42 protein-coding genes, 1 tRNA gene and 1 pseudogene are annotated in these 49,415 nt (G+C 73.5%); 26 read left to right on the top strand and 18 right to left on the bottom strand.

Annotated features, from left to right (window positions below):
- From ACWEO5_RS17565 to ACWEO5_RS17555, 3 genes are all read right to left on the bottom strand, one after another.
- On the bottom strand, nucleotides 1-381 hold a 381-nt coding region (locus ACWEO5_RS17565), incomplete at its 3' end, for a 2-oxoglutarate dehydrogenase E1 subunit family protein (protein WP_452163214.1).
- Between the two features lie 301 nt (nucleotides 382-682).
- Complete coding sequence (locus ACWEO5_RS17560; RefSeq protein WP_452163213.1) at nucleotides 683-1,840, bottom strand: HAMP domain-containing sensor histidine kinase; 1,158 nt, start codon at nucleotides 1,838-1,840, stop codon at nucleotides 683-685.
- Nucleotides 1,841-1,947: 107 nt separating this feature from the next.
- Nucleotides 1,948-2,673, bottom strand: coding sequence for a response regulator transcription factor (locus ACWEO5_RS17555; protein ID WP_033212075.1), 726 nt, complete (start codon nucleotides 2,671-2,673; stop codon nucleotides 1,948-1,950).
- A gap of 309 nt (nucleotides 2,674-2,982) precedes the next feature.
- Between ACWEO5_RS17555 and ACWEO5_RS17550 the strand changes: the two genes are divergently transcribed.
- From ACWEO5_RS17550 to ACWEO5_RS17540, 3 genes are all read left to right on the top strand, one after another.
- Nucleotides 2,983-3,699: a rhomboid-like protein gene (locus ACWEO5_RS17550; protein ID WP_452163212.1), complete on the top strand. Its 717-nt coding sequence runs from the start codon at nucleotides 2,983-2,985 to the stop codon at nucleotides 3,697-3,699.
- 250 nt (nucleotides 3,700-3,949) lie between these two features.
- The gene (gene lon, locus ACWEO5_RS17545) at nucleotides 3,950-6,343 is read left to right on the top strand and encodes an endopeptidase La (protein WP_452163211.1); all 2,394 of its coding nucleotides are present in this window, start codon (nucleotides 3,950-3,952) and stop codon (nucleotides 6,341-6,343) included.
- An 80-nt stretch (nucleotides 6,344-6,423) separates the two neighbouring features.
- Nucleotides 6,424-6,951 (top strand): GtrA family protein, encoded by a 528-nt coding sequence (locus ACWEO5_RS17540; protein WP_452163210.1) that lies wholly within the window; start codon nucleotides 6,424-6,426, stop codon nucleotides 6,949-6,951.
- 22 nt (nucleotides 6,952-6,973) lie between these two features.
- Here ACWEO5_RS17540 and ACWEO5_RS17535 read toward each other — a convergent pair whose 3' ends face one another.
- Complete coding sequence (locus tag ACWEO5_RS17535) at nucleotides 6,974-8,017, bottom strand: DUF3533 domain-containing protein (RefSeq protein ID WP_452163209.1); 1,044 nt, start codon at nucleotides 8,015-8,017, stop codon at nucleotides 6,974-6,976.
- 114 nt (nucleotides 8,018-8,131) lie between these two features.
- On the opposite strand from ACWEO5_RS17535, the gene ACWEO5_RS17530 reads away from it, so the two are divergent.
- Nucleotides 8,132-8,596: a MarR family winged helix-turn-helix transcriptional regulator gene (locus ACWEO5_RS17530; RefSeq protein ID WP_452163208.1), complete on the top strand. Its 465-nt coding sequence runs from the start codon at nucleotides 8,132-8,134 to the stop codon at nucleotides 8,594-8,596.
- Between the two features lie 108 nt (nucleotides 8,597-8,704).
- Nucleotides 8,705-10,291 (top strand): MDR family MFS transporter, encoded by a 1,587-nt coding sequence (locus ACWEO5_RS17525; RefSeq protein WP_452163207.1) that lies wholly within the window; start codon nucleotides 8,705-8,707, stop codon nucleotides 10,289-10,291.
- 117 nt (nucleotides 10,292-10,408) lie between these two features.
- Here the strand turns inward: ACWEO5_RS17525 and ACWEO5_RS17520 are convergent, their stop codons facing one another.
- Both ACWEO5_RS17520 and ACWEO5_RS17515 read right to left on the bottom strand, forming a co-directional pair.
- Nucleotides 10,409-10,636, bottom strand: coding sequence for a hypothetical protein (locus tag ACWEO5_RS17520; RefSeq protein ID WP_452163206.1), 228 nt, complete (start codon nucleotides 10,634-10,636; stop codon nucleotides 10,409-10,411).
- A 14-nt stretch (nucleotides 10,637-10,650) separates the two neighbouring features.
- Entirely contained in the window at nucleotides 10,651-11,808 is a 1,158-nt protein-coding gene (locus ACWEO5_RS17515; protein WP_452163205.1) for an anion permease, read from the bottom strand.
- A 300-nt stretch (nucleotides 11,809-12,108) separates the two neighbouring features.
- On the opposite strand from ACWEO5_RS17515, the gene ACWEO5_RS17510 reads away from it, so the two are divergent.
- Nucleotides 12,109-13,698 carry an NlpC/P60 family protein gene (locus ACWEO5_RS17510; RefSeq protein WP_452163204.1) on the top strand — a complete coding sequence of 530 codons (1,590 nt, stop codon included), beginning with the start codon at nucleotides 12,109-12,111 and terminating at the stop codon, nucleotides 13,696-13,698.
- Between the two features lie 153 nt (nucleotides 13,699-13,851).
- Here the strand turns inward: ACWEO5_RS17510 and ACWEO5_RS17505 are convergent, their stop codons facing one another.
- The 3 genes from ACWEO5_RS17505 to ACWEO5_RS17495 form a co-directional block, all read right to left on the bottom strand.
- A complete protein-coding gene (locus ACWEO5_RS17505) occupies nucleotides 13,852-16,125 on the bottom strand; it encodes an FdhF/YdeP family oxidoreductase (protein ID WP_452163203.1) in 2,274 nt (757 codons plus the stop codon).
- Nucleotides 16,126-16,192: 67 nt separating this feature from the next.
- The gene (locus ACWEO5_RS17500) at nucleotides 16,193-18,079 is read right to left on the bottom strand and encodes an FAD/NAD(P)-binding protein (protein WP_452163202.1); all 1,887 of its coding nucleotides are present in this window, start codon (nucleotides 18,077-18,079) and stop codon (nucleotides 16,193-16,195) included.
- Between the two features lie 5 nt (nucleotides 18,080-18,084).
- A complete protein-coding gene (locus ACWEO5_RS17495) occupies nucleotides 18,085-19,089 on the bottom strand; it encodes an amino acid ABC transporter permease (protein WP_452163201.1) in 1,005 nt (334 codons plus the stop codon).
- 584 nt (nucleotides 19,090-19,673) lie between these two features.
- On the opposite strand from ACWEO5_RS17495, the gene ACWEO5_RS17490 reads away from it, so the two are divergent.
- The 6 genes from ACWEO5_RS17490 to ACWEO5_RS17465 are packed head-to-tail and all read left to right on the top strand — an operon-like array spanning nucleotide 19,674 to nucleotide 25,025.
- Complete coding sequence (locus tag ACWEO5_RS17490; RefSeq protein WP_452163200.1) at nucleotides 19,674-20,801, top strand: LLM class flavin-dependent oxidoreductase; 1,128 nt, start codon at nucleotides 19,674-19,676, stop codon at nucleotides 20,799-20,801.
- Nucleotides 20,798-21,346, top strand: a complete 549-nt coding sequence (locus tag ACWEO5_RS17485) for a GNAT family N-acetyltransferase (protein WP_452163199.1) — start codon at nucleotides 20,798-20,800, stop codon at nucleotides 21,344-21,346. Before ACWEO5_RS17490 ends, ACWEO5_RS17485 begins: the two co-directional genes overlap by 4 nt.
- Nucleotides 21,343-22,269: an ABC transporter substrate-binding protein gene (locus ACWEO5_RS17480; RefSeq protein WP_452163198.1), complete on the top strand. Its 927-nt coding sequence runs from the start codon at nucleotides 21,343-21,345 to the stop codon at nucleotides 22,267-22,269. Before ACWEO5_RS17485 ends, ACWEO5_RS17480 begins: the two co-directional genes overlap by 4 nt.
- Before the next feature lie 15 nt (nucleotides 22,270-22,284).
- Nucleotides 22,285-23,232 carry an amino acid ABC transporter permease gene (locus ACWEO5_RS17475; protein ID WP_452163197.1) on the top strand — a complete coding sequence of 316 codons (948 nt, stop codon included), beginning with the start codon at nucleotides 22,285-22,287 and terminating at the stop codon, nucleotides 23,230-23,232.
- A 20-nt stretch (nucleotides 23,233-23,252) separates the two neighbouring features.
- Nucleotides 23,253-24,005 (top strand): amino acid ABC transporter ATP-binding protein, encoded by a 753-nt coding sequence (locus ACWEO5_RS17470; RefSeq protein ID WP_344557241.1) that lies wholly within the window; start codon nucleotides 23,253-23,255, stop codon nucleotides 24,003-24,005.
- Nucleotides 24,006-24,035: 30 nt separating this feature from the next.
- Entirely contained in the window at nucleotides 24,036-25,025 is a 990-nt protein-coding gene (locus ACWEO5_RS17465) for an ABC transporter substrate-binding protein (protein ID WP_452163196.1), read from the top strand.
- Nucleotides 25,026-25,056: 31 nt separating this feature from the next.
- Here ACWEO5_RS17465 and ACWEO5_RS17460 read toward each other — a convergent pair whose 3' ends face one another.
- The 5 genes and pseudogenes from ACWEO5_RS17460 to ACWEO5_RS17440 all read right to left on the bottom strand — a co-directional run bounded on the left by ACWEO5_RS17460 (nucleotide 25,057) and on the right by ACWEO5_RS17440 (nucleotide 30,353).
- A complete protein-coding gene (locus ACWEO5_RS17460; RefSeq protein WP_452163195.1) occupies nucleotides 25,057-25,908 on the bottom strand; it encodes an STM4011 family radical SAM protein in 852 nt (283 codons plus the stop codon).
- A complete protein-coding gene (locus ACWEO5_RS17455) occupies nucleotides 25,905-27,236 on the bottom strand; it encodes an STM4012 family radical SAM protein (protein ID WP_452163194.1) in 1,332 nt (443 codons plus the stop codon). The genes ACWEO5_RS17460 and ACWEO5_RS17455 overlap by 4 nt, the downstream gene beginning before the upstream one ends.
- Nucleotides 27,236-28,057, bottom strand: coding sequence for an STM4013/SEN3800 family hydrolase (locus tag ACWEO5_RS17450; protein ID WP_452163216.1), 822 nt, complete (start codon nucleotides 28,055-28,057; stop codon nucleotides 27,236-27,238). The genes ACWEO5_RS17455 and ACWEO5_RS17450 overlap by 1 nt, the downstream gene beginning before the upstream one ends.
- 252 nt (nucleotides 28,058-28,309) lie before the next feature.
- A pseudogene (locus tag ACWEO5_RS17445) lies at nucleotides 28,310-29,383 on the bottom strand (STM4014 family protein); the annotation flags it as partial.
- A gap of 16 nt (nucleotides 29,384-29,399) precedes the next feature.
- Nucleotides 29,400-30,353 carry an STM4015 family protein gene (locus tag ACWEO5_RS17440; protein WP_452163193.1) on the bottom strand — a complete coding sequence of 318 codons (954 nt, stop codon included), beginning with the start codon at nucleotides 30,351-30,353 and terminating at the stop codon, nucleotides 29,400-29,402.
- Between the two features lie 251 nt (nucleotides 30,354-30,604).
- Between ACWEO5_RS17440 and ACWEO5_RS17435 the strand changes: the two genes are divergently transcribed.
- The 3 genes from ACWEO5_RS17435 (at nucleotide 30,605) to ACWEO5_RS17425 (ending at nucleotide 33,127) form a co-directional block, all read left to right on the top strand.
- Entirely contained in the window at nucleotides 30,605-30,931 is a 327-nt protein-coding gene (locus tag ACWEO5_RS17435) for a hypothetical protein (protein WP_452163192.1), read from the top strand.
- Between the two features lie 46 nt (nucleotides 30,932-30,977).
- Entirely contained in the window at nucleotides 30,978-32,087 is a 1,110-nt protein-coding gene (locus ACWEO5_RS17430; RefSeq protein ID WP_452163191.1) for a DUF6745 domain-containing protein, read from the top strand.
- 200 nt (nucleotides 32,088-32,287) lie between these two features.
- Nucleotides 32,288-33,127, top strand: a complete 840-nt coding sequence (locus ACWEO5_RS17425) for a fumarylacetoacetate hydrolase family protein (protein ID WP_452163190.1) — start codon at nucleotides 32,288-32,290, stop codon at nucleotides 33,125-33,127.
- 175 nt (nucleotides 33,128-33,302) lie between these two features.
- Here the strand turns inward: ACWEO5_RS17425 and ACWEO5_RS17420 are convergent, their stop codons facing one another.
- On the bottom strand, nucleotides 33,303-34,061 hold the full coding sequence (locus tag ACWEO5_RS17420) for a TetR/AcrR family transcriptional regulator (RefSeq protein ID WP_452163189.1): 759 nt from the start codon (nucleotides 34,059-34,061) through the stop codon (nucleotides 33,303-33,305).
- Nucleotides 34,062-34,199: 138 nt separating this feature from the next.
- Here ACWEO5_RS17420 and ACWEO5_RS17415 point away from each other — a divergent pair, with 138 nt between their 5' ends.
- The 4 genes from ACWEO5_RS17415 (at nucleotide 34,200) to ACWEO5_RS17400 (ending at nucleotide 39,456) form a co-directional block, all read left to right on the top strand.
- Nucleotides 34,200-34,850: a rhomboid-like protein gene (locus ACWEO5_RS17415; RefSeq protein ID WP_452163188.1), complete on the top strand. Its 651-nt coding sequence runs from the start codon at nucleotides 34,200-34,202 to the stop codon at nucleotides 34,848-34,850.
- A 56-nt stretch (nucleotides 34,851-34,906) separates the two neighbouring features.
- On the top strand, nucleotides 34,907-36,619 hold the full coding sequence (locus ACWEO5_RS17410) for a DUF885 domain-containing protein (protein WP_452163187.1): 1,713 nt from the start codon (nucleotides 34,907-34,909) through the stop codon (nucleotides 36,617-36,619).
- 254 nt (nucleotides 36,620-36,873) lie between these two features.
- Nucleotides 36,874-38,286, top strand: coding sequence for an MFS transporter (locus tag ACWEO5_RS17405; protein ID WP_452163215.1), 1,413 nt, complete (start codon nucleotides 36,874-36,876; stop codon nucleotides 38,284-38,286).
- 213 nt (nucleotides 38,287-38,499) lie between these two features.
- Nucleotides 38,500-39,456: a trypsin-like serine peptidase gene (locus ACWEO5_RS17400; RefSeq protein WP_452163186.1), complete on the top strand. Its 957-nt coding sequence runs from the start codon at nucleotides 38,500-38,502 to the stop codon at nucleotides 39,454-39,456.
- 214 nt (nucleotides 39,457-39,670) lie between these two features.
- Here ACWEO5_RS17400 and ACWEO5_RS17395 read toward each other — a convergent pair whose 3' ends face one another.
- The 3 genes from ACWEO5_RS17395 to ACWEO5_RS17385 all read right to left on the bottom strand — a co-directional run bounded on the left by ACWEO5_RS17395 (nucleotide 39,671) and on the right by ACWEO5_RS17385 (nucleotide 40,668).
- Nucleotides 39,671-40,048 carry a hypothetical protein gene (locus ACWEO5_RS17395; RefSeq protein WP_452163185.1) on the bottom strand — a complete coding sequence of 126 codons (378 nt, stop codon included), beginning with the start codon at nucleotides 40,046-40,048 and terminating at the stop codon, nucleotides 39,671-39,673.
- A 61-nt stretch (nucleotides 40,049-40,109) separates the two neighbouring features.
- The gene (locus ACWEO5_RS17390) at nucleotides 40,110-40,511 is read right to left on the bottom strand and encodes a hypothetical protein (RefSeq protein WP_452163184.1); all 402 of its coding nucleotides are present in this window, start codon (nucleotides 40,509-40,511) and stop codon (nucleotides 40,110-40,112) included.
- 85 nt (nucleotides 40,512-40,596) lie between these two features.
- A tRNA-Arg gene (locus ACWEO5_RS17385) sits at nucleotides 40,597-40,668 on the bottom strand.
- 179 nt (nucleotides 40,669-40,847) lie between these two features.
- On the opposite strand from ACWEO5_RS17385, the gene ACWEO5_RS17380 reads away from it, so the two are divergent.
- The 7 genes from ACWEO5_RS17380 to ACWEO5_RS17350 form a co-directional block, all read left to right on the top strand.
- Nucleotides 40,848-41,348 carry a response regulator gene (locus ACWEO5_RS17380; RefSeq protein ID WP_452163183.1) on the top strand — a complete coding sequence of 167 codons (501 nt, stop codon included), beginning with the start codon at nucleotides 40,848-40,850 and terminating at the stop codon, nucleotides 41,346-41,348.
- 117 nt (nucleotides 41,349-41,465) lie between these two features.
- On the top strand, nucleotides 41,466-43,121 hold the full coding sequence (gene argS, locus ACWEO5_RS17375; RefSeq protein WP_452163182.1) for an arginine--tRNA ligase: 1,656 nt from the start codon (nucleotides 41,466-41,468) through the stop codon (nucleotides 43,119-43,121).
- A gap of 102 nt (nucleotides 43,122-43,223) precedes the next feature.
- Complete coding sequence (lysA, locus tag ACWEO5_RS17370; RefSeq protein WP_452163181.1) at nucleotides 43,224-44,615, top strand: diaminopimelate decarboxylase; 1,392 nt, start codon at nucleotides 43,224-43,226, stop codon at nucleotides 44,613-44,615.
- 132 nt (nucleotides 44,616-44,747) lie between these two features.
- The gene (locus ACWEO5_RS17365; protein WP_452163180.1) at nucleotides 44,748-46,040 is read left to right on the top strand and encodes a homoserine dehydrogenase; all 1,293 of its coding nucleotides are present in this window, start codon (nucleotides 44,748-44,750) and stop codon (nucleotides 46,038-46,040) included.
- A gap of 11 nt (nucleotides 46,041-46,051) precedes the next feature.
- The gene (gene thrC, locus ACWEO5_RS17360) at nucleotides 46,052-47,197 is read left to right on the top strand and encodes a threonine synthase (protein WP_452163179.1); all 1,146 of its coding nucleotides are present in this window, start codon (nucleotides 46,052-46,054) and stop codon (nucleotides 47,195-47,197) included.
- A gap of 301 nt (nucleotides 47,198-47,498) precedes the next feature.
- Complete coding sequence (thrB, locus tag ACWEO5_RS17355) at nucleotides 47,499-48,416, top strand: homoserine kinase (protein WP_344557238.1); 918 nt, start codon at nucleotides 47,499-47,501, stop codon at nucleotides 48,414-48,416.
- Between the two features lie 512 nt (nucleotides 48,417-48,928).
- Nucleotides 48,929-49,415 (top strand): Rho termination factor N-terminal domain-containing protein (locus ACWEO5_RS17350; RefSeq protein ID WP_452163178.1); only part of this gene is annotated, 487 nt, incomplete at its 3' end.

Genomic DNA, 49,415 nt, shown 5'->3' with positions numbered 1-49,415 from the left:
GGCGGCCTTCGCGGGCGCGGCGGCGGCCGGGGCCGCGGCCTTCGGCGCGGGCGGCGCGGCGGGGGCGGCCGGGAGCGGCGCGGGGGCGGCGGCCACCGGCTGCGCGGTCGCCGGCGCGACGGGCGCGGGGGCGGCGGGCGCGGCCGGAGCTGCGGCAACGGGAGCGGCAACGGGGGTCGGCTGGGCGCCGACCGGAGTTGCGGCCTGGGTCACTGGAGTCACCTCGGTACCGGGCTTGTAGTCGGCGAAAAAGTCCCACCAGGCACGGTCGACCGAGGCCGGGTCCTGGAGGTACTGCTGGTAGATCTCGTCGACGAGCCACTCATTGGGGCCGAAGCCAGTGGAACTTGCCGAGCTGGGGGTTTCTTGGTGTGGCGACACGGGGCAACCGCCCTCTTCCGCTTCCTTTTGGGATGGTGGACAGCGGGGATTAAGGCTACGCCTCCGACCAGTGATCGCGCAGTCCCCGGTGGTCAGGCGTCGCCCAGATCACATTGCCGGGCCGGTTTTTGGCCGGATCCGTGCGTTAGGAATGCCGGAAATCGGGGAACTCGCCCCCAGATCGGTCGTGGTCATACCGGCATGAAATCGGACGAACCAGTGGTCTGGACCACTTGGCGACCCCGGGCGGACACCGGGCCCGAGCGGCCCGGACCCGGTTCGTACCGATTTCGCCACAGTCTCAGGCCGGGACCGGCGTCTCACCCGGAAGGGTGACCTCGATCCGGCAGCCCGTCGCCGCCTCCGCCACCCGGATCCGGCCGCCGTGCAGGTCCACCGCCCAGCGCGCGATCGCCAGCCCCAACCCGGTGCCGCCGTCGCTGCCCGGCCCCAGCGCGGTCGGCGAACCGCTGCGGCCGAACCGCTCGAAGACCCGCTCGCGGTCCTCCGCCGGGATCCCCGGCCCCTGGTCCTCCACCTCCAGCAGCAGCCCGCCGCCCTCCGCCGCCCGGGCCCGCACCGTCACGGTGCCGCCGGCCGGCGAGTGCTTGCAGGCGTTGTCCACCAGGTTGGCCACCACCTGGTGCAGCCGCTCCGCGTCCGCCACCGCCGCCAGCTCCGGCGGCCGCACGTCCAGCGCCAGCCGCACGTCCCCGCGCCGGTCGTACGCGCCGCCGGCCGTCGCGCCGTCCACCGTCACCCCGCGCAGCACCCCGTCCAGGAACGGGCCCACCCGGAACGGGCGGGAGTCCAGCGGGACGACGCCGTCGTCCAGCTTCGACAGGTCCAGCAGGTGGGTGACCAGCCGGCCCAGGCGCTCGGTCTGCTCCAGCGCGGTGCCCAGGTTCTTCGGGTCCGGCTTCACCACGCCGTCCACCACGTTCTCCAGCAGGCCGCGCAGCGCCGCGATCGGGGTGCGCAGCTCGTGCGAGACGTTGGCGATCAGCTCGCGGCGGTGCCGGTCGGCGGCCTCCAGGTCGCCCGCCATCCGGTTGAAGGTGTCGGCCAGCTCGCCGATCTCGTCCCGCGAGGAGACCTCGACCCGGCCGCTGTAGTCGCCCTCCGCCATCGACCGGGCCGCCGCCGTCATGTCGCGCAGCGGCGCGGTCAGGCCGTTCGCCAGGAACTGCATGAACAGCAGCGAGGCGATCAGCGAGAAGATCATGATGATCCGGATCTGGGTCTCCGACCGGATCGCCACCACCACCATCCCGGTGGCCAGCACCACCGAGACGACCACCAGCAGGGCCAGCTTGCCCTTGATCGAGCGGACCGGGTCGAACGGGCGGACGTCCGCCCACACCCGGCGCGCGGCGCGCACCACCAGCGGGGGCCGGGCGAGCGGGGGCCGGGGCGGGGCCGGCTCGGCTTCCCCGTTGCGTTGCTGCGGAAAGGTCATGGTGTCCCTGCGACTCGTCCTCGGCGACTCGGTCCCGGTGGGGTTCCGGTAGAGGGGGGTCGGGCCGCCGCGCGGGGCCCGGGCGGGCCCGGACCGGCGGCCACCGGTCAGGACAGCGGGGCCTCCAGCGCGTAGCCGACGCCGTGCACCGTGCGGATCCAGCTCGCGCCGATCTTCCGGCGCAGCGCCTTCACGTGGCTGTCCACCGTGCGGGTGCCGGACGCGTCGGTCCAGTCCCACACCTCGGCCAGCAGCTGCTCGCGGGTCAGCACCGCGCGCGGCTGCGCCGCCAGGCAGGCCAGCAGGTCGAACTCGGTCGGCGTCAGGTGCACGTCGCCGCTGCCCAGCCGGACCCGGCGCTGCACGTGGTCGATCTCCAGCTCGCCGAACCGCAGGCTGCCCAGGGCCGGCGTGCGGGCCGCCTGCTGGGCGCGCTCCACCCGGCGCAGCAGCACGTTCACCCGGGCCGCCAGCTCGCGCATCGAGAACGGCTTGGTCATGTAGTCGTCCGCGCCGACGCCCAGGCCCACCAGCAGGTCCGTCTCGTCGTCCCGCGCGGTCAGCATCAGCACCGGCACCGGGCGCTGCGCCTGGATCCGGCGGCACACCTCCAGGCCGTCGAAGCCCGGCAGCATGATGTCCAGCACCACCAGGTCCGGCTGCCAGGTGTGGAACCCGTCCACCGCGCCCGGCCCGTCGTGGGCCACCGCCACCTTGAAGCCCTCGGCCCCCAGCCGCGCCGCGATCGACTCCGCGATGGTGGGCTCGTCCTCCACGACGAGCACCCGTCGCTGGGTGCCCACCGGTCCACTGCTGATCGTCTCTTGCTGCATCTCTGTCACGGTCACGCCACCGCCCCCAGGGCTCGCGGGCCGACCGTCCGGGGACGGCGGGCTCCGCTCGTAGTCGTCTTGTTTCCGTCGTGCTGTTCCGTCGTGGGTGTGCCCCGCCGGCGGACGCATCAGGTTTGGCAGGTCCCCGTTCGGACGGGCACGGGCCAGTACCTTACCCGCAGCACTTGCGAGCTGTAACGGTACGTGTGCGACCGGAGCGCGCCCGGGTGGAGCCCTTCACAGAAGTTCCTCAGACACCTCTCACCCGCCCCCCGTATGGTGGGCCCGACGAGGCGTTCGGGAGGCACCATGACCAGCGCGGAACTGCGACGACGACTGCTCAGGCCCGGACTGCGGGCCGTGCCCACCCCGCGGGCCAACCCGTTCGCGCTCGGTTACCTCGGACTGCTGCTCGGCACCACCCTCTACGCCCGCTTCGGCGACCCGGAGACCGTGCACCGGCTCCAGGCCCTCTCCTCCACCGACGCGCACAACCTGCTCGCCCACCCCGCGCTCTCCCTCGTCGGCAGCGGCCTGTGGGTCGCCGGGCCGGTCTGGATGCCGTACTTCTGGGCCTTCGCCCTCACCGTCGCACCCCTGGAACGACGCATCGGCGGACTTCGTGCCCTCGGCGTCTTCGGCGCCGGACACGTCGCCGCGACGCTGCTCTCGCAGACCGTCGTGGTCGCCGCGGTCGCCACCGACCACGCCGAGGCCGGACTGCTGGACGCGATGGACATCGGCGTCTCGTACGGGGTGCTCGCCTCGCTCGGCGCGCTCGCCGGACTGCTCGGCCCCACCGGGCGGAAGGTCGCGCTGGGGGCCGGGCTCGCGCTGATCGCGCACCAGGTGGCGACCGACCCCGACCTGGTCACCTCGGTCGGGCACCCGGCGGCACTGGCGGTGGGCGTCGCGCTCTGGCCGCTCATTCGCGGCGGCGGCCCCCGGCGGCCCTGGCGGGCGGTCGGGGCCCGGGCGCGCGGCCGGGTGCGCGGCCGGTCGAAGGTCGCGCCGGCGGAGGGGTAGCCGGGCCGGCGCGGGGGCTTTCGCGGGGTTCGCCGGGTGGGGCGGGGTGCTGTTCGTGCCGCGATCTTTCCGGCGCGCTCCTTCCGCTTCGCGCAGTTCCCCGAGCCCCGCCAGGGGCGCGGGGCTCTTGGGATCGCGCCTGTTTCGGGGTGCGGGGGGTGTTCTCCGGGAGCGAACAGGGGGCGGGGAACAATCGGGGGGTGCCAGACCTTAGTCAGGTCAGCTCAACTTCACTGACTGGGGAGAGATCATGGCATCGACGTCCGTTCCGCTCACTCTGCCTGTGCTGCCGCTCGATGACGAGGTGGTGCTCCCCGGCATGGTGGTTCCGCTGGAACTTTCGAATCCCGAGGTGCGGGCGGCCGTGGAGGCGGCCCGGGCCGGGAGCGCAGGGGGGAAGCCGCAGGTGCTGCTGGTGCCGCGGCTGGACGGGTCGTACGCGGCGGTGGGGGCGCTGGCGACGGTCGAGCAGGTGGGACGGCTGGCGGACGGGGACCCGGCGGCGCTGGTGCGGGCCGTCCGGCGGGTGCGGATCGGTGCGGGGACGACCGGGCCGGGGGCCGCGCTGTGGGTGGAGACCACGCCGTTCAAGGAGTCGGACCAGGGGCTGCCGGTGGCCGGGCGGGCGGCCGAGCTGGTCAAGGAGTACAAGGCGCTGTCCACGCAGTGGCTGCGCCGCCGCGGGGCCTGGCAGATCGTCGACCGGGTGGCCGCGATCGAGGACGTCGGCGAGCTGGCCGACAACATCGGGTACGCGCCGTTCGCGACCGCCGAGCAGAAGCTGAAAGTGCTGCTGGAGGCGGACCGCCCGGCCCGGCTGGAGTACGCGCTGGGCCTGCTGCGCGACCACCTCGCGGAGGAGGAGGTCAACGACACCATCCGCAAGGACGTCGAGGAGGGCGTGGCCAAGCAGCAGAAGGAGTTCCTGCTGCGCCGCCAGCTGGAGGCGGTGCGCAAGGAGCTGGCCGAGCTGAACGGCGAGGCCGATACGGAGGAGGAGGACTACCGGGCCCGGGTCGAGGCGGCCGCGCTGCCGGAGAAGGTGCGCGAGGCGGCGCTCAAGGAGGTCGACAAGCTGGAGCGGGCCAGCGACCAGTCGCCCGAGGGCTCGTGGATCCGCACCTGGCTGGACACCGTCCTGGAGCTGCCCTGGAACGAGCGCTCGGAGGACGCGTACGACATCGCCGGGGCCCGCGCCGTGCTGGACGCGGACCACACCGGGCTGGCGGACGTGAAGGACCGGATCGTCGAGTACCTGGCGGTGCGCAAGCGCCGGGCCGACCAGGGCCTGGGCCAGATCGGCGGGCGTCGCGGGGGAGCGGTGCTGGCGCTGGTCGGGCCGCCCGGGGTGGGCAAGACCTCGCTCGGCGAGTCGGTCGCGAAGGCGATGGGCCGGTCGTTCGTCCGGGTCGCGCTCGGCGGCGTGCGGGACGAGGCGGAGATCCGCGGCCACCGCAGGACGTACGTGGGCTCGATCCCCGGCCGGATCGTCCGGGCGGTCAAGGAGGCCGGGACGATGAACCCGGTGGTGCTGCTGGACGAGATCGACAAGGTCGGCTCGGACTACCGGGGCGACCCGGCGGCGGCCCTGCTGGAGGTGCTCGACCCGGCGCAGAACCACACCTTCCGGGACCACTACCTGGAGGTCGAGCTCGACCTCTCGGACGTGGTGTTCCTGGCCACCGCCAACGTGCTGGAGGCCATCCCGGAGCCGCTGCTGGACCGGATGGACCTGGTCCGCCTGGACGGCTACACCGAGGACGAGAAGGTCGCCATCGCCCGCGACCACCTGCTGCCGCGCCAGCTCGCCAAGGCGGGCCTGGGCGGGGACGAGCTGACGGTGGACGAGGCGGCGCTGCGCAGGCTGGCCGCCGAGTACACCCGGGAGGCGGGCGTCCGGAACCTGGAGCGGTCGATCGCGCGGATCCTGCGCAAGGTCGCCGCGCAGACCGAGCTGGGCGAGCGCGAGCTGCCCGCCGCGATCGGCGCGGACGACCTGCGGGCCCTGCTGGGCCGGCCGCACCACGTGCCGGAGGCGGCGCAGGAGCCGGCCGAGCGGCGCACCGCGGTGCCCGGCGTGGCCACCGGCCTGGCGGTCACCGGCGCCGGCGGCGACGTCCTCTACATCGAGGCGTCGCTGGCGGACGCCGAGACCGGCTCGACCGGGCTGACCCTGACCGGTCAGCTGGGCGACGTGATGAAGGAGTCGGCGCACATCGCGCTCTCCTACCTGCGCTCGCGCGGCGCCGAGCTGGAGCTGCCGGTGACCGGGCTGCGCGAGCGGGGCATCCACCTGCACGTGCCGGCCGGCGCGGTGCCGAAGGACGGCCCGAGCGCGGGCATCACCATGACCACGGCGCTGGCCTCGCTGCTGTCCGGCCGCAAGGTGCGCACCGACGTGGCGATGACCGGTGAGGTGTCGCTGACCGGCCGGGTGCTGCCGATCGGCGGGGTGAAGCAGAAGCTGCTGGCCGCCGACCGGGCCGGGGTCACCACGGTGATCATCCCCAAGCGCAACGAGGCGGACCTGGACGACGTCCCCGCCGAGGTGCTGGAGCGCCTGTCGGTGCACCCGGTCTCGGACGTCCGGGAGGTGCTGGCGCTGGCGCTGGAACCGGCGGAACTGCTGGTCGCGGCGGCCTGATCCGGCCGGGGGCCCCGGGAGTGCGCGTACTTCCGAGGCCCCTGGTGGTTGCCGAAACGAGCCCGTGGGACACTTCCCGCATGCCGTCCCCTACGCAGCGCGCGCTGACCGCCATCCCGGAGCGCTACCGCCCGTTCCTGGTCAAGCACCGCAAGCTGGTGAAGTTCCTCGTGGTGGGAGGAACGTGCTTCGTCCTCACCATGATCATCAACTTCGCCCTGAAGATGTCCGTCCTGGAGAGCAAGCCGGTCATGGCGCTCACCATCGCGACCGTGATCACCACGCTGGTCTCGTACGTGATGAACCGCCAGTGGTCGTTCCGTGCGGCCGGGCGCAAGCGCGAGGCCGCCGGGTTCTTCGTGGTGAGCGCCCTGGCGGTGGGCGTGAACGACCTGCCGCTGGTGGCCTCGCGGTACGTGTTCGACCTGCGCGAGCCGGACGTGAGCCACATGACCCAGGAGGTCGCCGACTTCGCCAGCGGCATCATCGTGGGCACCCTGGTGGCGATGGTGTTCCGCTACTGGGCGATGAACCGCTTCGTGTTCACCCAGTTCTCGGACCGGATCACCCAGGGCCAGGAGCCGGGCCGGGAGCCCGAGCGGGTCTGACCCCGCGAGCCCCTTCGGCCGCTCACGTCTCCGCGGGGACGGGGCGGCCGAAGCGCGGGGCCCGGGCCACCGCGAGGAAGGTCACCGCGACGCCGACCACCGCCCAGGCCGCCAGCACCAGGAACGGCACGGTGAGGTTGGTGGAGTCCAGGTAGGCGATCGAGCGGGCCGCCGAGGTGCCGGCCCCGTTCGGGATCCACTCGCCGATCGCCCGCCAGAACGCGGGCAGCAGCGGTGGCGGGAAGACGCCGCCCGCGCTGGGGTTGCCCAGCACCACGAAGAGCAGCACCGCCAGGCCGATGCCGACCACGTCGAACAGGCACTCCAGGGCCATGGTGACGGCGCCGACCGAGAACACCACCAGGGTGCCCAGGCCGGTGAGCGCGGCGATCGAGCCGGGCAGCGCGTGCAGGATCGGTCCGATGATCAGCGCGCCGCCCAGGCCCGCCGCGACCGAGTACAGCGCCAGGGTGCCGAGCCGCAGCACCGCCCGGGCGGTGTTCGCCGGGCGGGAACCGGCGCTGATGCCGAGGATCGAGGCGACCAGGTAGCCGCCCACGCACCAGCCGACCACCAGGTAGAAGGCGGACAGCCCCTCGGCGTCGCCCTTGGCCAGCGGGATGGTGTCGTCCACCACGACCGTCCGGCCCTGGTTCGCGGCCAGCTTGCCGACGATGCCCTCCGCGGCGGTGGCGGCGGCCGGGCCGCGGGCGCCGGCCACCAGCAGCGCGTCCTCGGTGCCGGTCGGGTCGACCACCCAGGCCGCGTAGATCTTCTGGTCCTTGATCCGGGCCCGGGCGGTGTCCTCGTCCGGCAGGACGGAGGCGCGCACCGCGTCGTCCGGGACGGACTCCAGCGCGTCGACCAGCTTGGGCGCGGCCTCCGCCGGGGCGACCACGGCGATGGACAGCTCGTGCGGCGCCGGGTGGTGCAGGGCACCCACGTACGAGGTGATGAAGCCGAGCTGGAGCAGCAGGACGGCGACGACCAGGAAGAAGGCGCGCGGGGTGACCGCGTCCCGGAGGTCGCCGAGGAAGCCCTTTCCGGATTCTGCCTGGTGGGCCATGGTGGGGCGTCTCCTTCAACGGGGGCAAAGGCGGGAAAAACGTCCAAATCGTTACTTCGTACCATGAAGCGGTCGAGTGCCGGGGGAGGCGCGGGCTGCGCGATACTGTCCGCCATGAGTGACCCCCTGGACGGGCCGAACCCCGCCGAACTGGCGTTTCTCGCGGTCGAGCGGGAGGTGGCGACGCTGTTCAGGCGCAGCCGGGCGCGGGCGGCCGAGATCTCCCGGCTGGTGCACCCCGAGCTGGAGGCCGGGGCGTACGTGCTGCTCGGGTTCATCCGGGAGTCCGGGCGGGCCCGGGTGACCGACGTCGGGCTGCACTTCGGGGTGGGCAAGGCCACCGTGAGCCGGCAGATCCGGGCGATCGAGGAACTGGGGCTGCTGCGCCGGGAGACCGATCCGCTGGACCGGCGGGCCTCGCTGGTGTCGCTGACCGAGGAGGGCGAGCGGCGGTTCGCGGCGGCCCGGGAGGAGCGGATGGCGCGGTTCCGGGAGTCGCTGGCCGGCTGGGAACTGGCCGAGCTGGAGCAGTTCGCCCGGCTGCTGGAGCGGTTCAACGAGCTGACCGAGGGGGTCTGAGGGCGCCGCGTCGGGAGGGTTTCTTTACCTGGGCTTGAAGAAAGTTGCCTTAGTCAACTATCCACGTATAGTTGCTTGAGGCAACGAAATTTCAGTCGAAGGAACCGCATGTCGTCGACCCTCCCCGCACCCCCGCAGGACCGGATGTCCCACCGTCAAGTACTCGAAGCCCTCTCGGGCCTGCTGCTCGGCCTGTTCGTGGCCGTGCTCTCCTCCACGGTGGTCTCCAACGCCCTGCCGCGGATCCTCACCGACCTGCACGGAGGCGAGTCCGCCTACACCTGGGTGGTCACCGCCGCCCTGCTGTCGATCACCGCCGCCACCCCGCTCTGGGGCAAGCTCTCCGACCTGGTCAGCAAGAAGCTGCTGGTCCAGATCGCCATGGTGATCTACGTGCTGGCCTCGGCGCTGGCCGGCCTGTCGCAGAGCATCGGCATGCTGATCTTCTGCCGGGTGCTGCAGGGCATCGGCGCGGGCGGCGTGATCGCGCTCGGCCAGATCTGCCTGGCCGCGATGGTCCCGCCGCGCGAGCGCGGCCGCTACAGCGGCTACTTCGGCGCGGTCTTCGCGCTCGCCACCATCGGCGGCCCGCTGATCGGCGGCGTCATCGTGGACACCTCCTGGCTCGGCTGGCGCTGGTGCTTCTACGTCGGCGTCCCGTTCGCGCTGATCGCGATCCTGGTGCTGCAGCGCACCCTCAAGCTCCCCGAGGCCCCCGCCCGCAAGCCCAGGATCGACTACCTGGGCGCGACGCTGATCACCGCCTCGGTCTGCCTGCTGATGATCTGGATCTCGCTGGCCGGCAAGAACTACGACTGGGCCTCCTGGCAGACCGCCGTCATGGTGATCGGCGGCCTGGCGCTGGCCGGCCTGTTCGTGCTGGTCGAGAAGCGCGCCACCGAGCCGCTGATCCCGCTCGACCTGTTCCGCCACCGCACCGTCACCCTCGCCGCGGTCGCCAGCGCCTTCGTCGGCGTCGGCATGTACGGCACCACCACCTTCCTCGGCCAGTACTTCCAGCTCGCCAAGGAGAAGACCCCCACCCAGGCCGGCCTGCTCACCCTCCCGATGATCTTCGGCCTGGCGGTCTCCTCCACGGTGGCCGGCAAGCTGATCACCAAGTACGGCAAGTGGAAGGGCTTCCTGGTCGCCGGCACCGTGCTGCTCGCCGCCGGCCTCGGCCTGATGGGCACCGCCCGGGCCGACACCGCGTACGGGCTGCTCGCCCTCTACATGCTGCTGGCCGGCATCGGCCTCGGCCTGACCAGCCAGAACCTGGTGCTCGCGGTGCAGAACACGGTGCCGCGCAACGAGCTCGGCGCCGCCAGCTCTACCGTCACCTTCTTCCGCACCATGGGCGGCGCGATGGGCGTCTCCGCGCTCGGCGCGCTGCTCGGGCACAAGGTCGCCAGCTACACGGCGGAGAACTTCGCCAAGGCCGGCATCCCCGCCTCCGGCGCGGGCGGCGACGGCATCCCGGACCTCAAGAAGCTGCCCGCCCAGGTCGTCCCGCTGGTCACCGACGCGTTCGGCCACGGCGTGGGCACGGTCTTCCTGATCGCCGCGCCGTTCGCGGTGGTGGGCTTCCTGCTGGTGCTGTTCATCCGCGAGGTGCCGCTGCGCACCTCCAACGAGGAGCGCCCGGCCGCCCCCGCCGAGGCCGGGGCCAAGGCCGCGGAGCTGGTCGCCGACTGACCGGCGGCCGTCCGCCGACGACATGCGAGAAGGGCCCCCGCCACGGTGGCGGGGGCCCTTCGTCGTGCGTCCTTCGTCGTGCGTGCCGCGTGCTGCGCGGGGGCGTGCTGCGCGGGGTTACTTCGCGGCGATCAGCGAGATGCCGTACAGCACCACGGCCGCGCAGGCCGCGAAGCAGACGCCCGCGGCGACCAGGGCGGGGACGCCCTTGCCGGTGCCCGCCGTGACGGCGGCCTCCCGGCGGGACAGGGCGAGGTTGCCGAGTGCGAAGACGACGACCACGGCGAGGGTGACGAGCAGGCTGACGCCCGTGGTCTCGGCCAGTGCGGCCCACTTGATGTTCATGGCGGGGGTTCCTCTCAGGCCGCGAGGGTGGTCGGGGCGGGGACGGCGGGCAGTTCGACGGCGGGCTGCGCCTCGCCGTTGACGTTGTCCGCGTGCACCGGCTGGCGGCGCGAGACCAGCCACATCGAACCGGCGCCCGCCACCAGCGCCAGGCCCACCAGGGCCACGCCCCAGTTGCCGCGGTCGGCGACCAGCGCGGCCGCGCCGGAGACCACGGCGGCGGCCGGCAGGGTCAGGCCCCAGGTGTAGGCCATCCGGCGGACCATGCCCCAGCGCAGCTTGCCGGACGGGCCGCCCAGGCCCGCGCCCATGATGCCGCCGGAGCAGACCTGGGTGGTGGACAGGCCGTAGCCCATGTGCGAGGAGGTCAGGATCACCGTGGCGGCCGCGGTCTCCGAGGCGAAGCCCTGCGGCGGCCGGATGTCGGCCAGGCCGGAGCCCATCGAGCGGATGATCCGCCAGCCGCCCATGTAGGTGCCGAGCGCGATGGCCAGACCGGCGCTGACGATCACCCAGACCGGCGGGCCGTCGCCCTTGTCCAGCGCGCCGGCCGAGATCAGGGTCAGCGTGATGATGCCCATGGTCTTCTGCGCGTCGTTGGTGCCGTGCGCGAGCGAGATCAGCGAGGACGAGAAGACCTGGCCCCGGCGGAAGCCCTTCTCGGTGCCCGCCTTCGGCGCGCCCCGGGTGATCAGGTAGGCCAGCTTGGTGGCGCCCCAGGAGGCCACGCCCGCGATGATCGGCGAGGCGACCGCCGGGATCAGGATCTTGGAGACCACGGTGGTGAAGTTCACGCCGTGCAGGCCGACGCCGACCACGGTGGCGCCGATCAGGCCGCCGTACAGGGCGTGCGAGGAGGACGAGGGCAGGCCCTTGAGCCAGGTCAGCAGGTTCCACAGGATCGCGCCGACCAGGGCGGCGAAGATGATCGAGGGCTGCAGTCCGGCCTTCTCGTTGACGAGGCCGCCCGAGATGGTGGTGGCCACCTTCACGGAGAGGAAGGCACCGGCGAAGTTCAGCACCGCCGCGATCGCGACGGCGACCTTGGGCTTGAGTGCGCCGGTCGCGATGGAGGTGGCCATCGCGTTGGCGGTGTCGTGGAAGCCGTTGGTGAAGTCGAAGGCGAGCGCCGTGATGATCACAACGGCCACCAGGAACGTGATGTGTTCCATACCCAAACAATCGTCGTAGTGGTCGGACTGACGTTGCTGTCCTTGGCGAAGGTAGGGAGGGATGGTGAACGGGAGGTTAACTGGGAGCGGAGTAGTGGTTCCGTTCGTGGCGGGGGAGTTACCGGCGGGGCCGGTTTCCGTGGAGGGCGGCCGGGCGCCCGCGTCCCGCCGTGAGACCGTTCTCACACGTCGGGTCGGATGAGAATTCACCCGGCGGTCCCGAAAGCACCTGCCGCCAGCAGGGGTTCCCGTGGCAGGATCGGTCCGATCGCCGACGGACAACCAGGGGAGGGCCGGCCGATGGGGGCTGGACAGCGGACCGAATCGACCGGCCTGCGACCGTGGGTGCGTGCCGCGCTGCGCTGCGGGGCGGTGCTCGCCGCCGCCGCGCTCACCCTGCCCTTCCTCGGCTCGGCCGCGTACGCGGTGCCCGAGCCGGGCGTCCCGACGGTCGCCGCCCCGACGGTCGCCCCCGGAACCGACCCGCTGGCCGACGCCAAGCGCACCCTCGGGCCGCTGCTCGACCAGCTGCACGAGCTCTACCAGCAGGCCGAGACCGCCACCGAGACGTACAACGGCACCGTCGCCGCGCTCGCCGAGCAGCAGACCACCGTCGAGGACCTCGACTCGCGGGCCGAACGGCAGCAGGCCGCCGTCGACGCCGGGACCGACCTGGCCTCGCAGCTCGCCGCCGCGCAGTACCGCAACAACCAGATCTCCGGGTACGCCGAGCTGCTGATGGCCGACAACCCGTACGAGGCCGTGGTGATCGCCGAACTCCTGCGCTCCGCCGGGCACTCGCAGAAGGAGTTCCTGGACCGGCTCAAGGCCGACCGGGACACCCTCGACGCGCTGCGCACCGCCGCCCAGCAGGCGGTCGCCGAGTCGAAGGTGCTGGCCGCCGACCAGGAGAAGGCCAAGAACGACGTGGCCGCCAAGCTGGCCGCCGTCGAGCAGCTGGTCGGCTCGCTCACCGGCGCCCAGCGCGACGAACTGGCCGGACTGGAGAAGCAGCAGGCCAACGAGGCCCAACTCGCCTTCCTCGCCTCCGGGGCGCTCGGCAAGGGCGAACGGACGCCGTCGGCGGCGGGCCGCAAGGCGGTCGCCTGGGCGCTCCAGCAGCTCGGCAAGGACTACGTGTGGGGCGGCGCCGGACCGGACGTGTTCGACTGCTCCGGCCTCACCTCGCAGGCCTGGCTGCACGCCGGGGTGCCGATCCCGCGCACCAGCCAGGAGCAGTGGGCGCAGCTCAAGCACGTGCCGCTGAACCAGATCCGGCCGGGCGACCTGATCGTCTACTTCGGCGGCGCGACGCACATCGGCATGTACATCGGCGGCGGCCTGATCGTCCAGGCCCCGCACACCGGGGACGTGGTGAAGGTCTCGCAGATCGGCGCCATGCCGATCCTGGGCGCGGTGCGCCCGGACGGGGACGACGCGGCGGACGACGCGGGCGGCGAGTGGAAGGTGCCGGACGTCGAGCTGGGCGCGGTGAAGATCCAGCCGGCCAAGCCGTCCACGCTCCCGACACCGCCTGCGGCGTCGCCGACGCCCACCGCGCCGAGCACGCCGAGCGCTTCCGCGACGCCTTCGGGGACGGGGACGCCGAGCGGGTCCGGTTCTCCGAGCGGGTCGGGGTCGCCGAGCGGGTCGGGGTCGCCGAGTGGCTCGGGGTCGCCGAGTGGCTCGGGGTCGCCGAGTGGCTCGGGCTCGCCGTCGGGTTCCGGGTCGCCGTCGGGGTCGGGTTCGGCCTCCGCCGCGCCGAGCGACTCGGGTTCGGCTCCGGCTTCGGCTTCGGGCCTGGCGAGTTCGAGCGGGACGCCCAGCGGGTCGGGGTCGCCGAGCGGGGACGACTCGGCGACGCCGTCGGGGAGCCGGTCGGCGGGCTGAGGCGCGGGCGGCCGGGAGCGGCGGCACGCACCGTGCCCCGCCGGGCGGCACGCACCGTGCCCCGCCGGGCGGCAGCAGCCGCGGCCCGGCCGTTCCCCGGGCCCCTGGCGGGGCCCTCGCACGGCGGGGCCCCGCGGCGGCTCCCCGGTCGGGCTATTCGGCTTCGAAGCGGATCAGGACGGACTTCGAGGTCGGGGTGTTGCTGATGTCGGCCGTGGAGTCCAGCGGGACCAGGACGTTGGTCTCCGGGTAGTAGGCGGCCGCGCCGCCGCGGGCGACGGGGTAGTGGACCACCCGGAAGTGCGGGGCGCGGCGTTCGGTGCCGTCGGTCCACTCGCTCACCAGGTCGACGAACTGCCCTTCGGCGAGGCCGAGTTCGGCGGCGTCGGCGGGGTTGACCAGGACCACGCGGCGGCCGCCGGTGATCCCCCGGTAGCGGTCGTCCAGGCCGTAGACGGTGGTGTTGTACTGGTCGTGCGAGCGGAGCGTCTGGAGCAGCAGGCGGCCCGCGGGGACCTCGGGGGCGGTCAGCGGGTTGACGGTGAAGTTGGCCTTCCCGGTGGCGGTGGGGAAGGTGCGGCTGTCGCGCGGGGCGTGCGGGAGGGCGAAGCCGCCGGGGCGGCGGACCCGGGTGTTGTAGTCGTCGAAGCCGGGGACGACCCGGGCGATCCGGTCGCGGATCCGGTCGTAGTCGAGGGCGAACTCCTCCCAGGGGGTGGGGTCCTGCGGGCCGAGGGCGGCGCGGGCGAGGCGGGCGACGACGGCGACCTCGGAGAGCAGGTCGGGCGCGGGCGGGCGCAGGCCGCCGCGGGAGGAGTGCACCATGCCCATGGAGTCCTCGACGCTGACGAACTGCGGTCCGGCGGCGGTCAGGTCGCGGTCGGTGCGGCCGAGGGTGGGCAGGATCAGCGCGCGGGCGCCGGTGACCACGTGCGAGCGGTTGAGCTTGGTGGAGACGTGCACGGTGAGCCGGCAGCGGCGCATCGCGGCCTCGGTGGCCCCGGTGTCGGGGCTGGCGGAGACGAAGTTGCCGCCCATCGCGAAGAACACCTTGACCCGGCCGTCGCGCATCGCCCGGATGGTGTCCACGGTGTCGTGGCCGGGCGCGCGCGGCGGCTCGAAGGCGAACTCCTTGCCGAGGGCGTCCAGGAAGGCCGCGGAGGGGCGTTCGAAGATGCCCATGGTGCGGTCGCCCTGCACGTTGCTGTGCCCGCGGACGGGGCAGACCCCGGCGCCGGGGCGGCCCACGTTGCCGCGCAGCAGCAGGAAGTTGACCACCTCGCGGATGGTGGGGACGGAGTGCTTGTGCTGGGTGAGGCCCATCGCCCAGCAGACGATGACCTTCCGCGAGCCGAGCACCAGGCGGTGCAGCTCCTCGATCTGCTCCCAGGGCAGGCCGGTGGCGCGCAGCACGGCGTCCCGGTCGAGTTCGGCGGCCTGGGCGGCGAACTCCGGGTAGCCGGCGCAGTGTTCGGCGACGAAGGCTTCGTCGACGGCGCCCGGGGTGCTGAGCAGCAGGTGGTTCAGGGCGCGGAACAGGGCGAGGTCGCCGCCGAGCCGTATCTGCAGGAACAGGTCGGTGAGCCTGGTCCCGCCGCCGACCAGGCCGCGCGGGGTCTGCGGGTTCTTGAAGCGTTCGAGCCCGGCCTCGGGCAGCGGGTTGACGCTGACGATCTTCGCGCCGGCCCGCTTGGCGCGCTCCAGGGCGGAGAGCATCCGGGGGTGGTTGGTGCCCGGGTTCTGGCCGGCGACGACGATCAGGTCGGCCTGGTACAGGTCCTTGAGCGAGACGCTGCCCTTGCCGACGCCGAGCGTCTCGGTGAGCGCCGAACCCGAGGACTCGTGGCACATGTTGGAGCAGTCCGGCAGGTTGTTGGTGCCCAGCCGGCGGGCGAACAGCTGGTACGCGAAGGCGGCCTCGTTGGAGGTGCGGCCGGAGGTGTAGAAGGCGGCCTCGTTCGGGGAGTCGAGCGCGGTCAGCTCCTCGGCGATCAGCGCGAAGGCGTCGTCCCAGCCGATCGGCGCGTAGTGGGTGGCGCCCTCGTCCAGCAGCATCGGGGTGGTGAGCCGGCCCTGCTGGCCGAGCCAGTAGCCGGAGCGCTCGGCGAGGGCGGCCACCGGGTGCTCGGCGAAGAAGGCCGGGGTGATCCGGCGTTCGGTGGCCTCCTCGGCGACGGCCTTGGCGCCGTTCTCGCAGAACTCGGCCAGGTGCGGCTTGTCCGGCTCGGGCCAGGCGCAGCCGGGGCAGTCGAAGCCGCCGGGCTGGTTGACCCTGCGCAGGGTGGCCAGCACCCGGCCCGGCGACATCTGCTCGGACGCCATCCGCAGGGTGTGCCCGATCGCGGGCAGGCCGGCGGCGGCGTGGGCCGGGGGTGCGACGTGCGGCGCGTCCTGGGCGGGGTCGCGGGGCGGGGGCTGCTTGGCCATGGCGGGCTCTCCGGAAGGCTCGGGTCATTCGAGCGTATCCGGTACGGGTGTTCGACGGCCCGGGCGGTCAGTCCTCCTTCTGGAGTTCGACGAGCAGGCGGCGGGCGACGGCGTCGTTCTGCCGGAAGGACGGGGCGTCGGTGCGCGGGCGGGCGAAGGCGGCCGGCGCTCGGGTGGTGGTGGGGGCGCCGAGGGCGGTGCGGCGCGGGTGCGGGCGGCCGCCGAGGGCGGGGTCGAGCAGCCGGGCGTCGGGGTCGGTGCGGAGCAGCCCGGAGCGGTAGGTGTGGCCGTCGGGGTCGGTCAGCCGTTCCTCGTCGATCCGGCCGTCGCGCAGGAGTTGGCGCAGCAGCGGGTCGTTGGTGCGGTCCAGGGCGTGCCGGGGGAGGAAGGCGTCGACCAGGGCGGTGCCGTGGACGTGGTGGCCGGGCAGGGCGGGGGAGGAGGCGCGGAAGGTGCCGTGCTCCTCGTCGAGGTCGACCCGCAGGTCGGGGCCGAGGAAGTGCAGCAGTCCGGCGTCGGAGAGGGCGAGCAGCTGCTCCAGCCGGAAGCCGGGCGGGCCGGAGGCGTAGAAGGAGAAGAAGCCCTGCCACCAGCCGTCGAGTTCGGCGGCGGTGGAGCGGGCGGTGAGCGGGTGCAGCGGCAGCAGGCGGATGAGGGTGCCGTAGACCGAGAGCAGGGCGTAGAAGGCGCCGAGGTCGGCGCTGTGCCGCAGGTCGGAGCGGCGGGCCAGGTCGGCGCGCAGGTGGGAGCGCAGGTGCTCCTGGAGTTCGGCGGGGCTGCCGACCCGCAGGCCGGCGAGCGGGCGGTCCAGGCGGTCCAGGTCGAGCCGGTCCTCGGGGTCGGGGACGGCGGCGGCGACCAGGGCGGCGCGCTCGGGGCCGTCCCAGGGGAGCGGGTCGTAGCCGGCCAGGAACTCCGCCCAGGGCAGGGTGGTGCGTTCGGGGTGGCCGTGGAACAGCTCGTGGTAGTAGGCGAAGCCGAGTTCCTTGGCGATGGCGGGCCACAGGTCGCGCTTGAACTCGATCGGCTCGTCCGGGAGTTCGAGGTCGGGGCCGAAGTAGCGGGGCAGCGGCGGGGGTGGCCCCTGGAGCCGGTAGCCGGTCTTGGCGTGGTACGGGACGCCGCGCCGGGAGCCCGCGTGCAGCACGGGTTCGCGGCCGGAGGGGTGGTAGCGCAGGCCGCCGCCGGGCTTCGGGGTGAAGCGGCCGCCGCGGCCCTCGGTGAGCAGCGCGACCAGGTCGACGAAGGCCAGGCCGAGGCCGCGGACGACCACGTGCTCGCCGGGGGCCAGACCGGACAGGTCGGAGTCGGCGGTGAACGCGGGCGGCAGGTAGCTGCGGCCGTGCCGTTCGGCGAACTCGCGCGGTTCGGCGGTGTCGGGGCCGGGTGCGGAGTCCAGGTGGCCGAGGGCGAGCACCACCCGGTCGGCGAGCAGCACGGTGTCGGAGAGGTGGACGCGCTGCGGCCCCTCCGGGTCGCCGGTGATCCGACGGGCGGTGTCCTGGTGGACGAACAGCCGTACGTTGTCCGGGAGTTCGCCGGAGGCCCGGCGCAGCACCCAGTCCAGGTAGCCGCTCTGGGCGCGCCGGGTGGGGAAGTCGGTGGGGGCCAGGGCGTGCAGTTCCGCGGCCACCTCCGGGTCCTCGACCGGCCGGTACGGGGGGTGGGCGGCCGGGTCGGCGGCCCACTCGGCGAGCGAGGGGCCGGGGCGGACCGGGCCGTCCATGGTGGTGCGCTCGTCGGTGAACATGGTGACGTCCTCGGCCATCGAGTTCATCCGCAGCAGCGGGGACTGCGCGTGCCGCCAGATCCGGCCCCCGCCGGGCGGGTGCGGGTCGACCAGGTGGACGTCCAACTCGACTCCGGGGCCCAGCAGTTCGGGCGCGTTGGCGGCGATCCGCTCCAGCAGGCCGGTGCCGCGCGGCCCGGCCCCGATCACGACCAGTACGGGCACCGCGCTCACCGCCCGGCCGGGCGGCGCGACGGGAGCCGGCCCAGCAGGGTCCGGAACCGCTGCCAGGGCGTCGGCGGCAGCCCGGCGCGGGTGGCGCCGCGGGCGAAGTGCCGCTCCAGGTAGTACTGGCCGACGGACAGCACGCTGGTCACCGCGATGTACCAGAGGGTGACCACCATCAGCAGCGGGATCACCCGGTAGGTCTGGTTGTAGATCAACTGGGCGGAGAACAGCAGGTCGTGGACGGCCAGCACGCTGATGATCGAGGTGCCCTTGAGGGTGCCGATCAGCATGTTCCCGGCGGGCGGCAGGATCGCCCGCATCGCCTGCGGCAGCACGATCCGGCGCAGCACCCGGCCGCGGTTCAGGCCGAGCGAGGCGGCCGCCTCCAGTTGGCCCTGGTCGACCGACAGGAGGCCGGAGCGCACCACCTCTGCGGCGAACGCGGCCTCGTGCAGGGTCAGTCCGATCAGGGCGGTGAGCACCGGGCCGAGCAGGTTGACCGTCTTCACCGCGAACAGCTCGCCGCCGAACGGCAGGGGCAGCGACAGCGTCGGGTACAGCGCCCCGATGTTGAACCAGATCAGCAGCTGGACCAGCAGCGGGGTGGCCCGGAAGATCCACACGAAGCCCCAACTCAGGCTCTGCAGCACCGGGTTGTCCGAGAGCCTGGCCGCCGCCAGCGCGGTGCCCAGGGCGAAGCCGAGGGCGGTCACCGCGCCGGTCAGCCAGAGCGTCAGCAGCAGGCCGCGCAGGATCGACGGGGCGGTCAGGTAGGTGCCGACCACCGACCACTCGAAGGCCTTGTTCCCGATCAGCGAGCGCACCACGAGGGCGGTGGCGAGCAGCGCCAGGCCGCCGCTGACGTACCGACCGGGGCGGTGGCGGGGCACGATCGGCAGCGTGGCCAGGGCGGCGGGGCCGGCGGCGGCGGACGCCTCGGCCGGGGCCCCGGGGGCGGGTGGCGGGGCGGAGCGGGGGCTGGTGGACGGGACGGCGGGCGAGGCCATGGAGGGCTCCAACGGGCGGCGGGGCAGGCGGTCTCCGCATGCCGTCACTCACGCGACCGCGTCCCTCAACGCGGCTGGGCCTGGCGGCAGTTCGGCCGGGCCCGGGCAGTTCTCGCTCCGATTCGATCGTACGCGTGAGCGACTGGAGGCTGTCAAGGACGCGGGTGTGACGTCGGTGTTTCGTACCGGCCGGAAAGGTTGACGGGCCGTCGGCGGCACTGCTCAACTGTTCGACATGACAGCCGAGCAGCCCGCCCTCGTGACGCGAGGCCACATCGACTTCGGTCGGGTGTGGTCCGCGGCGTGTCGCGGCTGACCCGGCAGCGGGCCGCCTGACCGGCCCTTCCTCCCTCCGGGAGTCCTCCCTCGGTCGCCCCTGTTGCGGGCCGGGACACCGTCCGTCCGGACGGATCGACAGGCGTACGCTGCCGCCTCCCCCAGCACCTCCCGCTCGCTCCTGAGCCGGCGCCCCGTCACGCGCCCGCGCCCGTCCTCCCCACCCGCCGCCGCCGTCCGCACCCGCCTGCCGAGGCTTCCTCCGGCACGCCCGGACCCGGCCCCGCACCACTGGAAGAGGCTCCGCCATGCCCGTCGAGTTCCTCGGAATCGCCGCCACCGGCGACGGTTCGGAAACCACCGCCCGCACCACCCACGCTTTCGACCGCGACTACACGCTGCGCCTGGCCCGCGCCCACGAGGACCACGGCTGGGACCGGGTGCTGTTCGCCTACAGCGCCGGAGCGCCCGAGCCCGCCGCCGCCGCCGCGTACCTCGCCGCCAAGCTGGACCGGCTGCAGATCCTGCTCGCGCACCGGCCGAACGTCTCGTACCCGACCTTCGCCGCCAAGACCTTCGCCACCCTGGACCGGATCAGCGACGGCCGGCTCACCGTGCACTTCATCACCGGCGGCAACGACCACGAGCAGCAGCGCGAGGGCGACTTCCTGCCCAAGGACCGCCGCTACGACCGCACCCGCGAGTACATCGGCATCGTCAAGAAGGCCTGGACCAGCCGCGAGCCCTTCGACCACGAGGGCGAGTACTACCGCTTCAACGACTTCGTCTCCAGCGTCTTCCCGGTCCAGCAGCCCCGGCCGGACGTCTCCTTCGGCGGCTCCTCGCCCGCCGCGTTCGCGGCCGGCGGCGCCGAGGCCGACATCTACGCGCTGTGGGGCGAGCCGCTGGCCCGCACCGCCGAGCAGATCGAGCTGGTGAAGGCCGCCGCCCGGGCCGCAGGGCGCACCGACACCCCGCGGATCCAGGTCGCCTTCCGGCCGATCATCGCGCCCACCGAGGAACTCGCCTGGGAGAAGGCGCACCGCACGGTCGCCGCGATCAAGGCCCACCGGGAGTCCAGCCCCCAGGTCCGCCGCCGGTTCAGCACCGGCAACGCGCCGGAGAACTCCGGCTCGCAGCGGCTGCTGGAGATCGCCGAGGCCGGCGAGCGCTACGACCGCGCGCTGTGGACCCCGACCGCCGCCGCCACCGGCGGCTCGGGCAACTCCAACGCCCTGGTCGGCACCCCCGAGACGGTCGCCCAGGCGCTGCTCGACTACTACGACCTCGGCGTGGACATCCTCTCCGCCCGCGGCTACGACCACGTCGACGACGCCATCGACTTCGGTCGGCACGTCATCCCGATCGTCCGCGAGGAGGTCGCCAAGCGCGACGCCGCCAAGGCGGCCCGGGTCGGGGACGCCGCAGCCGGATGAGCGCCCTGACCGTGGTGCGGGCCGCCCTCGGCGACCCCCTCACCGAGCCGCTGGTCCGCGAACTCACCCACGAGTACGTCACCCGCTACGGCCCCGGCGGGCACGAGGAGATGGCCCGGTACGGCGCCGAGGAGTTCACCCCGCCGGACGGCCTGCTGCTCCTGCTGCTGCGCGACGGCGAGCCGGTGGCCGGCGGCGCCTACCGCCGCCACCACGAGGAGCGCACCGCCGAGGTGAAGCGGATGTGGACCGCCGCCGGGCACCGCCGGCAGGGCCTCGGCCGACGGGTCCTGGCCGAACTGGAGACCGCCGCCCGGGAGGCCGGCTACCGGCGGGTCTTCCTCACCACCGGGCCCCGCCAGCCCGAGGCCAAGGGCCTCTACCTGGCGGCCGGCTACACCCCGCTGTTCGACCCCGACGCGCCGCCGCAGGACCGGCCGCTGCCGTTCGAGAAGGACCTGCCCCACCCCCGTCCGTCCCGTCCCCGTCCGTCCCACCCGCAAGACCTGGCCGCTGCGGCGGCCGGAAAGGCACCCTCCAGATGAAGCGCCACCTCCCCGCCGTCGCCCTGGCCTCCGTCGCCGCCCTGGCGCTGGCGGGCTGCGGTTCCGACCCGGCGACCGGCTCCGACGCCGCGCCGGTCGGCGTCCAGCCGAGCCAGGACGTGCTGTCCGGCGTGCAGAAGAACGAGGCGGCCGCCGCGCTGCTGCCCGCCGACGTCAAGTCCGCCGGCACCATCAAGCTCGGCGGTTCGGTCGGAGCCGCGCCCGCGGCGTACTACCCGGAGGGCCAGAAGCAGGTCGCCGGCCTGGACGTCGACCTGGTCAACGGCGTCGCCAAGGTGCTCGGGATCACCGTGCAGCGCGAGGACGCCGCGTTCGAGACCATCCTGCCCGCGCTCGGCAGCGGCAAGTACGACGTCGGCACCGGCAACTTCGGCGTCACCGAGGCCCGGCTGAAGACCGTCGACTTCGTCACCTACATCGACGACGGCCAGGGCTTCGCGGTGCGCGCCGACAACACCGCGCTGACCGGCGTGACCGACCTGTCCCAGCTGTGCGGCCTGACCGTCGGCACCGGCGCGGGCACCACCTTCGAGGCCACCCTGAACGCCAAGAAGGACGTCTGCGCCCAGAACGGCAAGAAGCCGTACGAGGTGAAGTCCTTCTCCGAGAACGCCGCCGTGATCACCGGCCTCCAGCAGGGCCGGCTGGACGTGGTGATGTCCACCATCAACGGCCTGCGCTACCAGGCGAACCAGCCGGCCTCGAAGACCCGCTTCCTCGGCGAGTACCACCGGCTCGACGTCGGTTTCGCGTTCAAGAAGGGCTCGACGCTCACCCCCGCCTTCCAGGCCGCCGTCAACGAGCTGATCAAGGACGGCACCTACCAGAAGATCCTGGCCAAGTGGGGCACCACCGACTCGGCGATCACCGAGTCCAAGATCAACCCGCCCGAGCACAGCTGATCCCGGGAGCCCCCGATGACCGCCGTGACCCCCGAACAGGCCCTACCGCTCCGACCACCCGCCGACTCCGTCGAGGGGCTGACGATCGTCCCGCACCGCAGGCCGTGGCGGCTGGTGGCCGGCCTGGCCGCGCTGGTGCTGGCCGCCCAGTTCCTGCACGGACTGGCCGTCAACCCCGGCTGGGACTGGCCGACCTTCCGCGCCTTCGTGTTCTCCGACAGCATCCTGCGCGCGGTCGGCGTCACCCTCCAACTCACCGCCTACGGAACCGTCCTGGGCTTCGCGCTGGGCGCGGTGATCGCCGCGCTGCGGCTGTCCGGCAGCCCGATCCTGCGCACCATCGCCTGGACGTACGTGTGGGCGTTCCGCTCGATCCCGCTGATCGTGCAGCTGGTGTTCTGGTTCAACCTGGCCTACCTGTACAAGCGGATCGGGATCGGCATCCCGTTCGGCCCGACCTTCGCCTCCTTCGGCACCATGGACCTGCTCGGCGCCCTCGGCGCGGCCGTCCTCGGCCTCGCCCTGCACCAGGCCGCGTACGCCGCCGAGATCATCCGCGGCGGGGTGCTCGCGGTGGACGCCGGACAGCTCGAAGCCGCCGCCGCGCTCGGCATCCCGAAGTTCCGGCAGGCCTGGCGGATCGTGCTGCCGCAGGCCATGCGCGGCATCCTGCCGAACGCCGCCAACGAGGTGATCTCGCTGTTCAAGGGCACCTCGATCGTCTACGTGATGGCGATCGGTGAGCTCTTCTACCAGGTCCAGGTGATCTACGGCCGCACCGGCCGGGTGGTGCCGCTGCTGATGGTCGCCACCGTCTGGTACGTGCTGCTGACCACCGCCCTCTCGCTCGTCCAGTACTACGTCGAGCGCTACTTCGCCCGCGGCAGCGAACGCCACGCGCCGCCCACCCCCTGGCAGCGGCTGCGCGCCGCCGTCACCGAGATCAAGGAGAAGCGGGCATGAGCGGCGACGGCGCCACGGCCATGGTCGAAGTACGCGGCGTGCACAAGCGGTTCGGACGGCTGGAGGTGCTGCGCGGCATCGACCTCGACGTCCGCCCCGGCACCGTCACCGTGGTGCTCGGCCCGTCCGGCTCCGGCAAGTCCACCCTGCTGCGGGCGGTCAACCACCTGGAGAAGCTCGACCAGGGGTACGTCCGGGTGGACGGCGAACTGATCGGCTACCGGCGGGTCGGCGACAAGCTGCGCGAACTGCCCGAGCGCGAGGTGCTCAAGCAGCGCACCCGGCTCGGCTTCGTGTTCCAGAACTTCAACCTGTTCCCGCACCTGACCGTGCTGGAGAACCTGGTGGAGGCCCCGGTCGGCGCGCTCGGCGTGCCCAAGGAGCAGGCCCGGGCCCGGGCGCTGGAACTGCTGGAGCGGGTCGGCCTCGCCGACAAGGCCGCCGAGTACCCGCGCCGGCTCTCCGGCGGCCAGCAGCAGCGGGTCGCCATCGCCCGGGCGCTCGCCCTGGAGCCCAAGGTGCTGCTGTTCGACGAGCCGACCTCGGCGCTCGACCCCGAACTGGTCGGCGAGGTGCTCGACGTGATCAAGGACCTGGCCCGCACCGGCACCACCATGATCGTGGTCACCCACGAGATCGGCTTCGCCCGCGAGGTCGCCGACACGGTGGTGTTCATGGACGGCGGCGTGGTGGTCGAACAGGGGCCGCCGGCCCAGGTGCTGGACGACCCGCAGCACGAACGCACCCGCGCCTTCCTCGCCAAGGTCCTCTGAAATCCCTTTCCTGACGAAGGAGTCGCCCACATGTCCGTGAACCGCCGCACCATCGCCTCGGCCGCCGCCGTCCTCGCCGCCACCCTGCTGCTCACCTCCTGCGGCTCCTCGAACAACGCCTCCGCCGACCTGAAGGGCAAGAAGGAGGGCACCGCGCCCAACGGCGTGAAGATCAACTTGACGCCCGACCAGAACCGGATCACCACCCCCAAGGTCGACTCGATCGCCGCCCTCCTCCCCGAGGAGATCCGCCGAAGAGGCACCCTCCAGGTCGCGGCGAACGTCGGCACCGTCCCGCCACTGGGCTTCTACGCCACCGACGACAAGACCGTCATCGGCACCGAGCCCGACCTGGCGCACCTGATCGCCGACGTGCTCGGCCTGAAGATCGAGGTCAACCCGGTCTCCTGGGAGAACGTCTTCGTCGGCCTGGACAGCGGCAAGTACGACGTCGGCATCACCAACGTCACCGTCACCGAGGCCCGCAAGGAGAAGTACGACTTCGCCACCTACCGGCTCGACATCCTCGGCTTCGAGGCCAAGAAGGGCGGCAGCTGGAAGGTCACCGGCCCGGCCGACGTCGCCGGGCACACCATCGGCGTCTCCTCCGGCACCAACCAGGAGAAGCTGCTGCTGGCCTGGAGCGACCAGGACGTCAAGAACGGCCTCAAGCCGGTCGACGTGAAGTACTACCAGAACGCCTCCGACTACTACCTGGCCCTCGGCTCCGGCCGGATCGACGCCTGGCTCGGCCCCAACCCGGCCGCCGCCTTCCACTCCGCGCAGACCGGCGAGACCGAGGTGATCGGCACCTACTCCGGCGCCGGCGACACCGTCCTCGGCAAGATCGCCGCCACCACCAAGAAGGACAACGGCCTGGTCAACGCGCTCAACGCGGCGATCAACGAGACCATCAAGAACGGCACCTACGCCCAGGTCCTCAAGCGCTGGGGCCTGGACAACGAGGCCGTGCAGACCTCCGAGATCAACCCGCCCGGCCTGCCCAAGACCAACAGCTGACGCCTCCCCGGCGCGCCCCGGAGCGCATCCCTCACCACCCGTGCGGGATGCGCTCCAGCACGCCGCCCGCGAACACGTCGTACAGCGGCAGCGACTCCAGGTGCACGTAGCCGATGTGGCAGTCGCACGACCCCAACGGGCAGGCCCGCGGCCGCAGTTGCTCCCGGTACGAGTCGTCGTACAGGTTGCCCAGCGGCGGCCGGACGAAGTGGCAGCGGCGCACCGTCCCGTCCCCGTCCACCGACAGCACGCTCTCGCCCGTCCGGCACGGCAGCCCCGCGCTGCGGTGCGGGTGCCGGCTGTAGCCGAACAGCGGGTCCAGCTCCGTCCACCGCGCGGCCTCGGCGTCGGTGTAGGTGAGCCCGTCGGCCGCGTTCACCCACAGGTACACCTCCGCCGGCAGCGCCGCCCGCAGTCGGCGGGCCGCCGCCAGGTGCTCCGGCTGCCCGACCACGCCCACGCTGAACCGCACGCCCAGCGCGGTGAGTTCGGCGCACTTGGCGAGGAAGCGCGGCTCGCCGACCTGCCCCGGGTGGTACGTCACCCAGAGCGCCAGCTTCGCGCGGTCCGCCTCCGCCAGCCAGGCCGTCCGGCAGCTCGCGTTGGTCTGGATCGCCACCCGCTCCAGGTGCGGCAGCCGGCTCAGCTCCACCATCGCCCGCCGGTACCAGCTGCGCACCAGCCCCTCGCCCCACGGCGTGAACAGCACCGACAGCCGCCCGTGCCGGTACGCCGCCGCCCAGGCCGTGAACCGCTCCAGCGCGGCCCGGTCGGCCCGCAGCAGCTGGGGGGTGTCGCGCCGCTTGGCGAACGGGCAGTACGGGCAGTCGTAGTCGCAGGAGGACAGCGGGCCCCGGTACAGCAGGGTCAGGTGGTCGCTCACTTGGCCTCGTACTCCGCCATGTTGGCGCGCACCGCCGGCGAGAACAGCCGCGGCCCCACCGCGTCCGACCAGGCCAGGCCCTCCGCGCTCAGCAGCAGCCGGGCCGGGTCCCGCGCCGACAGCCAGCCGCGGGCGGCGAACTCGGCCAGCTCGGCCGGGAAGTCCAGCTCCGGGGCGCTGCCGAAGCGCTCCCGGTAGGCCGCCAGGTCGACGCCGTCGCCCTGCAGCAGCGACTGCACCAGGTGGCGGCGGCGGGTCTCCTCGTCCGTCATCGCCCAGCCCAGCTCGGCCCGGGAGAAGTCCGGCGCGGCCACGTAGTCGTCGATGATCCGGCGCACCTCGCGGGCGTCCACCGCGTAGTCGAAGGAGTAGTGCAGCCGCGAGGTGTACGAGCGGGCCCCGCAGCCCAGGCCCACCATGCCGTCGGTCTGGCAGGCGTACTCGCCCGCGCTCGCGCGCGCCGCGCCGGCCCGGCGGAACATCCGCATCGACACCTGCTCGTACCCCTCGGCCAGCAGGTGGTCGCGGCCCGTCCGGTACAGCGCCAGCCGCTGGGCGTCCCACTCCGGGCTCGGCGCGTCGGCCGCGCCGTGCCGGCCCAGGCCGGTCAGCGGCCGGACGTACAGCGGGTACAGGTACAGCTCCTCCGGCTGCCAGCGCAGGGCCGCGTCGAGGGACTCCACCCAACTGGCGGGCGTCTGGCCGTCGATGCCGTAGATCAGGTCGATGTTCAGCACCGGGAACCCGGCGTCCCGCACCCGCCCCAGCGCGGCCTCCACCGCCGCCCGCTTCTGCGGGCGCACCGCCGCCCGGGCCTCCCCGTCCAGGAACGACTGCACGCCCAGGCTCAGCCGGGTCGTGCCGCGCTCGGCCAGCACCCGCAACCGGTCCGCCGTCGCGGTGTCCGGCGACGCCTCCACCGAGAGCGGCACCGCCCGCAGGTCCGCCCCCATCCGCGACTCGGCGATGTCGCACAGCCGCTCCAGCTCGGCCGCGGTCAGGTAGGTCGGCGTCCCGCCGCCGAACGCCGCCAGCGCGAACCGGGCGTCCGGCGCCAGCGCCTCCCGCACCTGCCCGGCCTGCCGCTCCAGCGCGTCCAGGTACGCGGTGGTCAGCCCTTCCGGACTGCCGATCCGGGTGAACAGGTTGCAGAACCCGCACCGCACCTCGCAGAACGGCACGTGCAGGTACAGCGACAGCGCGTCCTGCTTCTCCCCCCGCCACAGCTCCGCGAGCCGCGGCCGCTCCGGCAGCGCGCGGTACGCCGTCTTGTGCGGGTACGCGTAGACGTAACTCCGGTACGGGGACTCGGCGGTGGTGGTGCTCATCAGGACTCCCGTGACGGGCCGGCGGGAAGGAAGAAGTGCGCGTACGGGACGGTCCAGACCACCTCGTGGCCGATCCGGTGGCCGGTGTACCCGTCCTCGCCGTACGCGGTGCCGTGGTCGGAGCAGACGATCGCGAAGCACGGCCGCCGGGCGCTCATCGCCGCGAACAGCCTGCCCACGTGCGCGTCCACGTACTCCAGCGCGGCGGCGTGCGTCTCCCGGCTGTCCCCGTCCGCGCGGGTCGCACCCGGCAGGTGGAACCAGTTCGGCTGGTGCAGCGCCGAGACGTTCAGGAACAGGAACAGCGGCCGATCGGGCGGCTGCTCGGCCGCGACCCGCTCCGCCACCGCCACCTGCGACTCGAAGGAGGTCGGCGACGGCACCCCCAACTCCGGTGCCCAGTGGCTCTCCTGGAACAACCCCGGCAGCACCGAACCCAGCGGCCCCCGCTTGTTGAAGAACCCCACCCCGCCGATGCACACCGTCCGGTACCCGGCCCCGGCGAGCGCGGTCGGCAGGTCCGGCGCGTCGAACACCCAGGTCCGCGGCTCGGTGGTCTCCGAACCGGCGAACCGCGCCGCGAACAGCCGCGGGTGCGGCCCGTCCGGCGAGGCCGGCGTCGGCAGGAACCCGGCCAGGATCGCCTGGTGCGCGGCGTACGTGAAGCTCCCCGGCGAGTGCCGCCGCTCCCAGCCGGCGGGCGGCAGGACCTTCGCCAGATTGGGCAGCCGCCCCGCCGCGAACAGCTCCGCGGCGACGTCGAAGCGCAACGTGTCGAGCGTGACCAGCAGCAGGTCGTGCGACCCGACGACCTCGTTCATGTCGGGGATCTCCGCGGCAGACGAAGGGGAACGAACCAGGGGCTCGGGAAGAACGGCGGGATCCACAACGGGGGCTCGGGGAACGGCGAGTCCGTGCTGCTGCGTGTCTTCAACGGAACCCGGAGCCGATGCGCGCAACGGCAGTGAACCGCTCGCAGACTGGGCCTCGCCGTTCCCCGAGCCCCTGGCGGGGCTCTCTCGTCCGTTCTCGGCCGAGCCCCTGGCGGGGCTTCCCGTCAGTTCATAGGCGGGCGAAGCCAGTTGGGCCGCGTAGGTGTCCAGGCCCGCGGCCGGCCCCTCGGGGAGGCCGGGGAGGTTGGGGAGGAGGTCGCCGAAGGCGTTGACCTCGGCGACCGCGGCGCGCTGCCAGCGGGAGTGGGGGAGGAGGTCGACGCCGACCATGGGGGCGTGCGGGAAGCACCTCGCGGCGGCCTCCGCGGTGGCGAGCAGCTCGGGCCAGTGCTCGCCCGCGGCGGCCCGGGCGAGGTCGGTACCGCCGCGGGCCCCGCCGAGGTGCAGGTTGGTCATCGGGTGCCGGCTGGTGCGGACCACCGCGTGGGTGGCCCGGCCGCCGACCACCAGGACCCGCAGGTCCGCCGCCCGGCCGTGCTGGCCGGACTTGGGGATCCAGCGTTCGACGTGCAGGCCCTCGGGGGCGAGCCGGTCGACGAGTTCGGCGACCTCCGCCGCGGAGCGGTAGCGGCGGACGGCGAGCGAGTTGTGCAGCCCGCCCGGGGCGAGCTCCACCGAGGTGGTGGCCTGGACCCGGCCGCGCGGGCCGAACTCCAGCGCCACCACGCCGGACGCGGAGGAGCCGTGCACCGGCTTGAGGAACACCCGGCGCATCCCGGCCGCCGCCAGCCGCTCCCGCAACTCCTCGAAGCCGGACGGGAGTCCGCCGGGCAGCGCGGGCGGCACCGGCACCCCGGCGGCGGCCAGCCGGGCGTGGGTGCGCCGCTTGTCGAACATCACGGCGATCTCGTCCGGGTCGCCGAGCAGGCGCACCCCGGGCCGGGCGGCCAGCCCGCGCAGGGCGGCGGTGACGCCCGCGTACCAGGCGGGGCCGCCCTCGACCCGGGTCGCGGCGTACCCCGGGCCGAGGACGGGACCGCGCAGCAGCCGGTCGGCCTCCGGGTCCTCGCCGGGCGAGTCGAGCCGGACCACCGCGCCGGGCGGCAGTCCGTACCGTCCGCGCAGCAGGTCCGACCAGGGCAGCACGGCGGGTTCCGGCCGCCCCGCGGCGCGGGCCGCGGCGGCGAACAGGGTGACCCGGCGGTGCCCAGGGCAGCCCAGGACGACCAGGGGGGACGGCTGGTGCGAGGTCAACGTTCCGCCGTCCCGCCTACTCGGAGATGGCGACGTAGCGCCAGTTGTCGCCCGGGTCCTCGGCGTCGGAGAGGTCGATCGCGACCCCGGGCAGCGCCTCGCGCAGGCGCTGCTGCATGCCCTCGGTGAGGTAGTGGTGGTGCAGGTCCAGGGTCTTCAGGTGGGTGAGCGGCTGGCCCTCCAGCAGCGCCGCCGCGCCCTCGTCGGTGAACGCGCCCATGGACAGCGACAGGCCGGTCAGCCGGGGCACCACGGGGGCCCGGGCGACCAGTGCGGCGATCCGGTCCTGCTCCTCGGAGTCCTGCAGGCCCAGGTGGGTCAGCGCGGGCAGCTTGGCGCCGGACAGGAACGGGGCGAGGTCCTCCAGCGTCCAGTCGCCGCCGTAGCCGTCGACGCCGAGCCACAGCTCCAGCCGCTCCAGCGCCGGGAAGTCGCAGGCGCCGACCGCCCGGACGACCGGGGCGGGCAGGCCGCCGGACTCGAAGCGCAGCGCCCTCAGCCGCTCGTGCCGCAGCGGCTTGAGGGCGAGCCGCTCCTTGTCCTCGTAGTCCGCGGCGGAGCCGCGCACCACCAGTTCCTCCAGCAGCGGGAAGGCCTCGAACACCGGCGTGACGTCGCACATCTGGAGCCAGGAGATCTCGCACTCCTCGCCGGTGACGTCGCAGAGGAACAGCGCCCGCAGCGCCGGCATCCGGTCGGCGGCGGCGAGGATCAGCGGCAGCGCCTCGGAGAGCGGCTCCGGCTCCTCCGGGAACCAGCGGCCCAGCACCAGCGCGGTGACCTCCGACAGGTCGACGGCGTCCACGAACGCCTGCCACAGCGCGGGGAACTCCCCCTCCTCGTCCTCCCAGTCCAGGCCGACCCGCCAGGCGGTGCTGCCCGCCGCCGGGAGGTCGCCCTTCTCCCGGGCGGTGTGGAAATCGGTGACCGGGAGGCCGTGGAACTCCTCGGCGTGGTCCCTGACAACCATGCGCTGCTCCTCGCTGCTTCTTCGTCGTACCGCTGCTGTCCGTCGCGGCCCGCGGTGGGCCGCGCGGCCCGTGAGGACCCCGCGGCCCGCGGCAGGCCTCGCGGCCCGTGGTGGACCGGAGACCTGTCTACCAGGCGCCCGTGACGTTCACCCGCACGAAGGACGCGACGGGAGCGGGGTTGTCGGTGGCACGGCCTAGTTTTCGGGGCACGGAGTTCGGCAGCGGGCCGGACCTGACAGCGGGAGGCCCCGTGTACCGCCAGGGAGACGTACTGATCGTGCCGGTCGCGCAGAGCGCGGTGCCGGCCTCCGTCGCCCACCTGGCGCGCCGGCCGCGGGACGCCCGGGGGCGGCTGGTGCTGGCCCTCGGCGAGGTGACCGGGCACGCCCACGCGGTGGTCGGCCCGGGCGAACTCGCCCGCGAGGGAGGCCCGTTCGCCCCCGCCTGGCTGCACCTGCCGGAGGGCGGCCGGGTCGTCCACGAGGAGCACGCGGCGATCACCCTGCCCAGCGGCTGGTTCCGGGTGGTCCGCCAGCGCGAGTACGCGCCCGGCGCGGTCCGCATGGTCGCCGACTGAGCCCGCCCGCCCGCCACCCGCCCCAGACCCAGCCCACGGAGAACCGATGACCAGCCAGCTGACCGGCCGTCCGGCCGACCTCTCGGCGGCCCACTGGCGGGCCGTCGCCGCCGCCACCGGCCCCGCCGACCGCGCCACCGCCGAACAGGCCGTCAGGGACGCCTACCGGGCCGCCGGGCTCGCCGAGCCCACCGAGTTCCGCTGGTACCCCTCGCCGCGCGCCGCCCTCGCCGAACTCCTCGACCACCGGGGCGAGTTCGGGGCCAGCGTGCGCGAGCAGGTGCGCACCGCCGCCTGGGAACGGGCCCGCACCGGCGCCCTCGGCGCACTCGGCCCCACCGGCTGGGCCGAACTGTGGAACACCACCGGCGGCGAACTCGTCGGCACCACCGACCTGCCCGCCGAACGCGTCCGCACCGCGCTGCTCGACCACTTCGCCCCCGAGCCCGAGCCGATCGACGACTGGCGCGAGGCCCGCAAGCCCGAGAACCTGGCGCTCCGCCAGGCCGCCGCCGAACGGCGCGGCATGGTCCGGCTCGCCCTGCTGGACGCCGTGGCCGGCCAGCACGACGCCGCCTGGCTCGCTGCCTTCGACACCGCCGGCACCGGCGACGCGGCCCTCGCCGCGCTGGCCGGCGTCGCCCGCCAGACCGGCTGGTGGTGGCCGTACGAGCGCACCGTGCTGCTCAGCGAACGCCCCGCCGCCCTGCACCGCGACGAGGCCGGCCGGCTCGACCGCGCCGACGGCCCGGCCCTCGCCTACGCCGACGGCTTCGCCCTGTACGCCTGGCGCGGCATGCCCGTCCCCGCCGACTTCCCCGACCGGCTCTCCGGCCTCACCCCCGAGCGCATCCGCACCGAGGAGAACGCCGAACTGCGCCGCGTCATGCTGGAGCACTTCGGCTACGACCGCTACCTCGCCGAGTCCGGCGCCGAACCGCTGCACCAGGACGAGACCGGCGTCCTGTGGCGGATCCAACTCCCCGACGACGAACCGGTGGTGATGGTCGAGGTGGTCAACTCCACCCCCGAACCGGACGGCACCCACCGCACCTACTACCTGCGCGTCCCGCCCGGCACCCGCACCGCCCGGGCCGGCGTCGCCTGGACGTTCGGCGTCGAGGAGGCCGACTACCGGCCGCAGCGCGAGACCTGACCGGCGGCGGGAGACCTGACCGGCGGCGGGCGGCCGCTGTCAAGGGTGCGGGCCGATGATTCGGCCTGCGCCCGGCCCCCTCCGAATGGGAGGAATTCGCCGAAGCGGCACCGCTGTTCCGCAGGCGAGCGCCCCTGATATACCTCGATGTCCCGGGGCGGCGACGACCCGCTCCCGAGACGAACAGGTGGTGACGGACAGTGAAGCTCCTCCGCGTGGGCCCGGCCGGCGCAGAACGACCGGTCGTGCTCGCCCCCGACGGCACCGCCCGCGACCTCCGCCCGCTCACCCCCGACCTCGACGGCGCCTTCCTCGCCGGGTTCGACCCGGCGGCCCTCGACCCCGCCACCCTCCCGGTCACCGACCTCGCCGGCGAACGCGTCGGCCCGCCGGTGGCCCGCCCCGGCAAGATCGTCGGCATCGGCCTCAACTACCGCGACCACGCGGCCGAGGCCGGCGCCGCGATCCCGACCGAGCCGGTGGTCTTCCTCAAGCCCGTCAACACCCTGGTCGGCCCCCACGACCAGGTGCTCGTCCCGCGCGGCAGCCTGAAGACCGACTACGAGGTCGAACTCGCCGTCGTCATCGGCCGCACCGGCCGCTACCTCGACACCCCGGCCGACGCCGCCGCGATCATCGCCGGCTACGCCGCCGCCAACGACGTCACCGAGCGCGCCTTCCAGTTCGAGCGCGGCGGCCAGTGGGACAAGGGCAAGTCCGCCGAGACCTTCACCCCGCTCGGCCCCTGGCTGGTCACCCCCGACGAGCTCGGCGACCCGCAGGCCCTCGACCTGCGGCTGTGGGTCAACGGCGAACTCCGCCAGAACGGCTCCACCGCCGAGATGATCTTCCCGGTGCACGAAACCGTCCGCTACCTCACCCACTTCATGCGCCTCGACCCCGGCGACATCGTCATCACCGGCACCCCCGCCGGCGTCACCCTCGGCCGCCCCGGCACCCCCTTCCTCCGCGAGGGCGACAGGCTCACCCTCGAAGTCACCGGCCTCGGCCGCCAGGAGACCACCCTCGGCCAGGCTTAGTACGAGCACCGTCAGGGGCTCGGGGAACGGCGAGGCCCGGTCTGCGCGAGGTGCACTGCCGGAGCGCGCATCGGCTTCGGGTTCCGTTCAAGACACGCAGCAGCACGGACCTTCGACGGACTCCGGCCGTCAGCAGCATCGACCCGCCGTTCCCCGGGCCCCTGAACGCGACTCCTCACAACCCCATCGCGCGCAGGCGCGCGACGAGCACGCCCGCCGGGCTGTCCGCCGTCTCCAGCGCCAGCCAGCCGTGCAGGACCTCCGCGGTCTGGGCGTCGCGGACGGCGGTGGCCGCGGCCATCACCACGAACTGGTCGACCAGCCAGGCGCACAGCGAGTCGGCCGGGATCTGCCGCCCCTCGTCGAGCCAGCTGATCGCGGAGGCTTCGACCACCGAGATCCACGAGCGGACCAGCAGGGTCAGTCGCGGTCCGGCCTCCCGCACCCCCAGGTACCGCAGGGTGCGCCTCAGCGCCGCGCGGCGCACGTCGTCGACGATGGCCGAGGTGCGCGCGGTCTCGACGACCGAGCCGCCGCGCAGCAGCGCGCCGTAGCCGGCGGCGTGCTCGCCGACGAAGTCGAAGTACCGGTGCAGGACGGCGCCGAGCTGCTGGGTAGGGGTGCCGTCGGTGGCTTCGACGGTGAACCGGGTGGTGAGTTCGGAGGCGGCGCTGCGCAGGGCCGCCTCGTACAACTGCTGCTTGCCGCCGGCGAAGTAGCGGTAGACCAGCGGCCGGGAGGCGCCGGCGGCCTCCGCGACGTCGTCCAGGGAGACCTCCTCGGGCGGGCGGGAGGCGAACAGTTCGAGGGCGACGGCGATCAGTTGTTCGCGCCGTTGCTGGACGGGCAGCCTCCGGTAGGTGGCGCGGCGGGGGCGCTGCGCGGCGGTGGGGTCGTCGACGGGGTCCCCGACGGGGGAGGGGGTCGCTGCCATGGGTGCCAGGGTAGACCTCGGGCGGGCCGCCGCACCCGCTGCGCACGGCCGCGACCGGCGGAGTTCCCGTCGGGCGGGGCCCGGTCCGCGGCCGCAGACTGGGGGCCGGGGCCAGCGGAGGACGGCGAGGAGCGGCCGGTGCGGTGGGTGCGGGCGGTGTGGCGGTGGATCGGGAGGTCGCCGGGGACGTACGTGTGGCTGCTGCTGCTGGCGCTCACCAGTTTCGTGGTGGCCCGGATGGATCCGGCGGCGCTGGACTACTTCCTGCAGAAGCGTTCCACCAACGTCGACCAGCTCACCTCGCGCCCGGTGCACGCCCTGCTGGCCAGCCTGATCTGGACCGAGCAGGCGAACTTCCTGTTCTACTTCGTGGTCTTCCACGTCTTCCACGTGCCGGCCGAGCGCTGGCTGGGCACCCGCCGCTGGCTGACCGTCGCGCTGACCGCGCACGTGCTGGCGACCTTCGTCAGCGAGGGCGTGGTGGCCTGGGGCGTCAACCACCAGGTGCTGCCGTCGAACATGTCGACCACGGTGGACGTCGGCGTGTCGTACGCACTGGCCGGGGTGGAGGGCGTGCTGACGTACCGGCTGGCCGGGGCGTGGCGCTGGGTGTACGGGTGCGGGCTGGTCGGCTTCTACCTGGTGCCGCTGCTGACCTCGCACACGTTCACCGATCTGGGGCACTTCTGTTCGGTGCTGATCGGCCTGGCGTTCTACCCGATCACCCGGGGCCTGCCCACCTGGGACCCGTGGCGCAGCGTGCGCCGGCCGACCCCCGTCAAGGGCTGACGATCCCGAGGGCGGACAGGGGTTGAATTCGCCTGCCGCTCCAACAGAATGGCCGGATGGCTCATGAACTGAACGACCCTCACCCGAGCGGCCCCACCCCGCGCCGCCTCGCTGATTCCTACGTCCACGCCCTCGCCGACGCCGACCCGCTGACCGCGGTCTACCTCGGCCTCAACCCGGACGACGACCGGCTGACCGACCTGTCGCCCGAGGGCGTCGAAGCCACCGCCGAACTGGCCCGCCGCACCCTGGCGGCCCTGGACGCGCTGGAGGCGTCCGGCCCGGTCGAGGACGAGGCCGAACGCCGCTGCGCCCGGCTGCTGCGCGAGCGGCTGACCGCCGAACTGGCCGTGCACGACGCGGGCGAGGACTACCGCAGCGTCCGGAACCTGGGCTCGCCGGTGCACAACACCCGCGAGGTGTTCACCCTGCTGCCCACCGACACCGACGAGGACTGGCAGCGGCTCGGCCGCCGGCTGGCCCGCTTCCCGCTGGCGATGGCCCAGTACCGGGCGAGCCTGGAGGAGGGCGTCCGGCGCGGCCTGCTGTCGGCGCCGCGCCAGGTGGAGACGGCGGTCGGCCAGTTCGGCGAGTGGATCGACGGCGACACCCCCGGCGGCTGGTTCGGCGACCTGGTCGCCCCGGCCCCCGAGCACCTGCGCGAGCAGCTGACCGCCACCGCCGTCGCGGCCACCGCCGCGCTCGCCGAGCTGCGCGACTGGATGCGCGACGTGTACGCCCCCGCCGCCCAGGGCACCCCCGACGCGGTCGGCCGGGAGCGCTACACCCGCTGGGTGCGGTACTGGACGGGTGCCGAGCTCGACCTGGACGAGGCGTACCGCTGGGCCTGGGAGCAGTTCCACGAGCTGGACGCGCAGATGCGGGTCGAGGCGGAGAAGGTCCGCCCGGGCGAGACCCCGATGCAGGTCATGAAGTGGCTGGAGACCGACGGCCCGGCGATCCGCGGCGAGCAGCAGGTGCAGGAGTACCTGCAGGGCCTGATGGACCGGGCGATCGACGACCTCCAGGGCACCCACTTCGACCTGGCCGAGCCGCTGCTCCGGGTCGAGTCGCGGATCGCCCCGCCCGGCAGCGCCGCCGCCCCGTACTACACCCAGCCCTCGCTGGACTTCTCCCGCCCCGGCCGGACCTGGCTGCCGACCCTGGGCCGGGAGGCGTTCCCCGAGTGGGACCTGGTCTCCACCTGGTACCACGAGGGCGTCCCGGGCCACCACCTGCAGCTCGCCCAGTGGACGTACGTCGCCGACCGGCTCTCCACCTACCAGGTCACCCTGGGCGGGGTCAGCGCCAACATGGAGGGCTGGGCGCTGTACGCCGAGCGCCTGATGGACGAGCTGGGCCACCTGACCGACCCGGGCCACCGCCTCGGCTACCTGAACGCCCAGATGATGCGGGCGCTGCGGGTGATCGTCGACATCGGCATGCACGCCGAGCTGGACTTCCCCGCCGACTCGCCGTTCGCCCCCGGCGAGCCGATGCTCCCCGAGCGGGCCCGCGAGTTCTTCGGCGCCTACTGCGGCCTGTCCGCCGACTTCCTGGACAGCGAGTTGGTGCGCTACCTGGGCCTGCCCGGCCAGGCGATCGGCTACAAGCTCGGCGAGCGGGCCTGGCTGCGCGGCCGGGCCGCGGCCCGGGCGGCGGCCGAGGCGCGCGGCGGCGAGTTCGACCTCAAGAGCTGGCACATGGCGGCGCTGTCCCAGGGCTCGCTGGGCCTGGACGACCTGGTCACCGAGCTGAGCGCGCTGTAACCGGACGGACCGCGTCCCGGGTGGCCGATGCGGCCGGGCACCCGGGACCGCCGTCCCAAATATTGACAAACCGGCCAATTCGCCTTGCCGCCGGTCCGTCCGGGGGTTTCCCTGGGAAGAGCGCCGTACGCGCCCTGCCCCACTCCCGATCGGCGGAAGGCGGCCCCACGGTGACACCCCAGCAAGCCCCCGACACTCCTGCCGCGGATCCGCGCCGCTGGTGGGCCCTGGCGGTCATCGCCATCGCCCAACTGATGATCGTCCTCGACGCGACGATCGTGAACATCGCCCTCCCGTCCGCGCAGAAGGCGCTCGACATCTCCGACGCCAACCGGCAGTGGGTGATCACCGCCTACACGCTGGCCTTCGGCGGACTGCTGCTGCTCGGCGGCCGGATCGGCGACCTCTTCGGCCGCAAGCGGACCTTCATGGTCGGCCTGCTCGGCTTCGCCCTCGCCTCCGGCATCGGCGGCTTCTCCACCACCGGCGGCATGCTGTTCGCCGCCCGCGCCCTGCAGGGCGCCTTCGGCGCGCTGCTCGCCCCGTCCGCGCTCTCCCTGCTCTCCGTCACCTTCCGCGACCCGCGCGAGCGCGCCAGCGCCTTCGGCATCTTCGGCGCCCTGGCCGGCGGCGGCGCGGCGATCGGCCTGATCACCGGCGGACTGCTCACCGAGTACCTGTCCTGGCGCTGGTGCCTGTACGTCAACGTGCCGATCGCGATCATCACCGGCATCGCCGCGTACTACCTGCTGGTGCGCGACCACGTCGACCGCTCCCGCCGGGTCCGGCTCGACCTGCCCGGCGCGGTGCTCGGCTGCGGCGGCCTGCTGGCCATCGTGTACGGCACCTCCGAGGCGGTCACCCGCGGCTGGGACGACTGGCTGGTGCTCACCGCGCTCTGCGGCGGCGTCGCCCTGCTCGCCGTCTTCGCGCTGGTCGAACGGCGCACCGAGCACGCCCTGCTGCCGATGCACCTGATCGGCGACCGGAACCGGGCCGGCGGCGCGCTCTCGGTCGGGCTCGCCGTGATCGGCATGTTCGGCCTGTTCCTCTTCCTCACCTACTACCTGCAGGTGATCAAGGGCTACTCGCCGATCAAGGCCGGCGTCTCCTTCCTGCCGATGACCGCCGCCATCGTGATCAGCGCGGCCGGCATCGCCTCCCGGCTGATGACCCGGATCCCCACCCGGAACCTGGTCGTCCCCGGCCTGCTGCTCGGCGCCGCCGGCATGGCCTGGCTCACCCAGATCAAGGTGGACAGCCCCTACGCCACCATGGTGCTGCCCGCCGAACTGCTGCTCGGCTTCGGCATGGGCCTGGTCTTCATGCCCACCATGAGCCTGGCCACCCTGAACGTCGCCCCCGAGGAGACCGGCGCCGCCTCCGCCATCATCAACAGCGCCCAGCAGGTCGGCGGCTCGATCGGCACCGCCCTGCTCAACACCATCGCCGCCAGCGTCACCGCCACCTACCTGGCCGCCCGCAACCCCACCGACCCGCTGGTGCAGGCCAACGGCGCGGTGCACGGTTACGCCGTCGCCACCACCGTCGCGATGGCCATCCTGCTGGGCGCCGCACTGGTCGCCTTCCTGATGATCAACCACCGCCCGGCCCCCGGCGAGGCCCGGGGCAAGGACGCCGCCGCCGAGGCCCGCGCCACGGTCTGACACCCCGGGCGGTTGGGCGCCGGACCCGGCCGCCCGCCCCCGCCCGTGCGACCCGCTGCACGCCGCCGGAAATCTCACGAGCCTCCCAGGCGGACCTGACGGCTTTCCCAGTTGGACGGCGGATATTGGGGCAGGCGGGGAGCGACAGGTGCCCGCGCCGGAACCCCGGCGCGGGCGCCACCAGGACCAGGAACGGCGGGAGCGGGGCAGCGGATGGAACGACACACCAGGCCGGACGGACGCCGCGCGCTGCGGCAGGCCGCCCTCACCTCCGTCCTCGCGGTCGGCGTCGTCGGCGCGATAACGGCGGCCGGGCTGCTCACCGTCCACCTGCACGCCCCGCGGCGGCCCAGCACCGACAGCGTCGCCCTGACCACCCTCGCCTCTCCCACCGGCCCTCCCACCGCCGCGTCCACGCCCACGCCCACGCCCTCCGCGGCGCCCCCGGCCGACGCCCCCGACGCGGTGGCGCAGGCCGGCCGCGCCGCCGGTCCCACCCTGCAGGCCCCGCCCAGCGCCCCGCCGGACGACCGGCCCGGCGTCACCACCACCGCCCCCGACGACGCCGAGTCCCGCCGGGTCGGCGCCCTGTTCTCCGGCCAGGCCACCCCCGGCAACCACTTCTGCACCGCCAGCGTCATCGACAGCCCCGGCCGCAACCTGATCCTCACCGCCGCGCACTGCCTCTCCGGCGCGAACGGCACCACCTTCGCCCCCGGCTACCGCGACGGCCGTGCCCCGTACGGCAGTTGGCGGGTCACCAAGGTCTACACCGCCGACGGCTGGCGCAACGGCGGCGACCCCGACGAGGACTTCGCGATCCTCGCCGTCGCCCCCAACGACGGCCGCCAGATCGAGGACGCCGTCGGCGGCAACCCCCTCGGCACCGACGCCCCCTGGACCGCCCGGGTCCGCCTCTACGGCTACCCCGCCAGCACCGAACTCCCCATCCTCTGCACCAACACCACCACCCGCCAGGACACCTACCAGCGCCGGATCGACTGCCCCGCCTTCCCCGGCGGCACCAGCGGCGGCCCCTTCGTCGACACCGACACCGGAGAGGTCATCGGCGTCATCGGCGGCTACCAGCAGGGCGGCGACACCGCCGACACCTCCTACAGCGCCGCCTTCGACCACACCATCGCCGAACTCCTCGCCGAGGCCAGCTGAGAGCCCCGTCAGGGGCGCGCATTCAGGGGTGCGCATTCAGGGGCTCGGGGAACGGCGAGTCCGCGGCTGCTGCGGGTTCACTGCCGCCCAGCGCATCTGCTTCAGGTTCTGTTCACCACACGCAGCAGCACGGACCTCCGATGGGCTCCGGCCGTCAGCAGCACGGACTCGCCGTTCCCCGAGCCCCTGATTTCGCCTCCCGCCGGCCGGGCGGTCAGCCCATCGCGGGGGCGAAGCCGCCGTGCGAGCCGCCGTCGAGGAGGACCGGCCAGTCGAGCGGTCCGGTCAGGCCGGCGGGCTCGGGGAGGGAGACGACCAGCGCTCCGCCGGCCCGTTCGACCTCCTCGCACCAGCGGGCGACGCCGTCGGTGTCGAAGGAGCCGCCCAGGGTGGGGAAGACGCAGCCCTCGTCGCCGGGGCCGTCCAGCACGCACATGGTCAGCCGGGCGAACACCGACCAGCCGTCCAGCCCGGGCACCGAGCCGTCCGTGACGCGCAGCACCGGCAGGCCGCCGTGCACGGGGGCGCCGCCGAGCAGCAGGATCGGCGCGGACGCCCCGGAGACCAGCCGGACCTGTTCGGGAGAGATCATCACCCGGGTACCCTGCCACACCCCGGCGGGCCCGGGTCCCGTCACGCCCCGTCGGCGGCCGTCACCAGTCGCGCCACTCGTCCGTGATCTCGTAGCGGCCGATGCCGAGGCGCCCCGCGAGCGCCGGGACGTCGACGCCGCCGTGCGTCAGCACCCGGTCGACGTACTCGCAGAGCTGCTCCCGCTCGTCGGTCTCGTAGCCGGCCCCGTCGAACGACTCGTTGACGGCGTTCAGCGCGAGCACCACCCGCTCGACCACCGCCATGACCTGCTCGTCGGACGGCCCCGCCAGCGCGCGCACGTCGGTCTCGAACTCCTGGAGGACGGTGTCCGTGGCGGTCAGCAGCGCCTCCGGGAAGAGCTCCGCCAGGAAAGCCTCCCCGGGTTCCCGAAGCCCCGCCGCCACCTCGCGGGCCTCCGCCGCCACGTCCTCGCGCCAAGCGCTGGAAGGTCTGATCGTCATGCCCGGACCGTAGCGGCCGCCGCTGACAGTGCCCCGAACGCGGAGAAGGCCCGGATCCCGTGGATCCGAGCCTCTGTTGCGCTTGTGCCCCCGGTAGGATTCGAACCTACGCACCCGCCTCCGGAGGGCGGTGCTCTATCCCCTGAGCTACGGGGGCCTGGGCTAACCTCGCGGTGCTGCCCGGCCTGACGGGGAAAACACTACCAGGGAAACTCCGTGGTCCGTGCACGGGTTCGCCCGGCCCGGTCGGGCGCCGCCCGACGGCCCGTCAGCAGGCGGCCGGCAAGGAGCCGAAAGGCCGGACGCGGGGGGCGGGGCGCGGCTACCCTCGGTGAGGTGGCGGCGACGTCGGGGCGGGTCCTCGTGGTGGACGACAGCGAGGTGATCCGCCAACTGATCAGGGTCAACCTGGAGCTGGAGGGCTTCGAGGTGGTGACCGCCGCCGACGGTGCCGAGTGCCTGGAGGTGGTCCGCCGGGTCGCGCCGGACGTGGTCACCCTGGACGTGGTGATGCCCCGGCTGGACGGCCTGCGGACGGCGGCCCGGCTGCGCGCCTCGCGGGACACCGCGCACCTGCCGATCGCGATCGTGAGCGCCTGCACGCCGGCCGACCTGGAGCGCGGCGAGTCGGTGGGGGTGGACGGCTACCTGGCCAAGCCCTTCGACCCGGCGGAGCTGGTCGCGCTGGTGCGGCGGCTGCGGGCGGCGGCCTCGGCGGAGCGGCGCTTCGCCTACGACTTCGGCAGCCCGGTGCCGTCCGGCGGGCCGGACCCGCACGATTCAGCTCAGAGCGAACGGCGGCAGGAACTCGTCCGGCCGGACGAGCCGCGCCCGTGAGATGTGCCCGCCAGCAGCGGCGTCCGACGACACGAAGCACGTCCGGAGCCGCGACGCGCGCCGCGGCGGGCAAACCGAGTGGCGGCCGGGTCCCCCGTCTCGCCTAGGCTGGGCACCGTGACACCCGCAGAACTCTCCCAGGCAGTCCAGGCCGCCGTCAGCACCGCCATCGAGGCGGGCGAGCTGACCGTCGACGTGCCCGCGCACGTGACGGTCGAGCGGCCCAAGAACAGGGACCACGGCGACTACGCCACCAACGTGGCCCTCCAGCTCGCGAAGCCGGCCGGCAAGCCGCCGCGAGCCGTCGCGGAGATCCTGGCCGGGCGTCTGCGAGGGATCACCGGCGTCGCGAAGGTCGACATCGCCGGTCCGGGCTTCCTGAACATCACGCTGGACGCCGCCACCCAGGGCGAGTTGGCGCGCACCATCGTCGAGGCGGGCGAGGCGTACGGCCGCAACGAGGCGCTCAAGGGCCTGAAGATCAACCTGGAGTTCGTCTCGGCGAACCCGACCGGCCCGATCCACATCGGCGGCGTCCGCTGGGCCGCCGTCGGCGACTCGCTGGCCCGGGTGCTCAAGGCGACCGGCGCCGAGGTGTCGACCGAGTACTACCTGAACGACGCCGGCGTGCAGATCACCAAGTTCGCCAAGTCGCTCAAGGCCGCCGCCAACGGGCAGCCCGTCCCCGAGGACGGCTACGTCGGCGAGTACATCACCGACATCGCCAAGGCCGTCACCGAGGGCCTGCCCGGCGTGCTGGAGCTGCCCGAGGACGAGCAGCTCCGGGCGTTCCGGACCGAGGGCCTCAAGCTGATGGTCGCCGAGATCCAGCGCTCGATGACCGAGTTCGGGGTGCACTTCGACACCTGGTTCTCCGAGCAGACGCTGCACGACTCCGGCGCGGTGGAGCAGGCCATCGAGCGGCTGCGCGAGCAGGGCCACGTCTTCGACCGGGACGGCGCGATCTGGCTGCGCACCACCGACTTCGGCGACGACAAGGACCGCGTCCTGATCAAGGCCGACGGCGAGACCACCTACTTCGCCGCCGACGCCGCCTACTACCTGAGCAAGCGGGACCGCGGCGCGGAGGTCTCGGTCTACATGCTCGGCGCCGACCACCACGGCTACGTCAACCGCCTCAAGGCCATCGCGGCCTGCGCCGGCGACGACATGGGCCGCAACATCGAGGTGATGATCGGCCAGTTCGTGAAGATGCTGCGCGACGGCAAGGAGGTCCGGCTCTCCAAGCGCGCGGGCAACATCATCACGATCGACGACGTGGTCGACTGGATCGGCGTGGACGCCGCCCGCTACATGCTGGTGCGGCAGTCCACCGACTCCACCATCACCATCGACATCGACGTGGTCACCAGCCAGACCGCCGAGAACCCGGTCTTCTACGTGCAGTACGCGCACGCCCGGATGTGCTCCGTGCAGCGCAACGCGGCGGAGAAGGGCATCACCCGCAGCGCGGACTTCGCCCCGGAGCTGCTCAGCACCGAGTGGGAGAACGACCTGCTCGGCCAGCTCGGCGAGTTCCCGCGGGTGCTGGCCAAGGCCGGCGAGCTGCGCGAGCCGCACCACGTGGCCACCTACCTGGAGCAGCTGGCCCGCGCCTACCACCGGTTCTACGACAACTGCCAGATCCTGCCGAAGGGCGACGAGGAGGTCACCGACCTCACGCACGCCCGGCTCTGGCTGGCCGACGCCACGCGAACGACGCTGGCCAACGGCCTCCGACTGCTCGGCGTCTCGGCGCCCGAGCGGATGTAAGCACCAAGCCCCCAGCGCACGGTACGGAGCGAAGGGGCGGCGGACCGGTCCACGGCGGACCGGTCGCCGCCCCTCGCCATAGGTCGAGGAAGTGACAGCAAGATGAGTCGATCCGCTCACCCGGCGGGCCCCCGGCACGGCGACGTGCTGCCCGAGGGGCACTACCAGGCCCCGCCGGCCGACCTGAACGCCCTCGACCCCAAGGTGTGGGCGCGCACCGTGGCCCGCGGCGCGGACGGCGCGCTCACCGTCGGCGGCGTCGACGTGCGCACCCTGGCCGAGGAGTTCGGCACCCCCGCCTACGTGCTGGACGAGGCCGACTTCCGGGCCCGGGCCCGGGCCTGGCGGGACGCCTTCGGCACGGACGCCGACGTGTACTACGCGGGCAAGGCGTTCCTGTCCAAGGCCGTGGTGCGCTGGCTGCACGAGGAGGGCCTGAACGTCGACGTGTGCTCCTCGGGCGAGCTGCACGTCGCGCTGGCGGCCGGGATGCCGGGCGGGCGGATCGCGCTGCACGGCAACAACAAGTCGGTGCGCGAGCTGGAGCAGGCCGTGAAGGCCGGCGTCGGCCACGTCGTGGTGGACTCCTTCCAGGAGATCGAGCGGCTGGCCGAGATCGCCGGGGCGCAGGGCGTCCGGCAGCCGGTGCTGATCCGGATCACCGTCGGCGTCGAGGCGCACACCCACGAGTTCATCGCCACCGCGCACGAGGACCAGAAGTTCGGCCTCTCGCTGTCCGGCGGCCTGGCCGCCGAGGCGGTCCGCCGGGTGCTGGCCGAGCCCGCCCTGGAACTGCGCGGCATCCACTCGCACATCGGCTCGCAGATCTTCGACTTCGCCGGTTTCGAGGTCGCCGCCCGCCGGGTGGTCGGCCTGCTCGCCGAGGTCCGCGACGAGCACGGCGTCCAGCTGCCGGAGGTCGACCTGGGCGGCGGGCTCGGCATCGCCTACACCGCCGAGGACGACCCGCGCGAGCCCGCCGAGATCGCCGCCGCGCTCGGCGAGATCGTCCGACGGGAGTGCGCCGCGGCCGGGTTGACGGTCCCCCGGATCAGCGTCGAGCCCGGCCGGGCGATCGTCGGCCCCACCGCGTTCACGCTGTACGAGGTCGGCACGGTCAAGCCGCTGGAGGGCCTGCGCACCTACGTCAGCGTGGACGGCGGCATGTCCGACAACATCCGCACCGCGCTGTACGACGCCGCCTACTCGGTGGCGCTGGCCTCCCGCACCAGCGACGCCGAGCCGATGCTGGTCCGGGTGGTCGGCAAGCACTGCGAGTCCGGCGACATCGTGGTCAAGGACGCCTTCCTGCCCGCCGACCTGGCCCCCGGCGACCTGATCGCGGTGCCCGCGACCGGCGCCTACTGCCGCTCGATGGCGAGCAACTACAACCACGCCCTCAAGCCCCCGGTGCTGGCCGTCGCCGACGGCGCGGCCCGGGTGATCGTCCGCCGCGAGACGGAGGAGGATCTCCTGCGGCTGGATGTCGGCTGACGAAATTTTCGTCTCAGAACGTGGACCAGCCGTAGATCTGTGCGGAAAGTCCCGGAGACTGGTGTGAACAGACATGCCCCCGGGGACGACGGAGCGCCCCGACGGGGACCGAAGAATGCAGAGCGGAGTCGGATGATGCGTACGCGCCCGCTGAAGGTGGCGTTGCTGGGCTGTGGTGTGGTGGGCTCCGAGGTGGCGCGCATCATGACGACGACGGCCGACGACCTCGCCGCCCGCATCGGTGCCCCGGTCGAGCTCGCGGGCATCGCGGTCCGACGGGCCGGCCGCCCCCGCCCCGGCGTCCCCGAGCACCTGCTCACCACCGACGCCGAGGCCCTGGTCGGCCGCGGCGACATCGATGTGGTGGTCGAGGTCGTGGGCGGCATCGAGCCGTCCAAGTCGCTGATCCTGAAAGCCTTCGAGAGCGGCGCCTCGGTCGTCTCCGCGAACAAGGCGCTGCTCGCCAAGGACGGCGCCGAACTGCACGCCGCGGCCGCCGCGGCCGGCGTCGACCTCTACTACGAGGCCGCCGTGGCCGGGGCGATCCCGCTGCTGCGCCCGCTGCGCGAGTCGCTGGCCGGCGACAAGGTGAACCGGGTGCTGGGCATCGTCAACGGCACCACCAACTTCATCCTGGACAAGATGGACTCCACCGGCGCCGGGTACTCCGAGGCGCTGGAGGAGGCCACCGCGCTGGGCTACGCCGAGGCCGACCCGACCGCCGACGTGGAGGGCTTCGACGCCGCCGCCAAGGCCGCCATCCTGGCCGGGATCGCCTTCCACACCAAGGTCACCGCCGCGGACGTCTACCGCGAGGGCATCACCGAGGTCACCGCCGCCGACATCGCCTCCGCCAAGCAGATGGGCTGCGTGGTCAAGCTGCTGGCGATCTGCGAGCGGGCCGCCGACGGCGCCTCGGTCACCGCCCGGGTCCACCCGGCGATGATCCCGCTCAGCCACCCGCTGGCCTCGGTCCGCGAGGCGTACAACGCGGTCTTCGTGGAGGCCGAGGCGGCCGGCCGGCTGATGTTCTACGGCCCCGGCGCGGGCGGCTCGCCGACCGCCTCCGCGGTCCTCGGCGACCTGGTCGCGGTCTGTCGCAACAAGCTGACCGGCTCCACCGGCCCCGGCGACTCGGTCTACGCCGCGCTGCCCGCCAAGCCGATGGACGAGGTGGTCACCCGCTACCACGTCAGCCTGGACGTGGACGACCGCGCGGGCGTGCTCGCCCAGGTCGCCTCGGTCTTCGCCGACCACGGCGTCTCCATCGACACCGTGCGCCAGCAGGGCCGGGACGGCGACGCCGCGCTCGTGGTGGTCACCCACCGCGCCACCGACGCCGCCCTGTCGGCGACGGTCGACAAGCTCCGCGCACTGGACAGCGTGCGCGACGTGGCCAGCATCATGCGGGTCGAAGGGGAATAAGGAAAACCGGTATGAACGCCATTGCCGAAAGCACCGCCCGAGGCAGCCACACCCACCAGTGGCGCGGCCTCATCGAGGAGTACCGCGACCGCCTCCCGGTCTCCGACTCCACCCCCGTGGTGACCCTGCTGGAGGGCGGCACGCCGCTCGTCCCCGCCCAGGTGCTCTCCGAGCGCACCGGCTGCGACGTCTACCTCAAGGTCGAGGGCGCCAACCCGACGGGCTCCTTCAAGGACCGCGGGATGACCATGGCCATCTCCAAGGCCAAGGAGGACGGCGCCCAGGCCGTCATCTGCGCGTCCACCGGCAACACCTCCGCCTCCGCCGCCGCCTACGCGGTGCGGGCCGGCATGGTCTCCGCGGTGCTCGTCCCGCAGGGCAAGATCGCCCTGGGCAAGATGGGCCAGGCGCTGGTGCACGGCGCCAAGATCCTGCAGGTCGACGGCAACTTCGACGACTGCCTGACGCTGGCCCGCGAGCTCTCCGAGAAGTACCCGGTCGCCCTGGTCAACTCGGTCAACCCGGTGCGCATCGAGGGCCAGAAGACCGCCGCCTTCGAGATCGTCGACATGCTCGGCGACGCCCCGGACATCCACGTCCTGCCGGTCGGCAACGCGGGCAACATCACCGCCTACTGGAAGGGCTACCGCGAGTACTCCCGCCCGTCGCCCGCCACCACCCTTGACGGAGACGCTTCGCGTCGCACCCTTCCCGGCCTGGCCACCCGCACCCCGCGGATGTGGGGCTTCCAGGCGTCCGGCTCGGCCCCGATCGTGGACGGCGCCCCGGTGCTCAAGCCGCAGACCATCGCCACCGCGATCCGGATCGGCAACCCGGCCTCCTGGGACTACGCGCTGGCCGCCCGGGACGACTCCGGCGGCCTGATCGACAAGGTGACGGACCGCCAGATCCTGGCCGCCTACCGCCTGCTGGCCGCGCAGGAGGGCGTCTTCGTCGAGCCCGCCTCCGCCGCCTCGGTGGCCGGCCTGCTGGCCAAGGCCGAGGCCGGACTGGTCGACCCCGGCCAGCGGATCGTCTGCACCGTCACCGGCAACGGCCTCAAGGACCCGGACTGGGCGGTGGCCGGGGCCCCGCAGCCGCAGGTCGTCCCGATCGACCCGGAGACGGCCGCCCGCCGCCTGGGCCTGCTCGACTGACGTCACCGACGCCACTGACCGGGCGTCAACCCGGCGAGCGGCCGGCCCCTTCCGGGCCGGCCGCTCGCCGCCGTTTTCCGGTCACCCCACCGGCGCTTTCGCGCTGCTTGGGGCAACACGGAAGATCCGAGCCGAGCAGGGTGTACCGCTCCGGAACCTCTCTTCGATACGCTTGACCCCGGCGGGCCGCGCCATGCTGCGCGCCCCCTTTCGAGACCCCGCCGCCAGAACCACCGCCGCCCCCGTCGTCCGCGTCGTCCGGGCCTGGCTCCCCCCACTTTCTCAGGAGTGTGTCCACCGCATGGCCGGTCCCGCGTTCCGCGCCGCCGCCGTCCGGGTCCGCGTCCCCGCGACCAGCGCCAACCTCGGCCCCGGCTTCGACGCCTTCGGCCTCGCCCTGGGTCTCTACGACGACGTGGTGGTCCGGGTCGCCGACTCCGGTCTGACCGTGGACATCGCCGGTGAGGGCGCCGAGAACCTCGCCCGCGACGAGCGCCACCTGGTGGTCCGTTCGATGCGCGCCGCCTTCGACCGGCTCGGCGGCCAGCCCCGCGGCCTCGAAGTGGTCTGCGCCAACCGGATACCGCACGGCCGCGGCCTGGGCTCCTCGTCCGCCGCGATCTGCGCCGGCATCGTCGCCGCCCGCGCCGTCACCATCGGCGGTGCCTCCGCGCTCGGCGACGACGCGCTGCTGGCCCTCGCCTCCGAGCTGGAGGGCCACCCCGACAACGTCGCGGCCTGCCTGCGCGGCAACTTCACCGTCGCCTGGACCGAGGACGGCGGCGCCCGCACCATCACGCTGGACCCCTCCGACCGGGTCGTGCCGGTCGTGTTCATCCCCTCCACCGAGGTGCTCACCGAGACCGCCCGCGGCCTGCTCCCCAAGACCGTGCCGCTCTCCGACGCCGCGCTCAACGCGGGCCGGGCCGCCCTGCTGGTCGAGGCGCTCACCCGCAGCCCGGAGCTGCTGCTCACCGCCACCGAGGACCGCCTGCACCAGGACTACCGGGCCTCCGCGATGCCGGACAGCGCCGCCCTGGTCGCCGCCCTGCGCGCCGAGGGCGTCCCCGCCGTCATCTCGGGCGCCGGACCGACCGTGCTCGCGCTCACCGACGAGGCCCACGTCGGCAAGGTGCTCAACAGCGCGGGGGCGCAGTTCGCGGCGCACCGGCTGGAGCTGGACCGCACCGGCGCCACCGTCCTGCCGCTCGACATGTGAGACGGACACGATTGACAAGCAAAGGGCTGGGGAATGTGTCAGGGGGTAGGTAGTGTTAACCTCATTGCTGCACCAGGTGCCCTCCGGGCGCCGGTGCGACGCATCCCGATCCCGTTCCCCCGTCCGCACGGGGGCCGGAAGCTCGGGAGCACGATTCTCCGGGAGCTCGCCACACCGCGTACGCAGCCTGCCTGCGCAAGTGGGGCCCATCCCGAAGCCGTGACGGCACCGGACCCCCACCTCCAGCCTCCGCACTGAGGCTCGGCCGGGCGGGGCCCGCAGTGCCGCCGCGCGACGGGGGCCCGGGCATCAACAGGCGCAGCGAGGTCGGCAGCAGAACCCGGCCGTCCGCGCCGCTTCGCACCACAGTGCACCGCACTTCGCAGCTCCCCGGAAGGACCAGCCTTCCGCGGGAATCCAGCCCCTGGCCGGCGCAAAGAGCCGCTGGACAGGACAGCACAACCGGTCGCCGTGCCAGACAGGCCGACGTCCGCTCCAGGGAAGGACCCTTAGTGAGCGACACCACCGATCTGATGGGCGCGCGCCCGGACGCCGAGGCGTCGGACGCGGCAGCCCCTGCGGCTCCGGCGCGACGCCGTCGTACCGCTGCCGCCGGCCTGGACGGCCTGGTGCTGGCCGAGCTCCAGAAGCTCGCCTCGTCCCTCGGGATCAGCGGCACCGGGCGGCTGCGCAAGAGCCAGCTGATCGAGGCCATCAAGGAGAAGAGCGGCGGTGACCCGCTGCTCGCGGGCGCCTCCGGCTCCGCCGCCCCGGCCGCCAAGAAGGCCGCCAAGACCGCCGCGCCCGCCGCCGAGGCCGCCCCGGCCGAGGAGCAGGGCGAAGCGGCCCCGCCGCGGGCCGCCCGCCGCACCCGCACCGCCGCGGCCACCGAGCCGCAGCCGCAGGCGCAGATCGAGATCCCGGTGCAGGCCGCCGCCGAGACCGCGGCCGCCACCGCCCGGGCCGAGCGCCCGCGCCGCCGGGCCACCGCCGCGGCCG

The sequence above is a fragment of the Kitasatospora sp. NPDC004272 genome, assembly GCF_053603035.1.
This window is presented reverse-complemented; position numbering and strand designations above follow the sequence as displayed.

Coding starts and splice junctions, on each gene's coding strand:
- ACWEO5_RS17560 (WP_452163213.1), bottom strand. CDS start 1,840: ATGACCTTTCCGCAGCAACGCAACGGGGAAGCCGAGCCGGCCCCGCCC.
- ACWEO5_RS17555 (WP_033212075.1), bottom strand. CDS start 2,673: ATGCAGCAAGAGACGATCAGCAGTGGACCGGTGGGCACCCAGCGACGG.
- ACWEO5_RS17550 (WP_452163212.1), top strand. CDS start 2,983: ATGACCAGCGCGGAACTGCGACGACGACTGCTCAGGCCCGGACTGCGG.
- lon (WP_452163211.1), top strand. CDS start 3,950: ATGGCATCGACGTCCGTTCCGCTCACTCTGCCTGTGCTGCCGCTCGAT.
- ACWEO5_RS17540 (WP_452163210.1), top strand. CDS start 6,424: ATGCCGTCCCCTACGCAGCGCGCGCTGACCGCCATCCCGGAGCGCTAC.
- ACWEO5_RS17535 (WP_452163209.1), bottom strand. CDS start 8,017: ATGGCCCACCAGGCAGAATCCGGAAAGGGCTTCCTCGGCGACCTCCGG.
- ACWEO5_RS17530 (WP_452163208.1), top strand. CDS start 8,132: ATGAGTGACCCCCTGGACGGGCCGAACCCCGCCGAACTGGCGTTTCTC.
- ACWEO5_RS17525 (WP_452163207.1), top strand. CDS start 8,705: ATGTCGTCGACCCTCCCCGCACCCCCGCAGGACCGGATGTCCCACCGT.
- ACWEO5_RS17520 (WP_452163206.1), bottom strand. CDS start 10,636: ATGAACATCAAGTGGGCCGCACTGGCCGAGACCACGGGCGTCAGCCTG.
- ACWEO5_RS17515 (WP_452163205.1), bottom strand. CDS start 11,808: ATGGAACACATCACGTTCCTGGTGGCCGTTGTGATCATCACGGCGCTC.
- ACWEO5_RS17510 (WP_452163204.1), top strand. CDS start 12,109: ATGGGGGCTGGACAGCGGACCGAATCGACCGGCCTGCGACCGTGGGTG.
- ACWEO5_RS17505 (WP_452163203.1), bottom strand. CDS start 16,125: ATGGCCAAGCAGCCCCCGCCCCGCGACCCCGCCCAGGACGCGCCGCAC.
- ACWEO5_RS17495 (WP_452163201.1), bottom strand. CDS start 19,089: ATGGCCTCGCCCGCCGTCCCGTCCACCAGCCCCCGCTCCGCCCCGCCA.
- ACWEO5_RS17490 (WP_452163200.1), top strand. CDS start 19,674: ATGCCCGTCGAGTTCCTCGGAATCGCCGCCACCGGCGACGGTTCGGAA.
- ACWEO5_RS17485 (WP_452163199.1), top strand. CDS start 20,798: ATGAGCGCCCTGACCGTGGTGCGGGCCGCCCTCGGCGACCCCCTCACC.
- ACWEO5_RS17480 (WP_452163198.1), top strand. CDS start 21,343: ATGAAGCGCCACCTCCCCGCCGTCGCCCTGGCCTCCGTCGCCGCCCTG.
- ACWEO5_RS17475 (WP_452163197.1), top strand. CDS start 22,285: ATGACCGCCGTGACCCCCGAACAGGCCCTACCGCTCCGACCACCCGCC.
- ACWEO5_RS17470 (WP_344557241.1), top strand. CDS start 23,253: ATGGTCGAAGTACGCGGCGTGCACAAGCGGTTCGGACGGCTGGAGGTG.
- ACWEO5_RS17465 (WP_452163196.1), top strand. CDS start 24,036: ATGTCCGTGAACCGCCGCACCATCGCCTCGGCCGCCGCCGTCCTCGCC.
- ACWEO5_RS17455 (WP_452163194.1), bottom strand. CDS start 27,236: ATGAGCACCACCACCGCCGAGTCCCCGTACCGGAGTTACGTCTACGCG.
- ACWEO5_RS17450 (WP_452163216.1), bottom strand. CDS start 28,057: ATGAACGAGGTCGTCGGGTCGCACGACCTGCTGCTGGTCACGCTCGAC.
- ACWEO5_RS17440 (WP_452163193.1), bottom strand. CDS start 30,353: ATGGTTGTCAGGGACCACGCCGAGGAGTTCCACGGCCTCCCGGTCACC.
- ACWEO5_RS17430 (WP_452163191.1), top strand. CDS start 30,978: ATGACCAGCCAGCTGACCGGCCGTCCGGCCGACCTCTCGGCGGCCCAC.
- ACWEO5_RS17420 (WP_452163189.1), bottom strand. CDS start 34,061: ATGGCAGCGACCCCCTCCCCCGTCGGGGACCCCGTCGACGACCCCACC.
- ACWEO5_RS17410 (WP_452163187.1), top strand. CDS start 34,907: ATGGCTCATGAACTGAACGACCCTCACCCGAGCGGCCCCACCCCGCGC.
- ACWEO5_RS17405 (WP_452163215.1), top strand. CDS start 36,874: ATGATCGTCCTCGACGCGACGATCGTGAACATCGCCCTCCCGTCCGCG.
- ACWEO5_RS17400 (WP_452163186.1), top strand. CDS start 38,500: ATGGAACGACACACCAGGCCGGACGGACGCCGCGCGCTGCGGCAGGCC.
- ACWEO5_RS17395 (WP_452163185.1), bottom strand. CDS start 40,048: ATGATCTCTCCCGAACAGGTCCGGCTGGTCTCCGGGGCGTCCGCGCCG.
- ACWEO5_RS17390 (WP_452163184.1), bottom strand. CDS start 40,511: ATGACGATCAGACCTTCCAGCGCTTGGCGCGAGGACGTGGCGGCGGAG.
- lysA (WP_452163181.1), top strand. CDS start 43,224: ATGAGTCGATCCGCTCACCCGGCGGGCCCCCGGCACGGCGACGTGCTG.
- ACWEO5_RS17365 (WP_452163180.1), top strand. CDS start 44,748: ATGATGCGTACGCGCCCGCTGAAGGTGGCGTTGCTGGGCTGTGGTGTG.
- thrC (WP_452163179.1), top strand. CDS start 46,052: ATGAACGCCATTGCCGAAAGCACCGCCCGAGGCAGCCACACCCACCAG.
- thrB (WP_344557238.1), top strand. CDS start 47,499: ATGGCCGGTCCCGCGTTCCGCGCCGCCGCCGTCCGGGTCCGCGTCCCC.